The sequence below is a fragment of the Thermostichus lividus PCC 6715 genome, from assembly GCF_002754935.1.
Taxonomy (GTDB): Bacteria; Cyanobacteriota; Cyanobacteriia; order Thermosynechococcales; family Thermosynechococcaceae; genus Thermosynechococcus; species Thermosynechococcus lividus.
Genome location: NZ_CP018092.1, coordinates 2,293,868 through 2,351,538 on the forward strand (window position 1 = coordinate 2,293,868; position 57,671 = coordinate 2,351,538).

The window sequence follows — 57,671 nt, forward strand, 5'->3', positions numbered from 1 at the left end:
GCGGGGGAGCGCGAAAACAGGAGTGATTGCTGCTGCTGTTCGGCATCAGTGACTTCCAAGGCCAGTTGTACGGCTAAAGCCATTTCCGCTGCGGTTTTATAGCGTCGCTGGGGCAGCTTATCCAACGCCTTGGTAATAATGTTGCGGACTAGAAATGGGATATTCTCCGGTAGTGTGTAAGGACGGCTCAAGTGTGCTGCGATGAGTTCGGCGGGGGTGCCATGGAAGGGGCGATCGCCCACCACCATTTCGTAAAGCAAAATACCGACAGCGTAGAGATCCGACACAGGAGAAGTTTGGCCGTAAAAGCGCTCCGGTGCCATGTAGGCCGGGGAACCCGTCTGGCCGGTGCCTGTGACATCTTCAATGAGCCGCGCCACCCCAAAATCCGAAACCTTGGCGTGCCAGCCCGTGGGTTGCAGGTCTAGCAGGATATTTTCGGGCTTGAGATCGCAGTGGATAATGCCCCGATGGTGGGCATAGCTGAGGGCAGACAAAATATCAAGGATAATGCGTAATGCGGTTGTCAAGGGTAAGCTTTGCTCCTGTTCAAGGAGCGATCGCAGTGTGCCGCCCACGCAATAGTCCATCACTAAACTGCGGTACTGCATCTGCCCCTGCTGGCGGGCAGGAATATAGTCAATGGCCTGACAACTCACCACATGAGGATGCTGCAGCGTCAGCAAGAAGTTGAGTTCCCGTAAGAACCCGCGGGTGAGCAAGTGTCGCTCATTGAGCACCTTAATGGCAACCAGTTCCCCAGATTCGCGGTTCACACCGACATACACTTGCCCATACTGCCCCTGCCCGGCTACATCCAAGAGCCGATAACGAGAGGTTTGGGCAGCGTGAGCCGTGAGTAGCAAGGGGCCTCAACAACAAGGGTTAACAACAAGGACTCCAACCTTTATTCGCTGTTGCGCTAGGTGAAATACAGATCAAATTTAGCAACGTTGAGGTTTTTCAGGAAAAGAGCAATTCTAGGGGAACTTCCTTCTCCGCCTGCTCAGCGCTGCCTACTTCGTGGATGCGTTTGGCTAAATCCCGTGCCCGCTGATAACTGGCAATATCACCACTTTCAAAGAACAGTTTAGCAGCGGTTCGCAAATCTTCGACGGCACCCTTGCGATCGCCTAGGGTAGAGCGTGCCACCCCACGATTGTGGTATGCCTTAGCATAGGCATTGTTGATGCGAATAGCTTCTGAGTAATCCAGCACCGCTGCTTCTGCATCTCCAAGGCGTTGGTGGGTTAGGCCGCGGTTATAGTAGGCTTTCGCATGACTTGGATCCGTTTGAATCACTTGAGTATTCTTCTCAATTTCCCGCAGACAGTCGAGCACCTCTTCAATTTGTTTTTGCTCCGTATCCAGAATGCGGGTGTAATCGTGAAGATCCCGCGTCCCTTGGTTGAGCTGAAGTACTTGCTGCTGTACATCTTCGAGGCGATCGCGCACTTGACTCAGAGCAAAGGTCAGGTTTGTCAGGTTCGACTGCTGCGTTGCCTGAGACTCGATCACTTGAGCCATCTGTTCGCGCTGTGCCTCAGCAAATTCCTTAAGGCTCGCGTTCAGTGTCTTGCGGCTGACAAGGTTTAGGCCCACCGCCAAGGATAATGGCAGCGGGGCGATCGCCGTCAAAATGGTTTGCTGAGTTACTGCGGCTGCAATGGAAAGAACCACCGTCAACCCAGTTGCCCCCGACTCCACCAGCTCAAAACCCCCTACTTTTGGTACAGATGGGATAGGATTTGCACTTAAATCACGATTTTCCATGGTTTAGCTCCCTATAAACTTGTAAACAGACGGCTGCCCTAGGCATCCGACGTATTGGCAAGGAATTGTCCCACTTGCACTTGGGTATCTTTTAGCTGGGTAATCATCGTCCGGGTAATCAGCTTACCCGCTTCCACCAAAATGCGCCCATCCAGAGGATGCAGAATATCCTGCTCTGCCCGCCGCCCAATCAGGGATTCAATATCCTCCACTGCATTGACGTACATCCCTGAGGGTAACTCCACCACCACCCCTGAGCCAAGAACCCGCGCCTGGCAGGCAAGGCGCGACGATGTGTTAGCGGTTGTAATCACCTCTAAGGTGCGCTGCTCTCGCTTAGTCATCGGCGAGAGGCTTTCCATCCCTTCCTTGATATACACGTGGCAGGTGGCACACATCCCCCGCCCGCCACACTCTTTGAGGACGTGTAGTTCAGAGTCCAACAGCGCAGACAGCAAGTTATCGTTGGTGTTAATGGTCGTTTCCCGAGAAATGGGTTCGAGTTTTACAACTTTTGCCACCGCTGTGTGCTCCTCAATATCCGTCCGTATCATTCATTTTGAATGATAGCCCTAAGCAGTCTGGGTGCGGCAGAGCCGCTCCATAACCGTGTTGTGATCCTGCCCCTCCTGTAACCATGCCTTAGCAGGTTCCACCCGCTCCCGCAACCCCAACACAAAATAGTTATTGCTTGCGCCAAGGGTTTCACAGGCCGTTTGCACACAATGGAGATCCCGACCCGTGAGTTGGCTAAAGAAGGCCTCCAGAATGCCAGCCTCAGCAAAACACTGCGGCTGACCAGTAGCCTTGGGCGCAGCCTCTGCAAACGCGGAGTCCCAAGTTTTCACCACCAAAAAGCCCTGCTGATAAAAGCTAACATCCAAGTCCAGGGTGCCCCAGCCATGGGTTTTCCAGCATTCCTTAAGGCACTGCAAAAACTCAATCATTTCCATATCCGCCAGCGGGCGACCATAGTACTCGCTCACATCTTCCACAAAGCGACGGTAAAAATTCTTGCCCCACCAGCGACCACAGTTAAACAACACGACCCCAGTGGCTTGGCCAACTTCGTGATCGAGTCCTGTGTAGATCGCTTGCAACAGCACATCCGGCAGGGCAATTAAGCGGGCACCTTTGCGATTTTCAATCAGCCCTGTTTCAAAATCCCCCTGAACGTAGGCATCAGCGGCAAAATAGTTACCGGGTAAAACAGGGTCTTTGACCAGATCAGCAACAGAAATCATAGAACATCCTCTTAAAAACTCTCAAGATAGCAGGCTTAGGATTGAACGCTAACAACCGCAGGGATCCCCACAAGGGTAGCTTGGGCATGATCCAACAGGGGCAAAATTAAATCCTGCTCAGCATCGGTGAGCATTTCCTTGAGGCGAGCACTCAAGAGGTCGTGGCAACTGGTCCACACCGTTTGGGTTTGATGAGCATTGACAACTCCCGTCAGCCATTCCAAGAGGCGGTGTTGTAAAAATTCAGGATTATTCAGGAGCATGGCCATGGCCGCGTAGCGCAATAGGGCAATCGACTGCCGCAGCACTTCCTCAAGGGTGCGGGGGTTTTCCGTAGGATAGTTCTTTTGGAGTTTGTCAGCAACGGGTTGGAAAATCTCAACCTCATGATCCCGCAAAAAACTCGTAGGTGTGTAGCCGCTGTTGCAGGGATTCAACATGATGCCGCAGGACTTTGATGTCAACATTACTGAGGTAGTTTTCTTCGGCTTTGTAGTAGAGGTTCATTAATTCGGTATGCATAGGGGTCTCCTTAAAACTCCTTAAACAAGCGTTTAGAACAGAGTAGACAGGTCAGACAGGGTGAACTCTGGTTCAACTGGGGGCGCAGGATCTACCACGGGTTTACTAACTTGGGCGATGACGGGCTGACCGCTCCAAGGGATTCCTGCACAAAACTCGGCCACCGACCGTCGCCACAGAGACACCCCCGGTTCAAGGGCAATTGCTTGGTCAGGCCGACCGTCCCAGTTGAGTTGGCCAAAAAAGGTGGCCACAGACCAAGCTGGCCATGCCGCTGACACAGGTCTATCGCTTGCGGTACCTGCTGCTAAGGTTTCATTGACAGGAAGTATGACACCAATCCCCTGCCAGTTCATGCGGCCAAAGAAATCTTTGACGTGGTACCGTGACCATTCAGTGGGGCTGGTGGTGGCAGGGGGTGCACTTGAGACCAATCCAAGCCAATTGACCCGCTGCCAAAACTCACTCACGCGCACGGTGTGCCAGTTCATGAACGCTGGCTCAAGGGTGGGTGTATCTGCCACAGGTAAGCCAAGCCAGTTAAGGTGCGCCAAGAATTCAGCCACGGGGCGCTGCTGCCAGTTACCGCTTAGCTGTTGCATAGACAAGTTCCCCACTGCGGAGCCGTTTTTCAATATCCCGTGCAGATGCCCCTTCGTTTTGCCAAAAGGCTGCTGCATCGATGCGATCTTGTTTGCCAAGAAGGAACTTGCAGTAGGTTTCGCCCATGGCGTAGCACTGGATTTCAATGCAACTGAGGTCTTTTTGAATGAGGCCACTAAAGAAACCAGCAAACAACCCTGCGTAGAGATGGCAGACGGGGCGACCGACATCCCCAAGGGTACGCGCCACTACTGAGTCAAAAATGTTGATAAACATGAAGCCGTGCTTCTGTTCACTGAGATCGACTTCCCAGTTGCCCCATCCTTGGGTCGTGCAAGGCCACCACCAAGCCTCTAGGACGTAGGGTAGCCGCATTTGCTTGAGACCTTGCTCGTAGCCGTATTCCTTGGGAAACCACTCTTGAAAGAAGCGGGCATCTCGGCGGCCCCATTCTTCGCCAATTTTGTACATCACAACACTGGAGGCGGAGCCAACTTCTTCTTCAAGACCTTCTATTAAGCCAATAATAAAATCCTCAGTGACCAAGAGGTTGCGGGCATTATTCCAATCGGTGTAGGTGCCGCGATCGCTATCAAATTGAAAGAAGTCCCACAGCGCATAATGGTGGTGGCGCTTCGGATACTTTTTCTGCAGTAGGTGGTTGGCACCGAAGTAACTACCGGAAGCAGCAGGGGGGCGAGAACTTGTCATTGTCATAGAGCAACTCCACAAAGATGGCTCAGAAAAACAGGTGGATACCTAACGTCCTTGGCAGAGATTGTCAAACCCAAAGAACCGAAACCCAACGGTCATAAAAAACTCCATAGTGGTACAGGTGAATAAACCCTAGCCGCTGTACCCAAGGTGGCTAAGAAACGCACCAGCAGTTGAAACTCTTTGGTGAGGTTGCAACTGAGACTCTCAAGAATCTGAGGGTATATTCCCATTCTTATATGATTTTCTTAAGTCATTGCAAATCAATGATTTCCTGTGCATTATTTCTTAACTGAATGTATTAATCTTGTTACAGGCTGTTTCACTCACGAACACGGCACAAAAATATAGCGTGCAAAGAAATCCCTCATTAGGGCACGTACACTCGTGTACTAGGCTTAATTTAGTGGGTTCTTCCTCTTGGTTGCCTCCGTGCTAATACGGATTCAACCCCTGTTATTGACCCAATAAGGTAAATTCTTGTAAAGCCGTGCGTGGGTACCATGCAGCAACCATCCTCCCATACGTTCCAGCAGTGTATCTACCAACTGGTGCAGCAGATTCCCTGTGGCTACGTGGCCACCTACGGCCAAGTGGCGGCTCTGTGTGGCTGGCCACGCCATGCCCGCTTTGTGGGCTATGCGCTATACCAAGTGGCTCCAGATTCAGAGATTCCGTGGCATCGGGTAGTCAATGCCCAAGGGAAGGTGTCTCTCTCGTGGCGCCGCGGCGGTTCTGACGAACTACAACGCTGGCGATTAGAGGCAGAGGGGGTGGTCTTTAATGCCAATGGCCGCATTAACTTGCGTCGCTACGGTTGGCAGCCTTAATCCATCACCCGCATCACAATTAAGGTCATGTCATCGCTGATGCGCCCTTCCACACCAATAAAGTCGATGACTGCTGCAAAAATGTAGTCGAGCAAGGCTTGGGCATCTAAGCCTTTCGCGCACGCACGTTCGAGGACAGCGGCCAGCCGTGCTTCTTCGAAGCGATCGCCCTTGGGATTGTCGGCCTCGGTAATCCCGTCGGTGTAAAAAACAACGGTGTCCCCGGGCTGTAGCCGCACTTCTACTTGCTGATATTGGGTGCGCTCATCGAGGCCAATGAGCATGCCGTAGGTGTCTAGTCGTTGGACAGTACCGGTTTCGGCCCGCCACAGTAGCGGGGGTAAGTGAGCAGCGTTGCTGAAGGCTAGGACACGGGTTTGCGGATTGTATTCGGAGTAAAAGAGGGTGACAAAGCGATGGGAACTCTCTAGGTCAGCCTTCATGGCGCGGTTAAGATGCTGTAAGATGCGGCTGGGACGATGCCCGTTCAGTGCCTCAGCCCGCAGCATTCCCCGAGTCATGGTCATAATCAAACCCGCAGGAACACCTTTGCCCATGACATCCCCAATGGCGATCCCCCATCGCCCTTGACTAATGTCTTGACTATCGGCAAGTCCATAGGTAATGGGAATAAAGTCGTAGTAGTCCCCCCCCACCCAACTGGCGGTGCGACAGGCGGCAGCCAGATCAAGCCCTTGAATCTTGGGGCAATGGCGCGGTAACAAGCGGCGCTGAATTTCGGCACCAATTTCCAGTTCGCGGTCAAGACGTTGGCGATCGCGCAGCTTCAGAGCCATCTCATCGTTGGCAATGGCCACTGCGGTTTGATCGGCAATCACCTGCAGGAGTTGCTGGCGCGTTTCTGTCCACTCGTAGGTGGGTTGCTGGCTAAAGACGTAGAGCCGTCCGCGCTCTGAAAGGTTGGTATCTTTGACCAAAATCGTGGTGCCGTAAAACTGAATGCCCGCAGGAAGACGATCTTGCAATTGTTGATCGAGCACATGCTCTAAGCGGGGGCGATCGCCATGGGGGTCAGTGGTCATGATCCCCACGCTGTTGGCCAAGGTACGGGTGGCGGTTTCGAGGGCGGCGCGGATATTGGGGCACTGATCACTGGCATGACAGTGAAGCTGCTCCAGCCGTGCTTGACCATCGGCACGGAAGAGCACCAAGGCAGCGGCCTCTGCTTCGGTGACACGGCAGCTAATGAGTGGGATTAACTCAAAAAACTGGTTGAGGTTATTAAAGCTGCGCAGGGCAAAGCTGAGAGAGGCCAATAATTCTTGAATTTTACTGGTCTCGCGCTGTAACCGAGACACCATCTCTTTGAGGGCGATTACAGGACTCGAGGAACTCATAGCAGCAAGGGAAGAGGCGGGTAACATGGGCAGCCAATGACCGCAAAAGAGTCAATTGCCTGTACAGCGTAGCGCAAAAAACGTCAAGATGAAAGACGTTTGGATTTTTTATACTACTTTATAGTAGTGATGTGGGCGGGCTAAAACCCCTCCGCTTTAGCGAGGGGATACAGCCAACTCAGGGGGCTTTAGCCCTCTCTATGTGTTAAACTAGAGACGTGGAAAGTAGGCGTATCAACTACGCGAAGAAACATCCTAGTACGGAGAAATCCCGGCAAGTAAGTCACTACCGCTTTGGCGGCAAGCCTAAACCACTGCAAGCAATGGCAGGATGTTGAGCGTATCGAATTGGCTAGTGTTGAAAAGCGCGAAACCACGAACCAAAACATAAACGTAGTCCCAATAGCAGAAATGCTTGAGGTGAGTAGGGGGTCTTTGACTGCCCCCACCCGCATTAAGTTGTGGGTGACAGCTCAAGGGAAAAGCGAAGCAACGCGGCTTCAGCCCGTTGCGCAGCATCCGTTGGGAATCCCCTCTCTTTCAAGGAGGGGAGAAGTCAAAGGTTCGCCTAGGAGGCTTCCCTCGTCGGGTGAATGGTGGCAATCAACGAACCACCGATGGCGATCGCCACCGCTAGCGCCACAAGCACAGGAACTAGCCCCCACCAAGTTTCGGCAATCCCCGCGAGGGCAAGGGGCAGGCTGAGGGCAATATTGACAAGGTTATTTTGTAACCCAAAGATGGTGCCCCGCTGCTCCGGCGGTGTCATGACCTGAACAGTGGTTTGCATGGGAATAGCCACCAACGCCGCAAAAAAACCAAACCCCACAATAAAGGTTCCGCTTAGCCATAATGACTGTAGGGAAAAGGCAAGCCCCAACAGCATTCCCCCCATTCCCCAGCACCCGAGCAAACTCCACAGACGATAGGAGAGCCACCTTGTCCCGATATTCAGCAGTAATGCGCCCAGCCCTAACCCCACTGCGGCCGCAGCGAGCAAAAAGCCAAATTGATCGGTGTCAAGGGCAGGCATGACCTCTGCCAAACGAACAACAAGTACCGACATTGCTGCAACAACTGAAAACAGTAGGATCAACTGCATCAGCGCGAAGCGCAGCGCCGTATATTGCCCCAACAGGTGTAGCCCTTGGCGCAGCTCTTGCCAAACTTGGCGGTAGCGACTGGGGGGCAGGTGGCAGTGATCCGGAGGGCGCAACAGAAACAAAAAGGCAGCAGCACTGCCATAGCAAAGACTGACAAAGATTGCACCGCCCCATTGCGGCTGCCAGTGACTAGCCAAGGTCAGGAGCGGTTCGCCCGCTGCAAATCCCAGCACCAAAGCCGCCATCATCGTGAGGGTATAAAGAGAGTTCGCAGAAATTAAGTGAGACTTATCGACCAATAGGGGAATGGCTGCCTGTTCCGCAGGCGCAAAGAATTGGGTCAAGCTGGAGATGGCAAAGGTGAGCAGCAGCAGTACCATAAAACCGCTAAGGCGACCCGTTGCCATGAGCGTTGTGGAGGGGACAGCCAAGACTAGAAGAGCGCGGTAGAGATTTGTAACAATGAGCACTTGTTTTTTGGACCAGCGATCCACAAATACCCCTGCCACCGAACCGAGCAAAATGGCCGGAATGGTAAAGGCCACCATAATGGCAGATACCCAACCACTAATACTCTGGTCGGGAGGTTGAAAGAACTGAGTGGTGAGGGCAATCACAAGCACAAGGTAAATTTTGTCCGCCAGCTGAGAGCATACTTGAGCAAGCCACAGGGCAATGAAATTGCGATTTTGCCAGAGGGGGGGTACTGGCGCTGGAGGTGAAATCACGCGAATGTCGGGCTCAACGGTCATGGCTGTGGCACCATCAGGGGTGAAAAACAGGTATCAAGGAGGGGGGGCACCCGCAGAACTTTATCAAAATAAAACTGCATATACTGCCGCAACACCCGCTCTAAGGACAGCCAAACACTTAGAGGATAGACCTGAGACGCCTCTAGAAAATTCTTGAGGTCGCACTCTTGGGTGGCTGGGGTTGCAAGCCACTGCCCCAGACGCACTTCGCTGGCGGTAAGCTGGCGATCGCCCCGACCGGTTGTTAGCAGCCCCCCCGCCGCAAAGCTAAAGCCCAGTCGCCAATCAGTGTCTGCCGCAGGCACATGAATAGCTCCGCCGCCGTCACCACACTGGTGCCATTGGGGGGCAATACCGCTAAGGTCAAGAAGACGGCAGAGACTTCGCAACAACACAGCAAGAGCTGCCCGACTGGATAGCTGCTGCAATTGCTCTAGGGTGGTGCACAGTAAATCAAAGAGTTCCGGCTGCGGCTGAGGATGATCCGCTTGGTACAGCACCACTTCCCCAAGGTACTGAGCCGCTGTAATCCTCGCCAGTTGAGTGGTCAGCCCATGATAGGTCATCACGGTTTCCGCTTGCAGGATGCGATCTAAGCTGCGACCATTGGCAATAAATAACTGATTGACCACAAACAGATCAACCCGTCCCCCTAACCTAGAGCGGGATCCACGGCAGTGGGGAGCTACCAATTTCAAAAGGCCGCGATCGCGCGTAAGGACACTCAAGAGGCGATCGTTTTCCCCCAAGGGCATGGCTTTAAGATTGATTCCAACAGTGGTGTAGGTGCGGCTCATGGCCAGAAAAACAACAGGATCATTGTCTTCCTTTAGCCTATCGCGGCACGTTGCCTATACAGCGATCAACTTATCCCGATCAAGCCCCTCAAGAATGCTTAAGGGTTCAATACGCGAAAACTCTTGGCTGCTTTTGTGGGCAAAGTGCAGCACCCACGGTAAGCGGGCATGGCCATAGCCACTGGCTGGATGCAACTGTGCCAAGTGATAGGTTTGCAACGCCAGTAACTCAAGCGGCGTACTGCCATAGGCATGCACAATCCGTAAAGGACGGGTACTGCCTAGCTCGTGTGTACCTTTCTTAATGGGTTGACTGGTTATCAGCAAAAACGATCGCTCTGTGTCATCGTAAACGACAGTGCCCTTCGGGGCAGACTGATAGGTTCCATTGCTGGGGCATGCCATGCGACCGGCACCACTTTTGCGAACACTCAGCAGATCAACGTCAATGGACTCCCGTTTTAACTCTTGGATAGTGCGCTCAAACTCGTCAGGGCGCGTCAGTCCATCCCGCATCAACAAGACCTTACGTGGATAGCGGCGATAGATAGTGTCGAACTTGCCCATGAGCTTCCGGATCGTTTGCCAGACCGCTTCACCGCTGAGTTTTTCGCCCCGCTGCACCATCGGCAGTTCCCAGCCTAACGACTGCCCATTGGCAAGCACAGCAAAGGCAGGGGTGCCAAAATAAAGAAAGCGATTGGTGCCGGTATCAAACCCCACAATAAGTTCTGCTTTTCCCACATCATCAAGGGGCTGCAAGCGTACTGGCTGCCATTTAGCTTTACACAGCAAGCCAAGAACCACGTTCAAGCCCTTGTAGTCATTCTGCTGATTGGGGACAACAAACTGGGTGGCAATATTGGCTCGGAGAGCTTCATTGCGAATGCGCTGCTTTTGATCAGAATAGGGCATCACTACCAAGACAGTACGCACACCTTCGTCAGCCCATGCCTGCCAAAAGCGTTGACGTGCCAGATCAGTCTTACCTAAGTCTGCTGATGTGCGGTAGGAGGACAGGTCTAGCTCGATACCATGGTGGCGAGCAATCTGCTGTAGGCACTTGCGAATCTCCTCAGGATAGGCTCCCTCATTAGTGATGAGGTTCAGCAGACCAAACTTGGTCTCTCCGATCTGGGCGCAACCGTGCTTGCGGACATCGGCTACCTTTTTCACCTGCCGGTTATCCTTAGCAAGTAGAATCGCTGGGGGCAGTTGGTGCCCTTCCTTAGTCACGGGGGCAATGGAGTCGGCGCTGCCACTGTAGAGATTGATGCACAGCCACTCAGCAAATTTGGTGGATTTTTGGAAGCGCTCACTACTACTCAGCCGAATGTTCGTAAAGATTTTCTCCACCTCTTTGGCGTAGTTTCGCTGACGACCCAGTTCAGCCAGCATTTCCAAGGTGACGCTGGGTCTCAGCCGCTGCGAGAGATGGGCAATTGGCTGCCCCCCCTGAGCACGTTTGACGTACACTACTTGCGACGTACTAAGCTCTTGCTCTGTTGCCCCTTCGTTGCGATGGTACTCCGCAAGGCTGATGTTGAGTCCGGGTAGGTTCACTGCTTCGGGTTGCTCGTGAGTGATACTGTGTAGTTGCCAGCGCAGAAACTGGTTGTTCTTGAGGTACGTATTGCGCACCCATTTGATTAAAGGCTCATGCTCAGGATAGGTGTTGAGCCACTCCTGCAATGTCAAAGGTGTCCAGAAATGGTGGAAACGGTCAATTTCCAGATAAAGTTTTGCTGTGGCATCGAGCCTGACATCGAGGCAAAAGCCTTGGTGAACTGTCCACCCTTGCGCTGGACTCTCCGAGGGTTTCCGCTCCCAGATGCGGATACTGTTGTTGCTTGCTCGGTCAACGTCCTCTCTATCTCGCTGCTTAAAGTAACGGTATAATTCTTGGCGGCATAGGCTCTCCAAGGCTTCGCGATCCTCAAGACAAGTGCAGTCAAAGACCCGAGGCGGCTGGGGAATCAGTTGCCACGCCTTCGTCTTAAGTTGTTCGAGGGGCTGGCGAGTCACAATGGCACTCCCCCAGCGAGCGGCAGGAACCGGTAACTGGTAGCACACCTTATTGAGGGCATAGGCTTCTGTTCCTAGTTCAGGATTCTGCTGCCACCGGCACGTGAATGGATAAAGGAGTCGTGCCTCTTCCTCAAGGGTCTTAACACAAAACTGGTTGAGGATCACTGGGTAGGAGTTGCCAGAAGATGTCATGCTGTAGCTCGAGAATGTAATGCGCTAGGGGCGATCGCCCTATTTTACTCTGTCAAGGCTGGTTCAAAATTCCTAGAGGGCTAAGGGTGCAGTGCCACCTTAATCACTTGTCGTGCTTTCATCGCTTGCAGCACCTGCTCAATCTCGGTAAGGGGTGCGTGGCCACTTACAAGCATTTCAAAGGGTAAGGTTTGGCTGGCAATGAGGGCAAGGGCTTGACGAACAAAGGCGGGCGTATTGTGAAACACTCCCTTGAGGGTGAGTTCTTCGTAGTGCAGGCGCTCAGTATCGACACTGATGCGGGTTTCCCGCGGACAGCCGCCAAAGAGATTAATCGTTGCCCCCGGACGACCGCAGGCGATCGCCACTTCCCACACCTGCGGTACGCCTGTGGCTTCAATCACAATGTCAGCACCCCGTCCTGTCGTCCAATCTTTGACCACTGCTGGCATATCTTCGCACTGATGATGGTTCACCACCTGCTCTGCACCGAAGGTCTCGGCGATCGCCAACCGTTGATCCGAGCCGCCAAAGGTGAGTACCCGTGCCCCCTGCTGAGCCAACACCCCCACAAACATTAAACCAATGGCACCATCACCAATCACCACAATCTGGGGTGGACTCGGCCACTGCTGCATCTGGGGCTGCCACCCGCAACGTGCCACGCCGTGCAGGACACAGGCCAGCGGCTCCGTCAGGGCAGCCATCTCCTCGCTCAGGTGCTCAGGAATTGGCAGGAGGTTATGGCGGACAATACTAGCAGGAATCTTCAGATACTCAGCAAACGTGCCATTGTTAAACTCAAGGTGCGCACACAGCGAAAACTCCTGCCGCTGGCAATAGAAGCACTGGCCACAGGGCGCAGAGTTATTTGCTACCACGCGATCGCCCAGCCGCCAACCCGTCACCCCAGCACCGAGGGCAACAATTTCCCCTGCGGCCTCATGGCCAAAGAGAATGGGCGGGGTTAACATCCGGGCATGGCCGCCCCGCCGCCACACTTTCAAGTCGGTGCCACAGGTGGTTGCCGCTTTCACACGGATCACCACTTCGCCAGCCGCTGGCGTTGGATCCGCCACGCTTTCAATGCGCACATCTTCTTTGCCGTAGAGCACTGCCGCTTTCATGATGACCCGCTAGGACGACCTCTTAGTTTTTATCAAACTTTGCGGGAAGACCCCATACGCAGCGTAGCGGAGTATGGGGATGAGAGCAAAGCCAAAAATCTGCGGCATTTAACTATTTGACCTGAGTTGGGTAAGTATTGTATAACATGCACTATGGGAAATAAAGCTTACAAATTTCGACTGTATCCAAACAAAGAGCAATCCGCATTTTTAGCAAAATGCTTTGGTTGCTCCAGATTTGTATATAACCATTTTTTAAGGTTGACCATAGATGCATACGCCAAGTCTAAAAAATCTCTACGCTACAAAGACTGGGCAAAACGTTTAACAGGCTTAAAATCAGAGTTTGAATGGCTTAAAGAAGTTAATTCCCAAGCATTGCAGCAGACTCTTAAGGATTTAGAGTCGGCATTTGTGATGTATCGTGGGGCAGCTTCCTCGCCATGTTGGAATACAAAGGGTATATCTACGGTTGCGAAATTTGCTACGTAGATAGATTCTTCCCCAGTTCTAAGAGATGTTCCAATTGCGGGTACATCAAGCAAGATTTAACGCTTGCTAGTCGTGAATGGGAGTGCCCAGAATGCAAAACTGTTTGGGACAGAGACATTAATGCTGCCTTGAATTTGCTGCTGTTCTCTGAATCAAAAATACCCTTGGAAGAAGGGAAATCTACGCCTGATCAGCTAGTTGCAAGACTAGGGATGAACCGGGATACTGGTTCAGGACAGGAAGCCGCAGGTGTAGCGTAGCGAAACCTGCGGTACTTCACACCATGTGCCCTCTTTGCACGTAGTTTTAGGGCTAAGATAGAAAAGGAATGTAAAGAAATGTAACGATGCGTCACTTAGCGGATCAAGTGGTATTGGTGGTAGGTGCCACCGGTGGGATTGGCCGTGCCGTTGTCGAGCGGTTAAAAGGCACGGGAGCAACCTTAGTGTTAGCCGCTCGTTCTGGCGATCGCCTCCAGCAGTTAGCCGCCACGCTCTCAGGGGAGCGTAACGTGCAGAGTCACCCCTGCGACATTACCCAGCCGGATCAGGTTGTGCAGTTAATGCAGGCCATTCGCGAGCAACACGGGCGGCTCGATGTCCTGATTAATGCTGCTGGGGCAGGCTTACTCAAGCCCTACGCCAAAATTACCCCCACAGAACTAGAGCAGATGCTGGCGTTAAACCTGAAGGGCTGCTTCTACACCACTCAGCAGGCAGCGGAACTCATGAAAGAGCACCAGCAAGGACACATCTGTACAGTCGTGGGAATTTTGGGGAAGCATTCCATGGCCATGGGAGCCGCGTACTGTGCCGCCAAGTTCGGGGTGGTGGGCTTTAGTAAGTGCATGGCCGAGGAACTCAAACGCTACGGCATTAAGTTTAGCCTGTTCTATTTTGGCGGCGTGGATACGCCCTTTTGGGATGGCGTGAGCCTCAAAGTCGATCGCCAGAAACTCTTGCAGCCAGATGCAGCAGCAGCCTTGATCCAAGCTGCCTTGGAAACCGATCGCCACGCAGTTCCCCTTGAGCTAAGCTTGATGCCCGATAGTCATGTGTTTTTCTAGAGGCAATGTTTTCTAGAGCCAATAGCCCCAATGGACTAGGCTAGAACATGCAGCATTTGAGACGAGGTTCCATGCAAGACGGACGGGTGATTGCCGATTCCCTCTCGCCAGCAGGAATACGGCTAGTCACACTTCAATTAACCTATCCGCGGTTTATCCACAGCGAACTGCTCACCCACCGCGTATTTTCCCGTAATTCTGCCAGTTCTCGTGCTGTTCCCATCAGCAAAATGATGGAACAGGTGAGGCAAGACCCAGTGATACCCTATCACTGGGGGCAAAACCAGAAAGGGATGCAAGCCCGCGTAGAAAGCGAACACAAGGAAGCGGCAAAGGAGATATGGCTAGAAACCCGCCTTGCCGTTTTAGAGGGTGCCCGTAAGCTGAACGAGTTAGGGATTCACAAGCAGGTTGTAAATCGGATACTAGAGCCGTGGATGTGGATGCAAACGGTGGTCAGCAGCACCGAGTGGGACAACTTCCTTGCGCTACGCAATCATCCCGATGCCCAACCAGAGATGCAGTCCCTAGCCAAGATGATCCAGCATTTGCTAGAAGCCCATACCCCTACACCGCTAGCCGTTGGCGAATGGCATTTACCCTACATCGAGGAGCGCGATCGCCAACAATACACCCTAGAAGAGTGCAAGTATATGTCTGTTGCTCGTTGTGCTAGGGTGTCTTACTACCTGCGAGATGGTCAACGCAGCGACCCCGCGTCGGATTTGGCACTGTATCAGCGGCTGGCTGGAGCAAACCCCAAGCACTTGTCACCCCTTGAGCATGTGGCAGAGTGCATGGGCGATCGCCGACGCTACGCCAACTTTGTCGGCTGGCGGCAACTCCGCTATTTTGAAGAGGCACATCTCCCTAAAGGACAAGCTGCTGCTCAAGGCTATCTACAGGTAAGCGAGTGACCAACGGTGGAAATAGCGGTAGGATACTCAAGGATTCTCTCAAGTTATTCAAGTCTCTATGGGTCAGCCATCTAGGGTTATGCCTGCCCTTCCTGCCAAAGTCTCTGTCTTTAGCTATCCCTTACACTTGGTGGACAATGCCCCAGAGTGGTTATTGATGCAGCAGCGCAGTGGCCGGGGTCAGCACGTTGTCACCCTCAACTCAGAAATGGTGATGCTGGCGGAGCGCACGCCACGCTTTGCCGAGCTTCTGCGGCAAGCAGACTTAGTGATTCCTGACGGCTCCGGGGTCATTCTTTACCTCAAGCTCCACGGCCTATCTGTAAAACGGCAACCAGGAATTGAGTTTGCCGAAGCCCTACTGAAGCTGGCCAGTGAGTCTGACCATCACAATCGTGTCTTTTTCTATGGCGCGGCACCGGGCGTTGCTGAAACGGTGGCTGAGCGCTGGCAGGCTAAGCTCCCCAACCTGAAGGTTGTTGGTGTAGAGTCAGGTTACCATGATGCCAACACCGAAGCTGAACTGATCCGGCGGTTAGAGCGTTTACAACCCAACATTATCTTTGTGGCCTTAGGGGTGCCCCGCCAAGAGTACTGGATTCAAGACCATCGCCATGTGTGTCCGACCGCCATTTGGGTAGGTGTGGGCGGCAGTTTTGATATTTGGGCGGGGCAAAAGCAGCGCGCCCCCAAGCTCTTTCGCAATTTACACCTCGAGTGGCTCTATCGCCTCTACCAAGAGCCTTGGCGCTGGCGACGGATGTTGGCACTGCCACAGTTTGCATGGAAAGCCCTTGTGAGTCGTTTATACGGGCGGCGACGTTAACGCTTCCTATGGTCACCGCTACAGCAGTGCAAAGACCTTCAACCGCTCAATCGAGTCCTGATGTGATTGCCGAGCTAAGGCAAGTCACAAAGTGTTTTGCGGCTCATCCGCCCTGTCTTAATGGCGTCAGCCTGCAACTGCGGCAGGGGGAATTCTATTTTTTAACGGGGGTCTCTGGCTCTGGGAAGTCCACCCTGCTCAAGTTATTGTCCGGTCAGACAACACCGGATCACGGCAGTGTACACCTTTTTGGACAAGTGGTCACCCCCGACAATGATAGGGCGATGGCACAACTGCGGCGACGGTTGGGGGTGATTTTTCAGGACTTTAAGTTACTGGGCGATCGCACCGTGGCAGACAATGTGGCCTTTACCCTCCTTGTGCGCGGCACCCCTAAACCAGAACTGCAGCAGCGGGTGCACACGGCTCTCAAACTGGTGGGGCTGACCGCCAAAGCCAGCGCCTACCCCGACGCTCTTTCCGGAGGCGAGCAACAGCGCGTCAGTATTGCCCGCGCAATTGTGGGCGGCCCCGACCTGCTGCTAGCGGATGAGCCAACAGGCAACTTAGACCCCCAGACCAGTCAACAGATCCTCTACTTACTCCATCGCCTGCACCAGCATGGCCTCACGGTGTTGTTCACCACCCACGATCGTGCGTTAACCCAATTGCTTCCCCATCCTATTTTGCGATTACACCATGGCCAACTTCAGCAGGTTGCCACACCCATGGCCAACCCTTGACTTCTTAATTCCAGAAATGCGGCGCAGCCTCTGGCGCGGCGGCTGGCTCAATGGGGCTGCGGTGATTGCAGTGGCGGTAACCCTCTTTATCTTTGGTTGGGGCTGGCAGATCTCCCATACCCTCGGTGCAGCGGTGGCTGCCCTTGGCAACCGCCTTGAAATTACGGCCTACGTTGCCCCTGACTTACCGGAGGCGGCCATCGCTCGTCTGAAGCAGGAGTTGGCTGCATTACCCGCCGTTGAACGCTTAACATGGATTGGGCGCGATCGCGCTTGGGCAGAGCTACAGGCAGATTTAGGCTTGACCACTCAGCAAGGAGATCTGCACCTGTTTGAGCAAAACCCCCTGAGTGACGAAGTCAAAATTCGCGCCAAGACCCTCGATCAGGTCGCTTCCTTGGCCACTCAAATTGCTCAGCAGCAGGGAATTGAATCGGTACAGTACCTTGAGCGGGCACTGAGCGGTCTGCAACGGCTGCAGCGAGTTATCCGTACGGCCACGATCGCCCTTGTGCTGTTATTGGGGGTCACTGTTGTGGCGCTGGTGAGCACCATTTTGCGGCTGATTATTTTAGTGCGGCAGCCAGACATTGAGATCATGATCCTGGTAGGGGCAACCCAGCGCTGGATTTATACCCCCTTCTTTGTGCAGGCAACAGGCTTGGGGGGAATCGGCGGAGCAGTGGCTTGGTTGGCTGGAGCCAGCAGTAGCCAGCACCTACAGCACTGGTTGAGCCGCCAGTTTAGCGGCGGCGCCATAGCGAACAGTGTAACGCTGGAATGGAGTTGGCTGCTGGGCGTGAGCCTTGTTCTTGCAGGGATTTGCTTGGGTGGGCTGAGCACGCTGCTAGCAATCAAAACCGCTCCCCGAGGCTAATCGGCTGTGTAACAATAAATGGGGCAATCACAATTTTGTCGGTTATGACGCAAGCTACCCCTCCGTTAGACGAAAAAACCATTGTCCAAAACTACTTCAACACCACCGGCTTTGATCGCTGGCGACGCATCTATGGCACCGATACGGTGAGCAAAGTGCAGGCGGATATTCGCCTTGGTCATCAGCAAACGATTGATACGGTTTTGGCGTGGCTCCAAGCCGAGGGACACCTCAAGGGCAAGCTGTTTTGTGATGCGGGTTGTGGGGTTGGCAGCCTGAGCATTCCCCTTGCCCAGTTGGGAGCACGGGTCTATGCCAGTGACATTTCTGAAAAAATGGTGGCTGAGGCTCGCGATCGCGCCGCCGCCCAGTTGAATGGTCACCATGAGCTAATTCTCAGCGTCAGCGACTTAGAGGCGTTACGGGGGCAGTATCACACCGTCATTTGCCTAGATGTGCTCATTCACTATCCCGATGCGCAAATGGCAGGGATGCTAGCGCACTTGAGTTCCTTAGCCACAGAGCGACTCATCCTCAGCTTCGCCCCTAAAACCCCCAAATACACACTGCTCAAAAAAATCGGTGAGTTTTTCCCGGGGTCTAGCAAGGCAACCCGTGCCTATCTCCACAGCGAAGAGGAGATTGTGCAGCGCCTCAGGGCACTCGGCTGGCGTATCGAGCGCAATACCATGACCAAAACCCGCTTTTACTTTTCGCGCCTCTTGGAGGCGGTACGGGCGTAACTCATGGTCAACGAGGTGGGGGTGTTCACCCTAGCTGAATTGCAAGCCTTGGCGCACCGGTGGGGTCAACACCTGCCCAGTGGCACCACGTTGCTGCTGGTGGGGGCACTGGGGGCAGGCAAAACCACGTTTGTTCAAGCCCTCGGGGCTGGGCTAGGCATCACAGACGTTATCCAAAGTCCCACCTTTACCCTGCTGCAGGAGTATCCCGAAGGACGCGTGCCCCTGTATCACTTTGATCTCTATCGCTTAAGTGCGGCGGATGTGTCAGAACTAGCACCGCAGCGGTACTGGTATGGCGAAGAGGTTGAGCTAGGGATTGTGGCAATTGAATGGCCCGATCGCCTACCACAGTGGCCTACCGATTATCTTAAACTTGAGCTTCAGCGGCAGGGCGATCGCACTCATCTGGCACTAACGGCTGTAGGGGCAGCGACAGTGCTGCTGCCCATGTGCTTAAATCGTTGAGGGCGCGATCGCGATAGGCAGCATAGCGCAGGGCTTTGGAGCGGACTTTCTCCGCCAAGGGCGGCAAAATACCAAAGTTCGGGGGCATCGGCTGAAACGTTTTGCTATCAGCGGTACTAATGTAGTGAAACAGTGCCCCGGCCATCGTGGTGGGGGGCAACACCAACGGCGGTAACCCTTGGGCAATTCGGGCCGCATTGGTGCCAGCCAACCATCCCCCCACTGCCGCCGCCGTATAGCCTTCTGTGCCCGTGAGTTGCCCTGCCCCCAAGAGAGTGGGGCGATCCCGAAACTGCAAACTGGCACTCAGAAGTTTCGGCGCATTCAGAAACGTGTTGCGGTGCATCACCCCCATGCGCACAAATTCCGCCTGCTCCAGCCCCGGAATCAGGCGAAACACCCGCTGCTGCTCACCCCAGCGCAAATTAGTCTGGAACCCCACCAAGTTCCACAGTTGGCCGTGGCGATCCTCCTGCCGCAGTTGCGCAACGGCATAGGGACGGCTACCTGTCCGAGGATCCTGTAAGCCGACGGGTTTAAGTGGCCCAAAGCGCAGCGTATCCACTCCCCGCCGCGCCAACTCCTCTACCGGTAAACAGGCTTCAAAAAACTGGGCACTATCGCGCTCAAAATCCTTGAGGGGAGCCTGCTCCGCCTGACACAGCGCCTGCCAAAATCGCTGGTACTCGTCTGCAGTAAAGGGGCAGTTCAGGTACGCTGCTTCGCCGCGATCGTAGCGAGAGGCGAGAAATGCAATCTCGCGATTAATCGACTCCCCCACCACAATGGGGCTAGCAGCGTCAAAGAAACTGAGATACTCTAACCCCGTCAACCGCTGCAAATCTGCACTCAGGGAAGGACTGGTCAACGGGCCTGTGGCCAGTACTGTAATGCCGCTTTCGGGGAGGCGCGAGACCTCACTGCGTCGGAGTTCCACCAACGGATGAGTCTCAAGGCAGCGGGTGAGTTCACGGCTAAACTCGGCTCGATCCACCGCTAGCGCTCCTCCTGCTGGCACCCGATGGCGATCCGCTGTAGCAATAATCAGGGAGCCAAGAGCGCGTAATTCGTGGTGTAATAACCCCGTGGCGCGATCGCTGGCCTTTGCACCAAAGGAGTTACTACACACCAACTCCCCTAGCTCTGCCGTATGGTGGGCAGGACTGGGAACGTGGGGGCGCATCTCGTAGAGGATCACCGGCAACCCTGCCCGGGCAATTTGCCATGCTGCCTCTGTCCCTGCCAAGCCACCGCCAATCACTACAATTGGTTCCATGCCTACCCTTCTGGCGGTGACTCAACCGCAACCCCTGCCCCCTCTGGCAGCAGGTTCTCCTCTGCTTGCGGCTTAAACACCAATCGCAGTAGCGGCGGCGCAAGGAAGGTCGTTAAAATCACCATCACAATAATGCCTGCTTCTAAGGATTTCGAGAGCACACCACTGGCAGAACCCACCGCTGCAAAAATTAACCCTACTTCCCCCGGGGAACCATACCAATCCCAATGGCCCAGCGATTGATCCCAGGCTGGCCAAACACGGTTGCCCCCGTTACCACCTTACCAAGGATAGCGACGACTACGAGAAATGAGGCAATAATCAAGCCAGCGCGATTTTCTGGCTCTAGGGGATTTAAGACACTAATATCCGTGCGCGCTCCCACACACACAAAGAACACCGGCACCAGCATATCGGCAATGGGTAAAATTTGCTCCTCCAGTTCCCGCCGTTTTTCCGTTTCTCCCAATACCAAGCCAGCGGTAAATGCCCCAAAATTGCCTCCAGTTGCAGAATTACCGCTACATACCCCAAGACAAAAGCAAAAATCAAGGAAGGAATCAGCAAGCTCCCGCGGGTGGTTAGCCGATCCACCATCCCCAAAAAGAATGGACTCAGCAGCCGCCCTAGCACCACCGACCCCACCAAAAACACCACAGAACTCAGGATCAGATAAATCACGTTGCTAACTTCCACGGTGCCGGTTTTGGCAAGACTGGCCACCACTGCCAGCACAATAATGCCAAGAATGTCATCCAGCACCGCTGCGCCAATAATGATTTGCCCTTCACGGGAGGTCAGCCGTTGAATCTCTGCTAAGACTTTTGCCGTGATACCAATACTGGTGGCGGTCAGTGCCGCACCCGCAAAAATGGCTGGCACTAGATCCACATGAAACAACGTGACAAGGCCAAGGGTACCCGCAGTAAAGGGGGCAACCACCCCCACAATGGCCACAACCGCTGCCTGAGGCCCCACCTTCAGCAAGCCCTGCAGATCCGATTCAAGGCCAATCTCAAACAGCAAAATCATTACGCCAATTTCTGACAGCACTGAGATCACTTCACTGGCGGTACTGGCTACTACCGAAGCCACCGTGCCATCCATCCCCGCTGTTTGCTGAATAAATGTGGTCAATACCGACGGTTCAGTGACGGCACCTTCGGAAAATACCAGTAGATGCAGCACCGAAATGCCAACGACAACCCCTCCCACCAGTTCCCCCAACACGGGTGGAAAGTTAATGCGGGCGCAAATTTCACCGCCCACTTTACTGGCAACGTAAATGACCACTAAGCTCAAGAGCACCGCCGCAAGGATCAAAGGACCAGCTTCTGCCAAATTCAGGGCTTCCGCAGCAACATCAGCAATTGAAGGCACAAAAGGTAGCGTAATGAAAGGCATAGGGGCAAATCGTTAAAAACTCTTTACCTAGTTAAGCACGGTGGTTGTTTGTGCTCAACTAGAAGGGACACTTATGGAACATATTGGTTAGGGCCGATGTTTTTTGCCTAGCCCCAAGCGGCTTCAACCGGTTTGTCTAGCAACTCACTCAAGGAGAATGGCAAACTAGCAGCGTACACCCTTTTGTAGGAATGCCCCCATGAATTTTAGTCCAGAGTCCTTAATGCCAACAGAGCCTCTTCGACAGAATCAACAGAGGATGGACAGCTATTTTGGTGATTTCTTTGGCTTGATGCGCAAAGCCTTGGTTGCGGGGGGGTCGGAACTGGGCTTAGGTATGACTCTCTTTTCCCTAGCAGTGAGCATTCGCGCCAGCCGCATTATTGAAATTGGCCGATTCAAGGGATTTTCCACCCTATGCCTTGCCAGTGCACTGCGATTTATTGATGTGGGGTGGCAGGAGCCGCAACAGCATAAGCAGCGACCGGATATTGACTATACGGACTGGGAAGCCCCCAAACAACGTCAGCTTTTTTCTATAGATCCCTTTCCAACCCAAGATGCAGAGGATTTGATTGCTGAGGCGAACCTAAAGCACTATGTTCAGTTCATTAATGCCCGTTCGGATGAAGTCACGATTGAGGGGTTAGTTGACCTGATTTTTATCGACGGTGATCATAGTTATGAGGGCTGCAAGGCCGATGTGTTCAACTATGTACCCTGGTATTTACGTCCGGGGGGATATTTTATCTTGCACGATTATTATGGCTGGTACGACGACCAAGGTCGCAATAATTCTCCTGTGAAACAAGTTATTGATGAGCTGATAGAGGAAGACTTGTTTGAACACCTACTTGTGGATACAGGTTACCAGTCATTTACGGTGTTCCGCAACCCAGCATGAACAGAGTGCTTTGACATCCTTCCCATGCCTAAAGGCAGGGGCTTTACGGCGTTCTTCGGTAAAATAAATACGTTCTTCGGTAAAATAAATATACTGAATGTTCGGGCTAATCAATGCAAGAGACTGCAATGAAGTATGGTGAGCGTGCTATTGAAGAAGGTCAACTGATTACCTTTCCCAACCCGCGCCCTGGTCGGCACTATACAATTGAGATTACGCTGCCCGAGTTTACCTGTAAATGTCCCTTTTCGGGCTATCCTGATTTTGCAACTCTTTACGTTAGCTATAGCCCCCATGAAAAGGTCGTGGAGCTAAAGGCGATTAAGCTCTATATCAACAGCTACCGCGATCGCTACATTTCCCACGAAGAAGCAGTGAACCAAGTTCTCGATGACTTAGTCGCAGCCTGTGACCCCCTGTACATGCAAATCAAGGGCGATTTTGCACCGCGGGGCAATGTGCATACCGTGATTACCGTGGAGCATCGCCGTAGTGCCTAGTTTGCTGCTAAAATAAGAGATTGTAAAATTGCGGACGTAATTCAGTGGTAGAATGTCAGCTTCCCAAGCTGAACGTCGTGGGTTCGAGTCCCATCGTCCGCTTCATACAACCAGTCTTGACGAACCTATGGTTCTTCCTGCTGCACAGTTAGTGTCTCAGCTCAACGCCAAAAAGAATGACTTTTTGCAATACGATAGCGAGTTGAGCCAAGTTTGGCGAGCCTATCAACAAGCCTTGAATCATGCCCAAGCCCTATCCCCTGCGCAGTTGTTGACCACGATTCCGCAAGAGATTGAGTGGTCTGGTGCCCGTCCTTTGGAGCCTTGGCCACAGGAGTGGCGAATTCCCCTCGGTATGTCATGGCCTCACCGCGACGCGGCTCGATCTTGGGCAAAGGAGCAACTGCAGGGGGTAACCACGATCGCCGTTGATGGATCGCAAATTTTACCCACCGAGGAGATTTCAACCCCTGTAGGGGTGGTTCAAGCGGGCTGGTTTATTAATCCCCATTGTCCTGATCAGCCCTATAGCAAAGACATCCATCTTGAGCTAATTACCCCTGCTGAGCTATGGCAGGCTCGGCAGCATTACAATCAAGATCAACCGCACCGCTTTAGCGAGCGTTTTATTCACTTAAAGCGATTTCAGTTAGAGTTGGCAACCCTGCGCCAGTTAATTGCCACGAGGAGTCTTCCTCGCCAGACCTTGGCTCTCTTTGATGGCTCTCTTGTGCTTACCTTTGCGGAATCCTACGATCATCAGTGGCAGCAGCAGTACGTCCAAGGGATTTGCGACACTCTCCAGCAGAGTGAGCAGCAGCAAGTACCTCTTGTTGCGTATATTGACTATTCTCAGGCGCGGGATTTAGTCACCCTGCTGTGCCATACCCACCACCTTAGGAGAACCAACCAAATCTTTGACTGCCACTTGCTGAATGACGTGCTGTCTCAATGGGGCGATCGCTCCCCATTTTTCGTGTGCGATCGCGGCGATGAGGATGGTTCTGCTGCCATCTTGGGTACTTACGGCACTTGGTCGCACCAAATCGGTTTTTGCTACCTGAAGGCTCACCAAGGATACCCCGTGCGCCTTGAGCTGCCGGTTTGGATCTATACAGCGGGACTGCTAAATAGTGTGATCCGCTGGTTGTGCGGCGAACTCATTAGTGGTCAGGGGTATCCCTACGCCCTAGAAGCCGCCGATCAGGTGGCCGTTCTCCAAAGGAGCGATCGCCAAGCCTTTCTCAAACAGCTTCAACAATGGGCAGAGCAAGTGGGGGTTGAACTGCGCTTTAGCCGCAAGTGGGTGAGCAAACAATCTCGCCGCTAGCTCCTAGCTTTGTGCCCGCCGCAAAAAGCTCATCGGATCAACCGCGCCGCCTCCTTGGGGATGAATTTCAAAATGAACGTGCGGACCGGTGCTGCGGCCAGTACTGCCCATTTCAGCAACCTGCTCGCCCTGCTGAACATACTGACCAACGCGCACCAAGTTGCGATGATTGTGGGCATAAAGAGTCAAGGTGCCATCACTATGGCGAATTTCGACTAGGTTCCCATACCCCCCAGAATTCCACTGGGAATAGGTCACAACCCCTGCGGCTGCGGCATAAATGGGAGTACCCACCGGCGCAGCAATGTCAATACCACGGTGCATCCGTCCCCAGCGAGGGCCAAAGCCAGATGTCAATACCCCACGGGCAGGCCAAATGAAGTTTGTTGTTAAGCTGGGCAAAAAGCGATCGGAGGCCGGTAAGGGGGGTAAATTAAGATTGCTAGGTAGCGGTGGTGTAACAATTGAGCGCGCCACTTGTACCGGCACAGGGGGAGCGATGGGTTGCACCGGTGCCACAGGAGCGACCGTTGTTGTTTGGGAACGATTAGCAATGGTTGGTTGTGGCCGCACTTCAGGGGTTGCGGGAACCGTTGTTGCCTGAACAGTCGCCAGAGAAGGGCCAATCCGCCGTTGGCGATCAACCGCCCGGCCAAAGGGAACCGGATTGGCTGTCACCCTCATTTGTGACGAGTTGGCGGCTTGTGAGGGCGCAAAGGCCACTCGTCCAGAGGAGGGTTCTACATCTGGTTGTGGGGGTATGGCTTCAGGCTCTACACCTGCTGTCGTCTGCTCCAGAGCCCCCCCCACAGACAAGGGCACATCAAGGGTCAGTGAGGCCACAACTGTAGTGGTTGCTCGGGTCACAAGGGTCGCAAGGCTATCGGTGTTTGCACGGCGATCCACAAGCCTAAAGGTCGGCTCTGAGGTGCCGCTGAGGCGTTCTAGAGGTGCGGCACTAGACAGGGTTAAGGGGTTCGAGGCAGGCGTGAGAGAGGAAAACCTAGCCTGTGGCAGAACTGCTTGCTGCCACGCCCCTTCGGTAATTCCCGCAAGCGGCTCGCTCTCCTGAGCGAAACCAATGCGCTCGGGTGACTGCCCAAAGGTAGAAAATTCATCGGCGTTTGTGCTAAAGGCAACAGATTTTGCGAAAAAGGAGGGCAACCCAAGCACTTCAGCGCGATCGCCGAGCAATGTGGAGGTATCAAGGGCCTGAGCAGGGCTGATAACGGCTGCTGTCCCAAGGGAGAGCAGTGGCAGATAGGAACAAACTGAGCACAGCGACCGACCAATCCTAACCGAGGGGGTAACGAGTGCATCCTGAAGTACAGCAGGGGTACGACTATCGTTGTTCAAGGTAAGCCTCCTCGCACACAAAATACTTGGTGATTCGACAAATCGGTTTGCTGAGAACACAACAATCCAACAGATTGCTACCTAGGTAGCTGACTGAGTCTATGCCTAAAACTGTCCCAAAGCAGTGAATATGCAAAGGATGTTTTTGCAAGACAATGAAACTTCTAGGTGACTTTACCGAATCCCTCAGCAAAAGACAAGCCTTGACGCAAGCCACTCCCACCCATGCACCACAGCGAATTATCTACAAAAGGGGATAAATGGGATATTTCTCTGGCAAATATTTAATTGAAAACCCTGAATTCACAACGGCTTCACGATAATTTATTTTTTGCAGATAAAATCAATGCCCCTCTTCAAAGTAATAAGGAAAATAAAGTTTGTGCAGGATCAGCTATAGTTATTTTTAATAATGTAAATCCTATAGCAATCATCCCATCGGGGGTAGTTGGCGCCAAAGTGTCCTAGTATAATTGTGCCAATCCATGGCAAAGTGGCACAATCTAATGATGGGTGATGTGGCTTCCATGAAGGGCTTGCACGCAGAAGGTGATCAACCGCAGCAGACGTGGGAGAATCAAAGACGCAAGTTGATTCGCAATTTTTGCCAATGGCTGCAATTACAATTACCTCCGATGATGCATGGCAGATTCAGCCCAACGGCCAACCCTTGCGGGGAACCATTCACGTACCGGGGGATAAATCTATCTCTCACCGGGCACTAATGCTAGGGGCGCTAGCAACAGGAACCACCTACATTCAAGGCCTATTAGTAGGGGACGATACCTGTAGCACGGCGGCATGTTTCCGGGAATTGGGGGCAACCATTTCTGATCTCAACTCAGACTTGGTAACAGTTGAGGGCATAGGAAGCGGTCGCCTGAAAGAACCTCTAGATGTTCTGAATGCTGGCAACTCTGGCACAACCATGCGGCTTTTGCTAGGCATACTGGCTGCGCAAACGGGTCGTTTCTTTACGCTGACAGGAGATGCATCCCTGCGATCGCGCCCGATGGGACGAGTCGTACAGCCCTTGACCCAAATGGGTGCCCAAATTTGGGGACGAGATGGGCATCGCCGCGCCCCGTTGGCCGTCCTAGGGCAGGCGCTGAAACCCATCACCTACACTAGCCCCATTGCGTCAGCACAGGTGAAATCAGCCATTTTGCTAGCGGCACTGCCGACTGAGGGAACAACGATTCTCCGAGAACCTTACCGTTCTCGCGATCATAGTGAGCGAATGCTGCAAGCCTTTGGTGCCCAGCTTACTGTAGAACCCGAAGAGGCCACCGTAGAACTCACAGGCCCTTGCCAGTTAAGCGGCCAAACCGTGATTGTCCCAGGGGATATCAGCTCGGCAGCGTTTTGGTTGGTGGCGGCTTCGATTACCCCTGGCTCAGAATTGCTGTTGACCAATGTGGGGGTGAACCCGACTCGCACCGGCATTTTAGACGCACTCTGGAACATGGGCGCTGATATTACCCTAGAAAACGAACGCATGGCGACAGGGGAACCCGTTGCCGACCTGCGGGTGCGCTCCACTCAGCTCCAAGGGACAACGATTTCTGGTGCTTTAATTCCGCGCTTAATTGACGAAATTCCAATTCTTGCTGTTGCTGCAGCCTTTGCTACAGGCACAACCCAGATTCGGGATGCTGCGGAACTGCGGGTCAAAGAGAGCGATCGCCTCGCGGCAATTGCAACTCAGTTGCAACATCTTGGTGCAACAGTTACAGAGATCAGCGATGGTCTTGACATTACTGGCGGCACGCCCCTCTACGGTAATGCCCTTGAGAGCTATGGGGATCACCGGATGGCCATGAGCCTTGCGATCGCCGCACTAAATGCAAAGGGGTCGAGTCGGATTCACCAAGCGAGTGCTGCTGCCGTGTCCTACCCAAATTTTGTAACAACGCTGCAACACATTGCTTGATACCCTAAAAATTAGGATAACTGGCTAAGAATTTTGCCGACAGCTAGACCCATGTGCTAGTATCAAATAAATTATCTTGGTCTTACAGCCCTACGGTATTCCTAGCGTTAAAAACTGTAATATTGCTGTGCTGTAAACTGCTTCCTTGCGTTAGTCATCAAGCTCAACATAAGACCAAGTTAGACCCAAAATGATATAGAATCAAAAAAACACGGTACTATAGCATCATCTGCGCTGATAAACCATCGTACTGTTGCAATCATTGCAGAAACAATCAGTATCCCTGTTGTTCTCGGTTTTTAACTTCAAAAAAGGCTGCGCTAATTCAACCATGGCAACAATTCAAGAATATATTCACGTTCAGGATCAATGGTCATTAGACGAGTTGGTGGAAATTGCCAACGAGCTACTGCCCCAGCACTTGCCTCAAGAAGACTCTAAGAACCGTGTTTTAGAGGAAGTCAATCCTCGTCTTGTGCGTCACTATACCTCCTGCAAGCTGATTGATCGCCCAGCCCGCATTGGTCGTGAAGGCCGCTACGGCTATCGCCACCTAGTGCAATTATTAGTAGTGCGCCGTCTTTTGATGGAAGGCTACACTGCGGGTGCCATTTACAAGCTGGTGTATCGCATGAGTACCCCTGAGCTACGGGCACTACTAGAGCAAGGGGTTCACCTGCAACTGAATCCACCCCGATCAATCCTGCCCTTGCCTTTTTGCAACAGGTTCAGGATCGCACTGAACATCGCTATCCTGAGCCAATACGCGCCAGTGCTGTCCGCCGCACTACCGAAGTCCCGCCGCCTAGTTCGCCCCGGCCGGAAACGTGGAACCGGGTGGAGGTGGTGCCGGGCTTTGAGGTGCATATCCGCGAGGACTTTGACTTTCCGCAGATCAACCGTGACCAAGAGGCACTGGTGAAACAGTTAGTGCAGCTACTGTCGTCCTACACGCAACGCTAGCCGCTACCGGCGATCGCCATCACCACAACCATGGAAGGGTGCCTCAACGATACTGACATCTATACCCTGTGCCAAACCCTTGCCTTGGCGCAACGCACAGGGGAACTGTACCTTGAGGATGAGCGCGGTCAAACGTGGCTGTTGTTTCTTAACCATGGGCACCTTGCCTATATCGCCGATCGCCATAGTCAGAGCTTAGAGCGGCTGCAAGACTTACTCTACGGTCAGGGGATTCCCTTACCTGCAACCGAAGATCTCATTGAAAGCGCCTCAGGTGCCAGTTGGGTGGAGTACGAATGCCTTTGGTGGTTAGTTCCCCACTGTCCCCTCGCGCAAATTCAGATGCTTTGGCGATCGCTCCTGCGTGAAAGTCTCTTCGATATTGTCAGTTTGAATCGCGGCTGGTTTAAGTTCTGTAGTGCGAGTCCCCTCACCCCCCAATGGCATAGCTTACCCTTAACAAGCTTGATCAACGATAGTCTCGGGCAACTGCGGGAATGGAAAAAACTCCACCCGTACCTGCGCTCCCTAGACCAGCCCTTGGAGATGACGAATGTCAAACCCAGCCTGCCAGAACCACGTCTGCGTCAGCTAGAGCCATTTATCCAAGAGCATTTAAGCGTGCGCCGCCTCAGTCGCCGCCTAGGGCGAGATGTCATTACCGTGGGTAAGCTCCTTTTGCCCTACCTACATCAAGGCTATCTGCAACTCAGTCCCCTTCCTACCAACAGCCAAAGTCGTCCGTTTCCGCCCTTGGCATGGCGGCGATCGCCACGGGTTGTGTGTGTTGACGATGCTGCCACGGTGCGTCAAGTGGTAGAGTCAACCCTACAGGAGGCGGGGTATGAAGCCACGGCGATCGCCCATCCCCTCACCGCCCTAAGCCTCATTTTTCAACTCAACCCCGATCTCATCTTTTGTGACATTGCCATGCCCGAGCTAGATGGCTACGAACTGTGTACCCTACTACGCCACACCCCACGCTTTCGCTACACCCCCATCATCATGCTCACCAGCTTTGTCGGCTTACCAGATCGGTTGCGGGCAAAAATTGCCGGAGCCACCGACTACCTCAGCAAACCCTTTACCACCAATGAACTACTGACCATCACCCAGCGCTATATTGGCGGAGCCTCACCCCTCAGGGATGTTGCAGACGAAACCCTCACAGACGTGCTAGAACAAAAAGCAGTTCTAGAATCCTCCCCGTAAGGGGCAGGTTACCGCTAGCGCCATTCAACAACCCTAGAGGCTCCGAGATACTGTCTTGCTCATTGCAGGATGTTGTCTTGAGGGTTTCCGTCCTCTATCGGGCGGGGTAGTTTACAACCGGCCACACCGTCAATGGAGATCGTTTCTTAGAATATAGACAATCCCTTTGCAGCAAACCTCATTAAACATCCATTAAACATCTATGAGTAAAGTCTTAGTTGTTGAAGATAGCCCCCCACAGCGGGAGATGATTAGCGAGCTACTAGCAAAGACAGGCTTCGAAGTCACAATTGCCAGCGATGGTGTCGAAGCAATTGAACAGCTCCAGAACTTCACCCCTGATCTTGTGGTTCTAGATATTGTCATGCCACGCATGAATGGCTATGAAGTCTGTCGCCAAATTAAGGCAGATCCGCGCACTCAAACGGTTCCCGTTGTCATTTGTAGTTCTAAAGGCGAAGAGTTTGATCGCTACTGGGGCATGAAACAAGGCGCTGATGCGTATATCACAAAACCCTTCGACCCCAAAGAACTGATTGGTACCATCAAACAACTATTACGAGGCTAGGCGCCATGTTTAGTAGTTCAGACCTGATGGCAGAGAGTATCTCCCTTGAAAGCGGCAACATGGATGCCCTGAAAACTCCAGAAGGGGACTTGCATATTCTCTTCACCATTGCTTCAGGAGATGCCTTAGCGTTGTCAGCCGTTGGCGTGCGGGAGGTGGTGGCCGTCAGCCCTGATCGCATCACACCAGTTCCCAACACATCGCCATTGCTGCTGGGCATTCTCAACCTCCGTGGACAGGTCATCTGGGTTGCCGACACTGGCCAATTCCTAGGAGACGAGACCCCCCTCAATACCGATCGTCCAGAGTTGTCCATCATTGCTATTGAAGAGGACGAACTCATGGTCGGCTTGGCCGTGCATCAGATCAAAGGCATGGAATGGCTCAACAGCGATCAGATCAAGCCCGCCACCAACCTGAGTGATAAAATGGCACCTTTTATTCGTGGGGAGTGGCTCCTAGACGGCGAGCAGCCACAGGTCTTAAAACTGCTTGACCCCCTCGCCATCCTGCGCAGTGCCCGCTGGGGCATTTAGACCCCCTAGTAAGGAGTCAGTTCAGGAAAATTAACACCTCAATATCACCTTTGCCGAGGTTTGGCGCATACTTTGTAAATATCTAGCATAACTTATTCCGCCAGTTTCCCCCTTACCGTCCATTTTGGGAGTACGCCCATGGCATCCAGCAGCACCCATCACACCCAAGAGTATCAAAAAGCCGTTGCCGCTTACGTCCAAGGTCACTACGACGAAGCCGCAAGGATTACCGACGATTTGGTGGGCACCCGACCGGACGACCCCAATTTGCGGCTGCTGCGGGGACATATTTACTGCTGCCAACAACAGTACAAAGAAGCCCATGCCCAGTACCAAGCAGTTCTTAGCCACACCAGTGATCCCGATCTAATTACCCTTGCCAACGAGAGTATTGCCAAAATTCAAGAGTTTATTACCGTTGAGCCTACCAATGGTGGCCATGACTGGAGCGAGGATTCCTCCGCGACAACCTTCCAAGGGGATCACACCATACTCCAAGGCGAGCACACAACTCTTCAGGGCGCAACCGCTGATGTCCCTGCTGATGAGAACATCCGCCTTGAAGAGATGAGCCTAGAGAGCTTTAATGATTTCGGCGCGGGGGATAGTAGTCCCTTCGATGATCTAGGTATTTCTGGCATTGAGAGCGAGTACCCAATGACGGCTGAAATGCCGTCCTTTAATCCCTTTGATGAAGATGCCACCCTCAACAGTACAGACGATCCCTTTGGGTTACCACCGCTAACAGAGCCCCAACCTAGTGCCACCCTCGATGACTTTGGCCTTGGGGAAAATATTCCGGAAATTCCCATAGGGGAGTCAGTTCAACCGATGGGAGCCGCAGCCGTTGACGACGATGACGTGACAATGCTGATGGGTAACTCCCCCTTTGGCAGCGATGCGCCTGCGGCAAACGAACCGGCTGCTGAAGCGAGTGATCCGTTATTTGATTTCGCTGCAACTGCGGATACTCCCCTGTTGAGCGACCCGTTCGCCCAGCCATCACCATCTCCTGACATCTCTGCACCCGCCGCAGCAGACGATGCCCTCTTCCCCAGTTTTGCCGAGGAATTGGCTGCTCCCGCACCCCTAGAAGAGGAAACCTCTGCCGCCGCCATTAGCGAGTTGTTGAGCAGTGAGCCTGAGGTTGATCTACTTCCAGAGCCTGCGGCTACCCCTCCCAGCAGTCCTAGTGACGAGGAGGATGACCTCTTTGGTGGCTTTATTGATTCTGGTTTGGCGGATATGGTGGCTGAGCCGCTTCCCACCACAGACTTTGATCCTGCCCTGTTTGACACTAGCGACGATCAAACCATTGCCATGGCGCAGTTGCCAACGGCTGAGTCTGCCGATCCCCTCTTTCGGGCAGAAGAAGGAGCCGCACTGGCTGAGTTAGAGGAGGATGAAACCATTGCTATGGCGAGTATGCCGCCCATCCCCTCCGAAGAAGGGGCGATGGGAGACGAAACCATTGCCATTTCCCAGCAGAGCAGCTTTGATCCCAACACCTTCACTGGCGTAGCGCCCACTGCGGACGACTCCTTAGAGGTCATTCCCGATTTTGACCTTGGGGATTTTGACCTTGACGACTTTGGTGCTGATAACGCTGCCACCCCCGAGTTAGGCTTTGACGATGAAATGACGATCGCCAACCCTAAACTCCAGATGCATTCTGCCGGCAGTAGCCCTGAGCCACAAACCGACTTGGGCACCGAAACCTTTGCTGTTTTACCCGAGGAATTTGACCTCAGCCAAGACAACTTAGCGGATTTGGCTGAGTTTAGCCTTGAGCCGAACCAGCCAGCCGCCCCCACCAGCCAAGGCAGCAGCCACGACAGTGCCCATGACCTTTCAACCTTTGCGCAGCAAACTGCACCTCCGCCCAGCCGTTCTGTGGCTACACCGCGATCCGTGCCAGCCGCAGCGGTCACCTCCCCTTCGCCTGCGACAACCGCTGGGGGATCCTTCACGCAGCAGAACCTCACCTCTGCGGTAGCTACAGGGGTATTATCAGCCTTGGCCGCAGGTGCCGTGGGATTAGGCTTTAGTGCCCCAGTTCCGGTTCCCGTCGTGGGAGGCACCGCCGCTGGCTTAACCGCAGGCTTAGCGGCCTACGCCTTAGGGCAGCGGAGTGTCAGTCGGGTCAAACGCTTCTGTACTGACCTGCAAGCCCAGTGTAATGCCGTGATTGCTGGGGACATGACTGCACAGGTTCCCGTCACTGGCCATGACGAGCTAGGGGTTTTGGCTCAGAGCTTCAACCAAATGACCGAGAGCATTCGGCAAATCACGTCAGATGCCCAGAAAAAGGCTGAAGAGAACGAACGTCAGCGGGATGATCTGCAACGGCAAGTGATTCGGCTCCTCGACGATGTGGAGGGTGCTGCCCGTGGCGACTTGACGGTACAAGCGGAGGTGACCGCCGATGTGTTGGGGGCGGTCGCAGACTCCTTTAACCTGACCATCCACAACCTGCGCACCATTGTGCAACAGGTGAAAGTGGCGGCGCAGCAGGTGAGTCGCGGTGCGGCAGAAAGCGAAACGTTTGCCCGTAGCCTCTCAGCAGATGCCCTGCGGCAAGCAGAGGAGTTGGCAGTGACCCTCAACTCTGTGCAGATGATGACCAACGCAATTCAGCGGGTTGCCGAAAGCGCCCAAGAAGCCAATGCCGTGGCTCGTAATGCCTCTGAAACGGCTCTGCGCGGCGGTGAAGCGGTGGAGCGTACCGTGGCGGGGATTTTGCAAATTCGGGAAACGGTGGCGGAAACAACTCGCAAGGTCAAACGCTTAGCCGAGTCTTCCCAAGAAATTGCCAAGATTGTTGGTGTGATTTCCTCCATTGCCAACCGGACAAACCTCTTGGCACTGAACGCTAGTATTGAGGCAGCGCGAGCGGGTGAATCGGGTCGTGGCTTTGCGGTGGTGGCCGATGAGGTGCGACAACTGGCAGATCGTGCCGCTAAGGCCTCGAAGGAGATCGAACAGATCGTGCTGCAAATTCAAAGTGAAACCGGCGCGGTGATGACCGCTATGGAAGAGGGAACGCAACAGGTGATTGAGGGGACGAAGCGGGCAGAGCAAGCCAAACACTCTCTTGAGGACATTATCCAAGTGTCGTCACAGATTGATGCGCTGGTGCGCTCGATTACTAATTCTACGGTTGAGCAAACGGAGTCTGCCCGCTCCATGGCTCAGGTGATGCAGTCAATTGAGTTGACCGCCCAAGCTACCTCCCAGGAAGCGCAGCGCGTGTCAGACTCATTACAGGGACTGGTGATCGTGGCTCGTAACCTGCAAACATCTGTGGAACGGTTCCGCGTTGAAAATACTGAAGACCAAGCCTAAGCAATCCGGGAGGGGCTATGCAAAGCGATCAACAAAAGCGCATTCTCGGCTATTTCATTGAAGAGGCTCAGGAACACCTGACCACCATTGAAGAAAGCTTGATGAATCTGCAACAGGTGGTAAACGATCCCGAAGCGATGAGTGAAATGTTTCGGGCTGCCCACTCTGTCAAGGGTGGTGCAGCAATGCTGGGGCTGCACAGTATTCAGCACACCGCCCACAAGCTAGAAGACTACTTCAAGGTACTGCGGGAGCATCCTATTACCGTAGATAGCACGCTGGAAAACCTGTTTTTGCAGGGAGTGGATGCGCTACGGGAACTTCTGGATGAACTCCAAGGCCCCTTTGGTTTGACTGAGGAAACGGCAACCGCAACCCTGTCAAGAGTTGAACCTGTTTTTAAGCAACTTCACGATCACCTGAATGCCTTAACTCAAGGTGGTGCTACCCCAGCAGAACCGGTGGCTACTGGCGTTGTAGAGACGCCGCCGCCCCCCCCTGTTGATCCTAGCTATACTTTTGTCTTTCAGACGGATGTGCCTGAACGCCTGCGGGCGATGCTGCAACTCTTTAAGCAGCCAGATTCACCGGCGGTTCGCCAGCAGTTGGTGGAGGCATGTTCCAATTTGGGTCAGTTAGGGGAAACCTTTGCGCTGCCGAAGTGGGTGGATCTGTTGGCGATCGCCCAACAGGTTGTTAGTAATGATAGCCAACCGCTCACTGTCCTTGCCCCAGTGGTGATCAAAGAGATTATGGCGGCGCGGGATCGGGTGCTGAGCGGCCAAGGTTGTGTCATTGCTGCTAGTCAGGCCTTGTTGGATCTTCAGCCCGCTCCTGTGCCTGCGGCAGAGCTAGAGCCGATTCAGGATCTCTCTGCGCCCTTAGAGCAGGCTGCTGTTGAGGAGGTTGCACCAGTGGCCGAGGCGATCGCCGTCGAGGAGGCTGATCTCATCACCGATGTGCCTGATGGGGTCACCGTATTTGGTGACGATAGCCAGACCGATCTCGAAGAACTGAGTGACATCTTTAGCCTAGCTGGGGATTTGGGGGAACAATGGGGCGATGATACCCTAGATGAGCAACTGGCGGGTCTAAAGAGTGATGAATTTATTGATGAAGACATTTCCGACTTCTTGACGGTGACTAGTGACTCCGCTGAGGCCAGTACTGAAGACCTGAGCATTGATCAACTCCTGACGGATATTGATAACTTCTTGGACGACAAACCGGCTGATACTATCACCGATGACATTGATGCCCTGCTGCTGGATGAGACTGCATCGGCGATCGCCGACTCCCCTAGCGAGGAACACGAGGAAGTCGATATCGCTTCCTTCTTAGAGGGGTTCAGTGACACCGCAGTGAGTTATCCAGCGGATGCTGCCATTGCCGATGCTCTGGCAGCGGATGAAGGGGTGCGTACCGAGGCGCCTCTCGCCGATCTCGAATTGCCAGAGAGTGAGCCCCTGTCTGCCGATACATTCTCTGATGTCGCTGCCTTTTTAGGAGATGTTCCGGGCCTGACGGATGCCCTCGATAACCTTGTGGTTGAAAATACGGCGGCAGATGTGTTGGCGGAATTTGTCGCCTCTCCCCCCTTGAGGATCTATGGTTAGAGGCTGAGACACCTGCTGCCCCAGAGATTCCAACAGATACCACTGCACCCGTAAATCCCCCTGAAGCCTTAATTCCAGATACGCCAGATACGTCAGAGCAGCCAGAGGCGGATACCAGTCACTCCCTAGATGCCCTTGAAGACTTAGAAAACTTAATTAACGAGAGCCTTCAGACCACACCGCATGAGGCAAGTGCTGTTGCTGATCCGGAACAGTTACTTGTTGATGAATCTGCTGCTACTGCTGCTGCCCCTGTGTTTGAGGATCTCGAACAGATGCTCGGTGCTCCTAGCGCTCCAGAGGTGGCGCCGAGTTCTGCCAGTCCAGCCACCGATAGTGACTTTGCAGAGTTAGAAGGTATTATCGGTACGCCGACCAAACCTACCGCCCCACGACGACGGGAAGCAGCCAAGGGGGCAGCCTTGTGGAGCAAACCATGCGAGTTCCCGTGCGCCATCTCGATAGCTTAAGTAACTTGGTTGGGGAGTTGGTGGTCAATCGTAACAGCCTCGAAGATAGCCAAGAGCGACTCCGGCAATTTTTAGATAACTTGCTCTATCAGGTGCAGCAGTTAGGGGATGTCAGCCAACAGATGCAGGACCTCTACGAGCGATCGCTCCTTGAAAGTTCTCTGTTGGGCATTACAACAGCGCGAGTGACGAATGGTCATGGCCAAAAGGATCGCGCCCACGCGACCGGGGTTGAGTTTGATGCCCTAGAAATGGATCGCTTTACTGGCTTCCACACCCTATCTCAAGAAGTCATTGAGCGGATTGTGCGGGTACGGGAGGCCGCAGACGATATCCAGTACGTTGTGGACGAAGTGGAGCAAGTGGCACGGCAGTTTCGCCAAGTGACCACCCAAGTCCAAGAAGGGCTAAGTCGCTCGCGAATGGTGCCCTTCCGTGAAATGTCTTCCCGCTTGCCCGCGGCCGTGCGGCGCGTCGCTAGCACCATTGGCAAACAGGTGGAACTGAAGGTGGAAGGCGAAGACACCCTCATTGATAAGGGGATTCTTGAAAAACTTTTTGACCCGATGACCCACCTTATTAACAATGCCATCTATCACGGCATTGAGCTGCCAGAGGTTCGCAAACAATTGGGTAAACCAGAAAAAGGACTGATTCGTGTCCGTGCCTTTTACCAAGGCAGTCAGGCCATTATTTCCGTTAGCGATGATGGCAGCGGCATTGATCCGGCTCGGGTTAAACAGAAAGCTATTGAGAAAGGGTTGCTCAACCCTGCGGATGCCCCCAATTTATCTCGGCAAGAGGTCTATGCCTTTTTATTCCGGTCAGGATTTAGTACCCAAGACCAAGCCGACTCCCTTGCGGGTCGAGGGGTCGGCATGGACGTGGTGCGCAAAAACCTAGAGGATATTCGCGGCACCATTAATACCGATTCAACGGTGGGCAAGGGCACGACCTTTACCATTCGCTTGCCCCTGACCCTAAGTATTACCAAGGCGCTCTGCTGCATTGACAACCACTGCCGCATTGCCTTTCCGATCGATGGGTCGAGGATATGCTGGATATTCCCCAGGAGCGCATCCACACCCTTGAGGAGGGCAAGCAGGTGTTGCCGTGGCACGATCGCCAACTTCCCCTGCGCAACCTGAGTGATTTACTCACCTACAGCCGAAACATTAGCCGCAGTAACGTCTATGGCGGCAGCAACCAAGATGATGGCATGGTCTCTGTGGTGGTGCTCCGCAGCGGTGATGATCTGGTGGCGATCAAAGTCGATCAGGTGATTGGGGAACAGGAAATTGTGATCAAGCAGTTGTCGGGGCCTGTGCCCAAACCCGTTGGCATTGCTGGGGTGACTGTACAGGGGGATGGCCGCGCGATGGCGATCGCCGACATTCTGGAAATTATTGACCTATCCTTAGAGCGCATGGATCGTGAATGGCGCAGTTCCTTTGGTCACGATCGCACCATTGGCGTGCTAGAGCCAACCGAAGTGGCCGCTGAACCCTTGGTGTTGATTATTGACGACTCCATTACGGTACGGGAACTGCTATCCATGACCTTTACCCGTGCGGGCTATCGGGTGGAGCAAGCTCGTGATGGCCAAGATGCGTGGGAAAAACTGCGCTCCGGTCTGCCCTGCGATCTGGTCTTCTGTGACATTGAGATGCCGCGGATGGACGGCCTAGAGCTGTTGTCGCGGATTCAAAAAGATCCCAAGCTTAGTCAACTGCCCATTGCCATGCTCACCTCCCGGGGGGCGGATCGTCACCGCAAGATGGCAGCGCAACTGGGAGCCAAGGGCTATTTCACCAAGCCCTACCTTGAAGAGCAGTTGCTGGATGCCGCAGCACGGTTACTGCAAGGTGAAGTTCTTGTGCAGGAGCCAACCCCAACCCCATGAGCGAGCGATCGCCAGCCCTAGCCGACTTCCTTGCCCAACTGCCGTTTTCCTTGGATGCCTTTCAGGAAGCGGCCATCGCTGCCCTAGAGGCGGGGCGATCGGTGGTGGTGTGTGCCCCCACAGGATCGGGTAAAACCCTCATTGGGGAGTACGCGATTCACCGTGCCCTGAGCCGACAGCAGCGGGTGTTTTACACCACCCCCTCAAAGCCCTCTCTAACCAAAAGTTACGGGACTTTCAGCAGCAGTTTGGCAGCGAGCAGGTGGGGTTGCTCACGGGCGATGTCTCCATTAATCGCGATGCGCCTATTTTGGTGATGACCACGGAAATTTTCCGCAACATGCTCTACGGCACCTCCATTGGTGAAGTAGGTACTTCCCTTGCGGGGGTAGAAGTGGTCGTGCTGGATGAGTGCCACTACATGAACGATCGCCAGCGGGGCACCGTTTGGGAGGAATCCATCATTTACTGCCCGCCAGAAATTCAACTCGTCGCCCTCTCCGCCACCATTGCCAACGGTGCCCAACTCACTGACTGGATTAAAACAGTGCATGGCGAGGCGGAGCTGATCTACTCTGACTGGCGACCGATTCCGCTGCACTTTTACTTTTGCAATGGCAAGGGGTTGGTACCGCTTCTCGATGGTCAGCGCAAGCGCCTGAACCCCAAGCTGCACGGTCACAGCGAGACGCGGCGGCGCGGGGGCAAGCGAGAGTTCCTGAGTATCCGCTATGTCGTCAGCCAACTGCAACAGCGCGACATGCTGCCAGCCATTTACTTTATTTTCAGTCGCCGGGGCTGCGATCAAGCCGTGCAAGACGTCCAAGGGATGAATTTGCTCACCGAGTCAGAAAAGGCAACCTTGGCAGCACGAGTCGATCAGTTTTTGGCGCAGCACCAAGAAATTGTAACCCCTGAAATCATTGCACCGCTGTACCAAGGTATTGCCGCACACCATGCAGGCGTACTGCCCGTAGTGAAAACCTTTGTGGAAACCCTCTTTCAGGAGGGACTGATTAAATTGGTCTTTGCCACAGAAACCCTAGCGGCGGGGATCAACATGCCAGCACGCACCACCATCATTTCCACCCTATCGAAGCGGACCGACAGTGGCCATCGCCTCCTGACGGCCTCGGAATTTTTGCAGATGGCTGGACGAGCCGGACGGCGTGGGATGGATACCATTGGCCACGTGGTGACCTTGCAAACCCCCTTTGAAGGGGCCAACGAAGCCGCATTTTTGGCCACTGCCGCCCCGGATCCACTGATTAGCCAGTTTACCCTAGCTATGGGATGGTCTTGAACCTACTCCAGCGCCATACCCTTGCAGAAGCCAAAGAACTGGTGGAGCGCAGTTTTGGCCAGTACCTAGCGACGTTGCACCTCACGCCGCAGCGGCAGGCGATCGCCACCCTAGAGGCCGAACTAAAGACCATTCAGCAGCGACTTGTAACCATCGATCGCAGCCAACTGGCCACCTATCAAAAACTACGGGAGCGGCTCCACCAAGACCAGCGCCTCCTAAAAATTTTTCAGCAGCAGGCAGAGCAGGAACGCAGCTACGAACTGCTGCCCCTGCTGATGGCCGTTCCCTTAGGAACTTGGGTGCACCTCAAACCCACCGTAGCGGAGCAGCCCCCCCTACCCGCCGTGCTATGCCATCAAGTGGCGGGGTCTGGTCAGTTGCCGCACTGGGTATGCCTTGCCGCCGATGGTCGCTTTTATGTGGTTGCCGTTGAGCATATTTTAGGGATCTACCCGATCGCCCCCCCTTGTCCACCCTGCCGCCATTGCCAGAAACCTTAACGCTGCGCCTCGGCCATAGCTGCCCAGCCCCTAACACCGAACAGTGGCTAACGACTGTTCCCGAGTTGCCCCCCGTGCTGCCTGCACCCCAGGTGGCTGCCCAAGCGGCCAAAATCGCAGATTTACAGGCCAAACTGCATCAACTGCAAGCCAGTTTTCCCCAGAATGTAAACAGCCTGTTACGTCTGGTGCGTCGCGAAGAACGCCTCCTGACAGAACTGAGCGATCGCCAGCAAAAACTCAATTTGCAAGCCCAACGCCATTGGGATCAGTTCCTCGCCCTAGTGGGCGCCTTGCAAGACTTTGGCGGTCTCAACGAATTAACCCCCACCCCCCTCGGCGAAATGGCTGCTGCCCTACGGGGGGAAAACGAACTCTGGCTAGCTCTTGCCTTAGCCTCCGGTGAACTGGAGGATTTGCCCCCCCATCTTCTTGCGGCAGCCGTAGCCGCCCTAGTCACAGAAACACCGCGTTCTGATAGTTGGTGTAATTATCCCATCGCTAGCGAGGTGGAGGAGCGCTTAGCCGCCCTTAGCCCCATACGACGGCGGCTGTTTCAAATTCAGCGGCGGCGACACATTATCTTCCCCCTCTGGTACGAGTGGGACTTAATTGGCTTGGTGGAACACTGGGCACTGGGAACACCCTGGAACGAACTCTGTGCCCAAACCAACCTTGACGCAGGCGATATTGTCCGCCTACTGCGGCGAACCTTAGATTTTCTCTCCCAGATTCCCCACGCCCCCCACACTAGCCCACAGCTTCGCCAAAGCGCCCAACAGGCTCGTTACCTGCTGGATCGCTTCCCCGTGAATGATCTGCTAGAAGGCGTTGAATTAGAGGCTGCCACCCTGACCTGAATCCCGCCTCATTCCTAAAGGGCAGGCCTAGAAATCCTGAAGAGACGCTGGCTTGCTTGGCTGACGAGGGGCGAGATCGGTGTAAGTGCTTATAGGAGTGATGTGGGCGGGCTAAAACCCCTCCGCTTTAGCGAGGGGATACAGCCAACTCAGGGGGCTTTAGCCCTCTCTATGTGTTAAACTAGAGACGTGGAAAGTAGGCGTATCAACTACGCGAAGAAACATCCTAGTACGGAGAAATCCCGGCAAGTAAGTCACTACCGCTTTGGCGGCAAGCCTAAACCACTGCAAGCAATGGCAGGATGTTGAGCGTATCGAATTGGCTAGTGTTGAAAAGCGCGAAACCACAAACCGAAACATAAACGTAGTCCCAATAGCAGGAATGCTTGAGGTGAGTAGGGGGTCTTTGACTGCTCCCACCCGCATTAAGTTGTGGGTGACAGCTCAAGGGAAAAGCGAAGCAATGTGGCTTCAGCCCGTTGCGTAGCATCCTTTGGGAATCCCCTCTCTTTCAAGGAGGGGAGAAGTCAACGTCTCATCACCTGTGACAGACGATGTTCTCTTCTGAACAGCAACATCAAAGTTGTTCTACGACAGCTTGCAGTCGTTGACAGTGCTGGCGAACGGTACCACTACACAGCAGGTCTTGGCTGAGCGCCATCCCCTCTGTTAAGGTTGCTGCCTTTCCCCCTTGCCACAGATAAAACCCGCTATTCCAAAGGACTGAAGCAGTTAAGGGGTGTGGCTCACCTGTTAATACCTGCTGCATGGCCTCACCTGCCTCGCTGAGAGTCGTCCAAGGTATATTGCTGCTATTCATTCCGTAGTCTTGGGGATGGAGGCGTAATCGCTGCCACGGCTCGGGCTGGTGCCGTCCTAAGCCAATAATCGCGGTGCGCTCCCGGGGTAAGTCACAACTTCCCTCCAGCCCTTTAACGGTCGTAAATTCTTGAACCCCGTGGAGATATAGGGCATCGCGGATGATAGTTTCGGTGGGGGGATGGACAAAGCCAGCCACCAGATGGCTTGCCCCTTGGTAAGGATTCCAGATTAACTCAAGGGTGGCAATGGGTGGGCGTTTGCCAATTTGCTCGCGGTAGGGCACAAGTCCCTGAGCCGCAGGGAAGTGACGCGGTAAGTAAACAAACCCCAGATGGGCTTTTGCCAAACAGATTGACACCTGCTCAAGGGGCACCCGTGACCAGTCCACTCCTAGGGCGCGCCAAAGATCAATCAGGGGAACGCCTTCCTTGGTAGGCATACGATCGCCTCCATGCTGTAGCACCGGAATGCCAGCACTCGCTAAGACAAGAGCGGTTAAGGGACTCAAGGGAAAGGTGCGATCGCGCCCATCGTAGGGCTGGCTCAGGATCATCACTGGTGAGGCACTCTCAATAGCAGCCACCTTGGGGCCTAACTCTTGGTAGGTATCTAGCATCCCGGCCATTTCGGCAGCGGTGGGGCGCTTAATGCGATGGGCAATTAGAAAAGCACCAATCTGCGCTGGGGTTGCTGTTTGCTCGAGCATCAGTTTCAGCGCCATGGCCGCCTCAGCGCGGGTCAAATCTTGGTGGGTATGGGCACCACTGCCTACTTTCTTCAGTAGATTACGAAAAACAAGACTCATGGGAAGCCTGTTGGCGAATAAGGGTTAACAACTGAGCCATGGGAGGCAAATTCAGGCGATCGCGCGTGGTAATGGCCAAAACTTGACGGTCGGGCGGTGCCACTTTAGCATCAAGGTGACGAATCACCAAGGTATCATCATCCAAGGCATCTTTTAGCGCCGATCGGGGCAATAGTGCCAACATGTCACTTTCGCGAATGACAGCAATAAAGGCATCGGGGGTATTTAGCTCTAGGGCTGGTTGCCAAGGGAGATTGCGGCGGGCAAACTCCTCTGCCACTAAGCGGCGCATCCCATACCCATCCTTAAAGACCACATGGGGATACTGGGCTAAGGCCTCCCAAGTCAGTGTAGGGTGACAGGCGAGGGGATGCTGCGCCGCCATGAGGATCTGGACAGGTTCACTATAGAGAGGTTCAATCACCCATTCCGACTGCTTAAAGAGATAGCGATCGCCCATCACAATGATCAAATCTACCAAGCCATCCTGAAATACCTTGACGGCGCGATCGCTCCCTAGGGCAGTCACCCGCAATTGCATCTGCGGAAAGCTCTGATGAAACCTTGGCAACAAGGTAGGTAAAAAGTGGCGACAGATAGAGTGAATAGCCGCAATACACAGTTCATGTTGCTGACCGTGCTGCATCGCCTTCAGTTCAGCACTGGCTGCCTGCCACTCCTGCCAAATCCTGTAGGCACGCCGAAGAAACAGATCCCCCGCCACCGTCAACTTGGCTCGGCTAGACCGATGGAGAAGCTGAATGCCTAAGTTATCTTCTAGGGCTTGAATTTGCCGACTAATGGTGGGTTGGCTGACCCCACACCGCTGAGCCGCAGCCTGAAAGCTACCGGTTTCAGCAACCGCCAAAAAAGACTGCAACTGATCGAGTCGCATAGTTGCTATCGTGTTCTCCTTAAAGGATGAGCCTTATTTAGGCTAATCGTGAGCTTTTACTGTATGCAATTTTCGTATGACAAAGGGTGTTCCTTGATACGATTAGGCAGAATGTTTCCCTACCATTGGGAGAAGTCCAGCAACTGCTGATTTAATCCGTTAGGTACCCAAGACAATGAAAATGAAATTGTCTCTCATTCCAATTGAGCGTAACGGTTCCCCACGTGGCTATACAGGCTTCCTGCCTGAAGTGACGCAGGAAGTATTCCGGGCAACTGCTGATCTCTATACGATGGTCGGATTCGAAGAGCCGTGGATCGGCTATCTTGCGTTAGCAAACGGGATACCGGTTGGCACATGTGGCTTCAAATCACCCCCTCACGATGGATGCATTGAAATTGCCTATTTCACATTTCCGGACTTTGAGAACCGGGGCGTTGCTTCCGAGATGGCTGCCGCGCTCGTAGCAATTGCGCGCCATCATAGGCCATCTATTGTGGTCTCGGCACAGACACTTCCGGAGCGTAATGCCTCCCATAGAGTGCTTGAGAAGCTTGGATTCCAACACGTTGAAACTCTTAAACACCCTGAAGATGGTACGGTTTGGGAATGGCAACTGAGGGAGGAGATTGGCACCTAAGATAGGCTTTAAGGCAAACAGAATCAACGTCAGCTATGAAATAGGCCACCACGCTCCTTTACCTTAAACCTAGAGAATACGTCAGCATAGCCTGCTGTTCCTATTCCTCGGTGCTCGATGTCCTATATTGGCTCAATAAGCTGTACCTGCCCTTCGTCCACATCGGCTCACTCAATCGCGTAACCATCCCCTAAGAGTTGCCAGTTTTGCCGTTCCTCCTCAGAGGCGTGCAGCAAACGGGGATACCAACATCAGGGGACACTTAAACTTCGGCCATCGATCAAGTCCACAATTAATGTTCTATACCCTCGGTTTTTCGCCAAGGAAACAGGGCTGAGCCAAAACCTACATGCTTTCTGAGGCCAGTGATAGCTGCTACTGAAGTGCCGCAGCCCCAAAGGTCGCATTAAATCGCCGACACCAAATGGCGACTGAGCGGTACTCATCTAAGTTGACAGTGGCTGGAATGTCATACCGTTGATCCCCACTAAACGATTGCAGCTCTGCCAAAATGACATAATCTCCTTCTCGCAGCGGGAACGCTGGGGGAGTTGTTGAACCCAGAACGTTCTCAGAACGGTGCAGGACAACTACTAGATCAGGCCCCATAGGAGAGGTTTCAAAGCTTTGGTCGAGTTCTAGGACTAACTGACCAGAGTTGTTAAAAATTTTGGCTATCCCAGAGGTCGGATGCTCGCCAGACATAAAATTACCCGACTTAATGGTGACGGATGCTGCGTCAGACCCAGCCTCTAGAGGTGTAGTAGGTGCTGAGTCTGCCCTCACCTCCGCAGCAGGATGGGACGTGCAAGCTGCTGTTAGAGCTAGGGGAACCCCCAGTAGTAGAAACCGTTTGAGTAACACAATAACCTCAGTAATAAGCAAGGGTTACCGCCATTCTATTGACAAACTCCCAGAACTGAGGGGGGAGGAGTCTAAGGCTGCCCTGACCGTACCGTCTGTCGCTTAGCTGTTAGGTACTTCTTGAGGAGTGCCAAAAGGAACTGATGCTGGTTGATTCTCCCTAGCCGTTCAAGGTTGCCTGCTGCTGCACCAATGCTTTGATCTGCTCGGCGTTAGCATGGGTTACTCGTTTTTTCAGTGGCAGAACCACAACCGCAGGGCCTCGTTTACACTCGCCAAGGCAACCGGTAGCTTTTAAACATATCGGTAACTCTTGAGCGATCGCCTCCTGCTGCAATTCTTGCCACAGTTGTTTTGCCCCCCGCCGGCAACAGGACGACTTCTGACAAATGAGCACTTTGCACCGAGGTACGGCAACAGACCCTGACGGCTGCTTAACTGCTAAAAATTCTAAATGATGTGCCTTGCAGTAATACGCTCTATCAGAGCCCTTACAACAACGATCGCCATAGATACGGAGGCGATCGCCCACCCTAGGATGGGGATGAAGTTCCTGACGCAATGACTTTTTCAGCTTAATCCACAGGAGTCGCCCGGCTGTTTCCAAGACAATAACTTTAGGAAGCGCCTTTTTATAGATCACCTCTTGCACCGTGCCTTCAACACTGACTTGAGGCGAAACTGCTACAGCAAGTGTCATATTTGTCAGTCTCTATTAATAGTTATTCTCAATTAAGTTAACTCTAACATAGCCAGAGACATCTGGTAAGGGGTTCAAGGAAACAGGGATGATCAAGGATCAGGCAAATTACTGTCCCACCCACTGGATGGCTTTTGCATAGGTTGTCAGCTTCCACAGAACTGATGAATGGTTCCAAACCAGCAACAATACTTCATCTATCGTTCGATTGCCGAGGAGTGGGGCAAATGCAAGTTCTGCCGCCCATTGAGACCCTAGATACGCCTTTATTAGCTGCCGCCCAATCCATTTATAATCTCTATCAGCAAGTGCATGGGGTGAGTCCCTCCCCTGCGGGCGTAGCGGTAAATCGGCAAACCCTCCGTGGTCACGTTGTCTTTACTTCCCAACCCGTGCTTCTCCCCCAAGAGTGCTTTATTCCTTACCATCACTTACCAGAAGTGGCCAGCCTATAACTGCTCTTACGCTCTTTACCCTCAGTAGTTACAGCCTCATCTTTTTGTTGGGGACTGCCGTGGGCAGTTTTCTGAATGTAGTGATTTACCGGATTCCCAACGGGCGATCGCTACTGTATCCGCCCTCCCGCTGTCCTGCCTGTCTGACATCCCTGCGAGCCTACGACAATATACCGATCCTAGGTTGGTTGCTGTTGCGGGGGCAGTGTCGCTATTGCCATGCTCCAATTTCATGGCGCTATCCAGCGATTGAGCTGCTTGTTGGCCTCCTATTTGTGGTCATCTTTGCCGTCAGCGGTTGGCAGTGGCAAACCCTAAAGATGTGGCTACTAACCGCTTGGCTGTTGGCCTTAGCATTCATTGATCTCGATACAATGATGCTGCCCCATCCCCTCACCCAGTGGGGACTGGTTGCCGGTCTGATCATACAAGGCTTACTTGCAGGGGGGTGGCTGCCTGCCTTGGTTAGCATTAGTCATGGCATAATCGCCGCAGCGCTAGGCATTTGGCTTTTTGATCTGATTCGCTGGGGAGGGGCGATCGCCTTCGGCCAAGAAGTCATGGGGGGAGGTGACGGCAAGCTCGCTGCAATGATCGGTGCATGGTTGGGCTGGCAAGGGCTACTGGTCACTTTCTTTATCGCCGCACTACTGGGCGGCAGCGTCGGGGGGCTGGGAATTGCCCTTGGTTGGATTCAACGCCGTCAACCCATTCCCTTTGGTCCTTTTTTAGCCATAGCTGCTATCATTGCCGCCCTCTTTGGGGCTGATCTCATACAGTTTTATGTGGACACCTTTTTGCCCGGAGTCAGCATTCCCTAAAGAAGCAGGCAAAAGCCCCACTGCCATAAGGAAGCCGCCCGAACGAATAACTGTCCAGGCGGGGTGTGGTGTGAGGAGTGAACGGAAACGTGCGTCTCCGCTATTTCTATTGTAGGGGACAGTTTCAGAATTGCCATAGGCAAATTGACGCAAAATCCGCAAATCTTTAGGCTAATTTAACTTGGTGTCGCGGAACTCCTACCGATGCGGTGGGCTAGTTCATGGCGATGGCAATGAACTTGCCATCGCCCTTAGGGCAGCAGAGAGTCAATATACAGGTACAAGGCCGAGCCTTCTGGGGATTAAGCTAAATAGAGAGGTTCAAACGAACAAGCGATGGAAACCACAACACTGGATTGGTTAGCGGGTGCTCTGGCGATCGCCATCGTCATTGGCGGCCTACTGATGATGTTTACTAATTTGTGGACGCAGCGATGAAACAGTGGCTGCGACTGGGATTGACCTATGGGCTGTTAATACTTTTAGCCCTTGGGATGCTGTTGCCCCTATTCTGGCTTGTGAGCACGGCCTTTAAGTCTGCCAATGAAGATATTTTTGCGTTCCCTCCCCAATGGCTGCCTAGGGAACCAACGTGGCAGAACTTTGTCACGGTGTGGCAGACGAATCCCTTTGGGCAGTACCTGTTCAACAGCACCCTCGTTGCTGGTTTGACGGTTGCCTGCAACCTGCTGACCTCTGCCTTGGCGGCCTATCCTCTAGCGCGGTTGCAGTTTCGCGGTCGGGGGGTCATTTTTGCAGCGGTGCTGGCCACTATTATGATCCCGTTTCAGATTGTCATGATTCCGCTGTATATTTTGGCGGTGCAGTTGGGGCTGCGCAATACCTACCTTGGGATTATTCTCCCGGGGTTGGCCTCCGCCTTTGGTATTTTTCTGCTGCGGCAGGCCTTTATGGGAGTTCCCAAAGAACTGGAAGAAGCAGCACGGCTCGATGGCTGCTCGGAGTTAGGGTTGTGGTGGTTTGTGATGCTGCCTGCTGTCCGCCCAGCCTTGGTCACCCTCGCTATTTTTGTCTTTATTGGCGCTTGGAGCGATTTTCTGTGGCCGCTGATTGTTCTCGATCAGCCGGAGCTTTATACATTACCCATTGGCGTGGCCACCTTGGCAGGCACCTTCTCCCTCGATTGGCGGTTAATTGCTGCTGGCTCAGTGATTTCAGTAGTGCCCGTTTTCATCGTGTTTCTTCTTTTACAACGGTATATCATTCCCTCCGCAGCAGCGAGTGGTATCAAAGGTTAAGAGGGTAGCCCCCGCCCCCGATAGCGCATTTGGTAGCGGTAGGCATTCTGCTGGAAAAAGAGTCGAATTTCCGCAAGGTGACCAAGGGCAATAATCGTATCGGCAGGCTCTAGCAAAAGGGTCAGGGGCGGATGGGTAACCAGCACCCCGTTGGCACGGCGCAGGGCAATAATAATAAAATGACCCCGCCCACGACCTTCGAGGTCGGCGATCGCCAGCCCCACCAGTGGCGAATCCAAGGGCAGGGTAAATTGCTCAATTTGCACATCCAGTTGGGTCAGCAGTTCAATCAGATGACTGCGCTCCTCCTTGGCCTCTAAAAAATTCAGTACCGTGGGTCGGGTAATGAGTTGCACCATCCGTTGAGCACTAATACTTGCGGGTAAAATCACGTGATCTGCCCCAGCAAAGCGCAGTTTTGATTCTGTGGCCGGTAAGTCACCCCGCGCTAAAATTTGCAGCTTATGGTTGAGGCGGCGAGCCGTGAGGGTAATAAACACATTACTGGCATCATCGGGAAGCACCGCCACTAAGGTTTGCGCCTGTTCAATGCCCACCGCTAGCAACTCGTTCTCATCCATCAAGTCATCGCCACGGTAGAGAGGATGCCCCATCTGTTGCGCCAGACGGACGTGCTCCCGCTGGTTATCAATGACAATAAACGGCAGCCCAGCACTGGTTAAGTCGGCGGCTAAACTGCGACCAAGAAAGCCGTAACCACAAATAATGACGTGATTCCGCAGTTCCGGGGGTGCCATCGTTAACCCCGTGCCCCCCGATACTGCACTTGCCCACGAGAGCTAACTTCGCGCACTAGTTTAGGTGTGTCATGGGAGTGACCGAGCAAAATTAGGGTATCTCCCACTTCCATGATGGGATTGACACGTACCGGAAACAACTGGCCGCTCCGTTTACGCAAACCGATAATAATAAACTCCCCTTGACCGCGCACCTCTAAACTGGCTAGCCGCCACCCCACATAGGGATACTCGGGGGTAATGTCTAGTTCGGCCAATTGGACATCAATTTGGTTTAAGAGTTGGTTTAGTCCTTGGCGATCGCTGGTTTGTTCGAGGAAATCAATCCCCCGCGGGCGACGAATGAGGTTAGCCATTTGGGTCGCACCAATGCGAGTGGGTAGCACCACATGATCAGCACCGGCCATGCGTAGCTTTGCCTCCGTTGCCGGTAGATTGGCCCGCGAGAGAATCAGCAATTCGGCGTTAATATGCCGTGCCGTTAAGGTAATAAACACATTCATCGTATCGTTGGGCAGCACCGTAGCAAGGGCGATCGCCCGGTCAATTCCCACCACCCGCAAGGCCGCTTCTTCCGTAGCACTGCCAAGGTAGGCCAAATAGCCCAGCTTCTCTGCCAAACTAATGCGTTGCTCATCCACATCTAAAATCACAAAGGGAGTTTTGGCCTGGGTGAGTTCTTGAGCCATCACCTGACCAATACGACCAAACCCGCAAACAATCACATGGCGATTCAGCTTGCTAATGTCCCGCGCCGCCCGCTGCACATCCAAGAGACGCTTGATTTCACCCTCAGTAAACATTTGCAGAATTGCACCGACAGTATAGATAGCTGAGGCACTGCCCGCCACAATCACAACCATGTTAAAGATGCGCTGCTCTGGCGTGATTAGGGGGCACACCTCCCCGTAGCCCACCCCAAAAACGGTGATTACGTACATATAAAACGCATCCAGCCAGTTCCAGCCAAAACTGATATACCCAATCACCGCCACAGCCATCGTCAATAAAAAAAAGCTAATGCCAACAACAACACGCTTCAGAGCGGGAGTCAGGGGGCGGCGTTCCGAACTCATACCTATAGCTAACGTCCTTAGTAGGTTCGTTCTTGGGGGGCAAACAGCGTCATCGTAACGGGGAAGTAATCAATGGCAACACCATCCGGGCGATAGAAAGCCAACGTGTGGCGCAAAAAGTTAGTGTCATCTCGCTGGGGATAGTCCTCGCGGAAGTGGGCACCGCGGCTTTCTTGGCGGGCTAAGGCACCCGCTAAAATAATCTCGGCAACCACCAGCAGGTTCGCCAGTTCTAGGGCTTCAAGGAGTTCGGTGTTCCAATACCGGCTGTGATCTCCTAAACGGATCTGCTGATAGCGAGATTTTAATGTCTGTAATTCTTGCAAGCCTTGTTGCATCAATTCTGCTGTTCGGAACACACCGCAATAGTTGGTCATGCAGTCTTGCACCTGCTGCCGGAGGTGGGCAATGCGCAAGTCTCCTTGCTGAGCAAACAGTTGCTCAAGGTGTTGTTCGGCTGCCTGACGATAGGGCTGGGGATTGAGGTCTGGCCAAGCGAGATGGGCTAAATCCGTGGCGATGGCGGCACCGGTACGCCGCCCATAAACCACGCATTCCAGTAAGGAGTTACTGCCCAAGCGGTTAGCACCATGCACCGAGACGCAGGCACATTCCCCCGCAGCATAAAATCCGGTGACAGTGGTGGCAGCATTGGCTCGCACTTGCCCCCTGAGGGTAACGGGAATTCCCCCCATGGAATAGTGCACGGTGGGACGCACGGGAATTGGCTCCACCACTGCATCAACCCCTGCTAAGCGGTGGGCTTCCTCCCAGCAGAAGGGAATGCGGCTCATGATCGTGTCTCGTCCCATATGGCGCAGGTCTAGATAGACAAACGGGCCACCTGCAGTGCCATCGGGGTGAATGCCGCGGCCTAGGCGGATTTCAGTAGCAATGGCACGGGAGGTAATGTCCCGGGGGGCAAGCTCCATGCGGCTAGGGGCATAATGCGCCATAAAACGCTCTCCCGCCGCATTGATCAGGTAGGCGCCTTCGCCGCGCACAGCTTCGGAAATGAGCACCCCTGCGGGATACAAGCCGGTGGGATGAAACTGCACAAATTCCATATCTTCGAGGGGCAGCCCCGCCCGTGCGGTCATGGCTAGGCCATCCCCCGTTGAGGCAAAGTCATTGGAGGTGGTGTTAAAGACTCGCCCATAGCCGCCGGTGGCAAAGAGGATAGCCTTGGCGCGCAGCACCTCAAGCCGACCTGTTTCAATGTGGTAGGCCACCACCCCCTTGGCTTGCTGATCTTCAACAATGAGCTGCAGCACATACCACTCGCTAAAAAAGGTGACGTTATACTTCAGCAGGTTGCAGTACAGCTCGTGGAGAATGGCGTGGCCAGTTTTGTCAGCGGCATAGCAGGTGCGTTGATGGCTGTGGCCGCCAAAGGGGCGCTGGGCGATGCGACCATCCGGCAGCCGTGAAAAGAGCACCCCCAAGTGTTCTAGGTCAATCACCACATCGGGGGCATCTTGGGCTAGGATGGCGACAGCATCTTGATCCGCTAAAAAATCGGATCCTTTGACGGTATCAAAGGCATGGCTCTCCCAAGAGTCTTGATCATCGACGTTTTTGAGGGTGGCGGCAATTCCGCCTTGGGCAGCAACGGAGTGGGAGCGGATGGGATGGGTTTTAGCCACAAGGGCAATGGGTGTATGTGGGGCAAGGCGGCAGATTTCCAGTGCAGCTCGACAGCCGGCTAGGCCACCACCGACAATAACTACCGCAAAGTCTTGCATCCCCAGTTCCTTCAAGGCAGCTTATCTCTATCTATACTAGGTTGGTTTTTGGCGGGATGGGGGTAAAACTGTAGCAAAACCAACTTGCGAGCTTGGTGGTGAATCGTTAAACTTTCAACATTGAGCGGGAGGCAGCGTTCCTTGAGTCTGTTTTTTCTCGAGTATGGCAATGGCTGCAGGGTGCGGCACTGGCAGTCGGACGATCGCCCCGCGGTGATTCAATTAATCCAAAGCGTCCTCACAGAATTTGGCCTCACTTGGCAGCCGGAGGGTGCGGATCGTGACGTCGTACATGTTGAAGACTACTACCAGCGTCGTGGGGGGCAGTTTTGGGTCGTCGAGCAGGCTCAGGAGATTGTGGGCACCATTGCCTTTTACCCTATTGAGCGCGGGGAGGCGGCGGTGGAAATTCGCAAAATGTATCTGCATCCACGGGTACGGGGTCAGGGGTTAGGCACATTTTTGCTGCACCATATCGAGCAGGCCATTCTAGGGGCGGGGTATCGCACCATTTGGATTGAAACCGCCTCTGTGATGACCACAGCAGTGCACCTTTACGAGAAAGCAGGCTACCAACCCACCAGTGGTGTTGAAACCCAACGCTGCGATCGCGTCTATGTCAAGGATGTGCGCTCCCATACCGTGGTGTCCATTGCACCGGTATCTTGCTAGGGGGCTAATTGCCGCGATCGCCCTGGGGCTAGGGTCTCCCGCTCTGGCGAGGGCGATCTGTCCTGCCGAGTTAGGGACTGCCATTGAGCGCCATCTGCAGCAGCCCCAGTGGCAACCCGGGCAGTGGGGGATTGCGGTGCAAGTGTTGGGGACAGGGGCAGTGCTCTACAGCCACCAAGCGGACAAGCTGTTTTTAGTGGCCTCGAACGTCAAACTGACAACGACTGCGGCGGCTCTTGCCTATTGGGGCGCAAATTATCGCCTAGAAACAGTGATCAGTGCCACGGGGCGATCGCCCCAGCTTGAGCGGTTGCGGGTTCAAGGAGGCTTTGACCCCAGCCTCAGTGACCAAGACCTACAGCAAATTGCCCGTACCTTAGCGCAGCAGGGGGTGCAACGCATTCAAACTCTAGAAATTGCCGGAGCACAGAAGACATGGATTGAGCCAACGTGGGCGCTGGAAGACCTGAAGATGGGCGACGCAGCAGCGGTCACCCGCTTGAGTGTGAATCAAAACGCCCTAGAGGTGGATGCGTTGCCCCAGCAGTTGGGGCAACCCCTGACCTTAGTATGGCGGCAACCTACTGCCGCCCGCTCGTGGCAGCTTGTGAATCAAACCCGCACCGTCGCCACCAGTGAGCCAGAGTTTCTTGAGGCGGAGGTGGGCGATCGCCAGATCACGATTCGCGGTCAACTGCATGTGGGCAGCGCCGCGGGCGATATTCGCGTGCCCCTCCCTCAGCCAGCTCCCTACATCCAAGCGCAAATTGAACAGGCACTTCAGGCGGCAGGCATCACCGTTGAGGGCACCACCCTCATCGAGGCCACGGATCATCTGCCAGAGGTATTGCTGCGCCATGGCTCACCTCCTATCGGCGAGCTTATTGTCCCCATCAACCAAGATAGCGATAATTTCTATGCCGAGATGCTTTACGTTGCCCTTGAGCAGGCGCGTTCTGGGTATCGCCAACAGTATCTGGACCAACAGGGGCTTGGCACTGTGGTTTTAGTGGATGGCTCCGGGCTCTCGCGCCAAAACTGGCTCACCCCGCACGCCTTAACGACCCTTTTGCAAGGGGTCTATCGCAGGCCAGATTATCCCCTCTGGTGGCGATCGCTCCCCCTAGCCGCAACGTCAGGCACCCTACGCAATCGCTTTCAGGGTACCGCTGCCCAAGGACGAGTCTGGGCAAAAACCGGCACCCTGCGGGGGGTGGTGGCCTTGGCAGGTTATGCCGACCCTCCCAATCATCCGCCCTTGGCCTTTAGCATTGTTCTCAATCAAGCCGGAACCCCAATCCCTCAACTGCGTAATGGCCTTGATGCTATTGTGCTGGAACTGATCAAACTGGTTAATTGCGACCCTCCGTAGCAAGAGGGACTCAAACTTGGGGGATGTCACCTAGGGGCATGGGGGGATAGAAGGCGTAGCCTTGACCACAGCAGCATCCCAGAGCCAGCAATTGCTCGGCTTGGGCGGCGGTTTCCACCCCTTCGGCAACGACTCTTAGGTTGAGGCTTTTCCCTAAGGCGATGACTGCGCCAATAATTTCGGCAGCAGCGGCGGTGTGCCCAAGGTTCACGACAAAGGAGCGGTCAATTTTCAGGGCGTAAATAGGCAACTGGTGCAGCCGACTCAGGGACGAGTAACCGGTGCCAAAGTCATCAATGTTGAGCGCTACCCCTAACTGTTGGAGTTGCTCTGCCACCGCTAGGGTTGCTTCTAAATTGCGAATCATCGTCGTTTCGGTAATTTCTAGGTGCAACTGTTGCGGCGCTAAGTTCGCCTTGCTCAAGGCATGGGTAACATCCTTAACAAAGTCAGGATCAACCAGTTGCTGCGGCGAAATATTAATCGCTAGGGTGAGTGCATGGCGCTGTGGGGCTGCCTGCTGCCACTGGCTAAATTCACTGATGGCGCGATCGAGAATCTGACGGCCAAGGCCAACAATTAACCCCGCTTGCTCCGCTAAGGTAATGAACTCTGCCGCTGGAATTTCGCCTTTTTCGGGATCAAACCAACGACTGAGAGCCTCTAGCCCAACGATTTTGCCGGTCTCTAGGTGCACAATGGGCTGGAAATAGACCTGCAGTTCACTGTTGGCGATCGCCTGTTGGAGTTGACTTTCAAGGGTAAAGCAGCTTTGGGCTTGCAGATGCATTTCCGGCGCAAAGACCCGGTATTGACCTAGCCCCTGTTTTTTGGCGTGGTACATAGCGATATCGGCATCCCGCAGCAGCATGGCCGCGGAGGCATCGGCGCGATCGCTAAACGCTACACCAATACTGGCGCTGAGGCTCAGGACATGGCCATCAATCACCAACGGTTCCTGGATCACCCGCTTCAGAGCCAGCACCTGCTCATTCACTTGAGTGTGCATTTGTTTAGGGTCAAGGTCTTCGCAGAGCACCACAAACTCGTCGCCACTTAGGTGTGCTAGGGTATTCTCCTGCGGCACAACGGCTTGCATGCGCTGGGCAAGGGTGATAAGTACCTGATCACCCGCCGCATGCCCTAGGCTATCGTTCACGCGCTTGAAGCGATCCACGTCGATGAAAATGACTGCAAAGGGGCGATCGCGATGGCGTTGGTACTGGCGACAGCAGTGCAATAGGCGATCGTTGAGTAGGGCGCGGTTCGGGAGTCCCGTAAGGCGATCGTGGAGGGCATCATGAATCAACCGCTCCTCCATTAACTTACGGCGACTAATATCTCGACCGACGCACTGATACTCTAAGCACCGCCCATGGCTATCAAAAAACGCCCGAGTTGTCCACTCAAACCATTCCACCCCGCCATCCGTGTGATTGACAGCACATTCAAGGGTACTGATGGGCTGATCGGGCGTGAGTGCCTCAAGGTGGTGTTCAAAGCGCTGCTGAGTCTCTGGAGCAAATGGGTGGCGGAGCACGTCCCCCAAATCACAGCTCAGATCAAATCGAGCCAAGTAGCGGAAAAACGCAGGATTGGCAAAGGTGAGCCGCCCCGCCGGCGTACAGCGGTAGAGGAGTTCGGTTTGTGCCTCGAGCACCCGGCGGTAGCGATCTTTTTCCTGGTGCAGGGCGCTCACCAGTTCAGCACGATGGATCCCCAGCCCCAACTGTTCCCCCAACTGCCGAACCAGTTCTATTTCATCAAGTGCCCAAGGGCGGGTCTCCGAGCAATGGTGGCACAGCAGCAGCCCCCAAAGGGTCTCTTCCTGAATAATGGGCACTACTAAATTGGCGTGTACTGAGAGACCTTTTAGGAATTCACGGTGACAGGGGGTGAGGGTGGCGGTGTCGATATCGGCGATCGCCAGTACACGTCCCTCTAGATACGCCTGGGCGTGGCTCTTGTGAAAACAGGGATCGTGAAAGGCGCAGTTGTGCAAAGAAAACTCTGGCTTGGCTACCGATTCGGCCACCACGGTGCCACTGCCATCAGCGTGAAACTGAAAGATCAGCGTGCGGTCAATGCGCAGTAATTCGCGGATTTCGGCCAGAGCAGTCGTGAGTACAGTGTCTAAATCAAGGGATTGGCGGATTTTCAGGGTGAGGCGGTGCAATAGCTCGGCTTGGGTTTGTCGCCGTTGTAGCGAGAGGCTGGAGGTCACTTGGGTTGTAATATCTTGAAGAAAGACGGCCAGACCCCGACGGGTAGGAAAGGCGCGCACCATATGCCACTGGTTCAGACTGCTGTAGAAGGCCTCAAACTGCACGGGGGTTTGCTGGCGCACAGCAGTACGATAGTGCTCTTCAACAAGTGTATTCAGGCAATCGGGACACACCTGCCACAGAGACTGCCCCAGAATCTCTGACGCTGACTTGGCCAGCAGACGGCAAAAGCGACCATTGACGTAGATGATGCGGAAGTCGTGATCCACCTCAAAAAAGTAATCCGACATACTTTCGAGAATATCGGTGAGTTGGTTATAGGCCGCTTGCAGGCGATCGTTAAACTGGCGTTCCTCCGTCACATCCCGCGCCGCAGCATAGAGGCGATGTTGCCCCAATACCCCTTCCCATTCATACCAGCGATATTCCCCCTGCTCGGTACGCAGGCGAATAAGATGCTTAGAAACAGACTCTCCCTGCAACAGTTGTGCCACGACAGCACGGTGCCTTGGGCGATCCGCGGGGTGAATAAACTGCTCAAAACTAGCTCCCAGCAGTGTATTCAAGCCATAGCCCAGATGCGTGTACCAGTGTTGATTGACCCGCCGCAATCGTCCCTCGGTATCAGCAATCATAAATAGTTCCAGCGACGAACTAAAGAAATACTCTAGCTCTGCTGTTTTTTGGGCCAGTTCTGCCTGTATCCGGACGCGATCGCTAATGTCCCGCTGCACCGCAAAATGACCCGTAATTTCCTGCCGTTCGTTGTACAGACAGACATAATTCCCCTCAATCCAAAAGGATGAGCCATCCTGACGAAACAGCTCCAGCTCCGCGTGGAAGTTGCCCAAGTCAAACAAAGCACGCCACAGGCGTTTTCCCAGTTCCAGATCGTGGCCAAAGCAGTCACGGGGGGTCAAGCCAATCAGTTGGTCTTCAGAGCAGCGGTATTGCTGAGCCAGAGCAGCATTCACCTTCGTAATGCGTTGATGGTCAAAGACGTACTCAAGGATGGCCTCTTTGTCCGCCGTGTCATCCCAGCGCACGGGCTGATCCAACATCATAAAAAAGCAGGCTTCGAGGGATTGCTCAAAAAAGGTTTCAAGAAGTTCCTGATTCCTTTGCAGTTGCAGTTCCAGTTGCTTGCGGCGGCTCACATCTCGGGAGGTTGTCACCAAAAATAGGGGTGTTCCCTGTTCATTGCAGATGGGATGAGTCAGGGTTTCAAGCCAGATGTAGGAGCCATTTTTTTTGCGCATCCGGTAGGTCTCAACTAGCTCTGTTGTCCCCTGCAGCGCCAAGGCATGGGCACCACTGCGAATGCGCTCCACGTCATCGGGATGGAAAAACCGGTAAGGACTTTGACCAACGAGTTCATCGGGACGATACCCCAAGAGCCGTTCAC

At 53.8% G+C, this 57,671-nt stretch carries 49 protein-coding genes, 1 tRNA gene and 6 pseudogenes (2 of these 56 running past the window's edge); 32 read left to right on the forward strand and 24 right to left on the reverse strand.

Going from position 1 to position 57,671, the window contains the following annotated elements; genetic code table 11:
• From BRW62_RS11150 to BRW62_RS11180, 8 genes are all read right to left on the reverse strand, one after another.
• Window positions 1-866, reverse strand: partial view of a serine/threonine-protein kinase gene (locus tag BRW62_RS11150; RefSeq protein ID WP_198406026.1) — the 5' portion only. The gene continues 925 nt to the left of window position 1, outside the view; only the first 866 of its 1,791 coding nucleotides appear in the window; it begins with the start codon at window positions 864-866; its stop codon lies beyond the left edge, outside the window.
• A gap of 97 nt (window positions 867-963) precedes the next feature.
• Window positions 964-1,773 carry a tetratricopeptide repeat protein gene (locus BRW62_RS11155; protein WP_099799486.1) on the reverse strand — a complete coding sequence of 270 codons (810 nt, stop codon included), beginning with the start codon at window positions 1,771-1,773 and terminating at the stop codon, window positions 964-966.
• Window positions 1,774-1,811: 38 nt separating this feature from the next.
• Entirely contained in the window at window positions 1,812-2,294 is a 483-nt protein-coding gene (locus tag BRW62_RS11160; protein WP_099799938.1) for a 2Fe-2S iron-sulfur cluster-binding protein, read from the reverse strand.
• Between the two features lie 51 nt (window positions 2,295-2,345).
• Window positions 2,346-3,017, reverse strand: coding sequence for a V4R domain-containing protein (locus tag BRW62_RS11165; protein WP_099799487.1), 672 nt, complete (start codon window positions 3,015-3,017; stop codon window positions 2,346-2,348).
• 35 nt (window positions 3,018-3,052) lie between these two features.
• On the reverse strand, window positions 3,053-3,415 hold the full coding sequence (locus tag BRW62_RS11170; RefSeq protein ID WP_227517384.1) for a globin family protein: 363 nt from the start codon (window positions 3,413-3,415) through the stop codon (window positions 3,053-3,055).
• Window positions 3,402-3,539 (reverse strand): globin family protein, encoded by a 138-nt coding sequence (locus BRW62_RS14130; RefSeq protein WP_227517385.1) that lies wholly within the window; start codon window positions 3,537-3,539, stop codon window positions 3,402-3,404. Before BRW62_RS14130 ends, BRW62_RS11170 begins: the two co-directional genes overlap by 14 nt.
• Window positions 3,540-3,571: 32 nt before the next feature.
• A complete protein-coding gene (locus BRW62_RS11175; protein ID WP_198406027.1) occupies window positions 3,572-4,141 on the reverse strand; it encodes a hypothetical protein in 570 nt (189 codons plus the stop codon).
• Window positions 4,122-4,859, reverse strand: a complete 738-nt coding sequence (locus BRW62_RS11180) for a V4R domain-containing protein (RefSeq protein ID WP_099799489.1) — start codon at window positions 4,857-4,859, stop codon at window positions 4,122-4,124. The genes BRW62_RS11175 and BRW62_RS11180 overlap by 20 nt, the downstream gene beginning before the upstream one ends.
• 500 nt (window positions 4,860-5,359) lie before the next feature.
• On the opposite strand from BRW62_RS11180, the gene BRW62_RS11185 reads away from it, so the two are divergent.
• Complete coding sequence (locus BRW62_RS11185; protein WP_099799490.1) at window positions 5,360-5,686, forward strand: MGMT family protein; 327 nt, start codon at window positions 5,360-5,362, stop codon at window positions 5,684-5,686.
• Here the strand turns inward: BRW62_RS11185 and BRW62_RS11190 are convergent.
• From BRW62_RS11190 to BRW62_RS11210, 5 genes are all read right to left on the reverse strand, one after another.
• Window positions 5,683-7,044 carry a PP2C family protein-serine/threonine phosphatase gene (locus BRW62_RS11190; protein WP_227517386.1) on the reverse strand — a complete coding sequence of 454 codons (1,362 nt, stop codon included), beginning with the start codon at window positions 7,042-7,044 and terminating at the stop codon, window positions 5,683-5,685. The two genes, BRW62_RS11185 and BRW62_RS11190, sit on opposite strands and share 4 nt — an antisense overlap.
• 568 nt (window positions 7,045-7,612) lie before the next feature.
• A complete protein-coding gene (locus BRW62_RS11195) occupies window positions 7,613-8,899 on the reverse strand; it encodes an MFS transporter (RefSeq protein WP_099799492.1) in 1,287 nt (428 codons plus the stop codon).
• A complete protein-coding gene (recO, locus tag BRW62_RS11200; protein WP_099799493.1) occupies window positions 8,896-9,696 on the reverse strand; it encodes a DNA repair protein RecO in 801 nt (266 codons plus the stop codon). The genes BRW62_RS11195 and recO overlap by 4 nt, the downstream gene beginning before the upstream one ends.
• Window positions 9,697-9,750: 54 nt before the next feature.
• A complete protein-coding gene (locus BRW62_RS11205; RefSeq protein ID WP_099799494.1) occupies window positions 9,751-11,916 on the reverse strand; it encodes an argonaute PAZ domain-containing protein in 2,166 nt (721 codons plus the stop codon).
• Window positions 11,917-11,996: 80 nt separating this feature from the next.
• Window positions 11,997-13,043: a zinc-dependent alcohol dehydrogenase gene (locus tag BRW62_RS11210; RefSeq protein ID WP_099799495.1), complete on the reverse strand. Its 1,047-nt coding sequence runs from the start codon at window positions 13,041-13,043 to the stop codon at window positions 11,997-11,999.
• A gap of 153 nt (window positions 13,044-13,196) precedes the next feature.
• On the opposite strand from BRW62_RS11210, the pseudogene BRW62_RS15360 reads away from it, so the two are divergent.
• From BRW62_RS15360 to tsaE, 8 genes and pseudogenes are all read left to right on the forward strand, one after another.
• Window positions 13,197-13,795 (forward strand): annotated as a pseudogene (locus BRW62_RS15360) (zinc ribbon domain-containing protein).
• 86 nt (window positions 13,796-13,881) lie between these two features.
• Entirely contained in the window at window positions 13,882-14,601 is a 720-nt protein-coding gene (locus BRW62_RS11220; protein ID WP_099799496.1) for an SDR family oxidoreductase, read from the forward strand.
• A gap of 71 nt (window positions 14,602-14,672) precedes the next feature.
• Window positions 14,673-15,518: an FAD-dependent thymidylate synthase gene (locus BRW62_RS11225; RefSeq protein WP_099799497.1), complete on the forward strand. Its 846-nt coding sequence runs from the start codon at window positions 14,673-14,675 to the stop codon at window positions 15,516-15,518.
• Between the two features lie 79 nt (window positions 15,519-15,597).
• A complete protein-coding gene (locus BRW62_RS11230) occupies window positions 15,598-16,344 on the forward strand; it encodes a WecB/TagA/CpsF family glycosyltransferase (protein ID WP_227517387.1) in 747 nt (248 codons plus the stop codon).
• Window positions 16,345-16,352: 8 nt separating this feature from the next.
• Window positions 16,353-17,087 (forward strand): cell division ATP-binding protein FtsE, encoded by a 735-nt coding sequence (gene ftsE / locus BRW62_RS11235; RefSeq protein WP_227517388.1) that lies wholly within the window; start codon window positions 16,353-16,355, stop codon window positions 17,085-17,087.
• Entirely contained in the window at window positions 17,044-17,964 is a 921-nt protein-coding gene (locus BRW62_RS11240) for a cell division protein FtsX (protein WP_099799499.1), read from the forward strand. Before ftsE ends, BRW62_RS11240 begins: the two co-directional genes overlap by 44 nt.
• A gap of 44 nt (window positions 17,965-18,008) precedes the next feature.
• Window positions 18,009-18,707, forward strand: a complete 699-nt coding sequence (bchM, locus tag BRW62_RS11245; protein ID WP_099799500.1) for a magnesium protoporphyrin IX methyltransferase — start codon at window positions 18,009-18,011, stop codon at window positions 18,705-18,707.
• Between the two features lie 3 nt (window positions 18,708-18,710).
• The gene (tsaE, locus tag BRW62_RS11250; RefSeq protein WP_099799501.1) at window positions 18,711-19,175 is read left to right on the forward strand and encodes a tRNA (adenosine(37)-N6)-threonylcarbamoyltransferase complex ATPase subunit type 1 TsaE; all 465 of its coding nucleotides are present in this window, start codon (window positions 18,711-18,713) and stop codon (window positions 19,173-19,175) included.
• On the opposite strand, the gene trmFO is transcribed toward tsaE, so the two are convergent.
• Both trmFO and BRW62_RS11260 read right to left on the reverse strand, forming a co-directional pair.
• On the reverse strand, window positions 19,078-20,451 hold the full coding sequence (gene trmFO, locus BRW62_RS11255; protein ID WP_099799502.1) for an FADH(2)-oxidizing methylenetetrahydrofolate--tRNA-(uracil(54)-C(5))-methyltransferase TrmFO: 1,374 nt from the start codon (window positions 20,449-20,451) through the stop codon (window positions 19,078-19,080). The two genes, tsaE and trmFO, sit on opposite strands and share 98 nt — an antisense overlap.
• A gap of 2 nt (window positions 20,452-20,453) precedes the next feature.
• A pseudogene (locus BRW62_RS11260) lies at window positions 20,454-21,855 on the reverse strand (cation:proton antiporter).
• A 199-nt stretch (window positions 21,856-22,054) separates the two neighbouring features.
• On the opposite strand from BRW62_RS11260, the gene BRW62_RS11265 reads away from it, so the two are divergent.
• The 4 genes from BRW62_RS11265 (at window position 22,055) to BRW62_RS11280 (ending at window position 24,589) form a co-directional block, all read left to right on the forward strand.
• A complete protein-coding gene (locus tag BRW62_RS11265; protein WP_099799503.1) occupies window positions 22,055-22,759 on the forward strand; it encodes an O-methyltransferase in 705 nt (234 codons plus the stop codon).
• Window positions 22,760-22,872: 113 nt separating this feature from the next.
• Window positions 22,873-23,259, forward strand: coding sequence for a preQ(1) synthase (queF, locus tag BRW62_RS11270; protein ID WP_099799504.1), 387 nt, complete (start codon window positions 22,873-22,875; stop codon window positions 23,257-23,259).
• Window positions 23,260-23,289: 30 nt separating this feature from the next.
• Window positions 23,290-23,361: transfer RNA gene (locus tag BRW62_RS11275), tRNA-Gly, on the forward strand.
• A gap of 25 nt (window positions 23,362-23,386) precedes the next feature.
• The gene (locus BRW62_RS11280) at window positions 23,387-24,589 is read left to right on the forward strand and encodes a DNA double-strand break repair nuclease NurA (protein ID WP_099799505.1); all 1,203 of its coding nucleotides are present in this window, start codon (window positions 23,387-23,389) and stop codon (window positions 24,587-24,589) included.
• A 3-nt stretch (window positions 24,590-24,592) separates the two neighbouring features.
• On the opposite strand, the pseudogene BRW62_RS15365 reads toward BRW62_RS11280, so the two are convergent.
• A pseudogene (locus BRW62_RS15365) lies at window positions 24,593-25,021 on the reverse strand (M23 family metallopeptidase); the annotation flags it as partial.
• Between the two features lie 1,534 nt (window positions 25,022-26,555).
• Between BRW62_RS15365 and aroA the strand changes: the two are divergent.
• The 13 genes and pseudogenes from aroA to BRW62_RS14170 all read left to right on the forward strand — a co-directional run bounded on the left by aroA (window position 26,556) and on the right by BRW62_RS14170 (window position 41,157).
• Window positions 26,556-27,878 carry a 3-phosphoshikimate 1-carboxyvinyltransferase gene (gene aroA / locus BRW62_RS11290; protein ID WP_099799506.1) on the forward strand — a complete coding sequence of 441 codons (1,323 nt, stop codon included), beginning with the start codon at window positions 26,556-26,558 and terminating at the stop codon, window positions 27,876-27,878.
• Between the two features lie 331 nt (window positions 27,879-28,209).
• Window positions 28,210-28,443: pseudogene (locus BRW62_RS15370) on the forward strand (MerR family transcriptional regulator); the annotation flags it as partial.
• Between the two features lie 152 nt (window positions 28,444-28,595).
• Window positions 28,596-28,841, forward strand: coding sequence for a hypothetical protein (locus BRW62_RS14145; RefSeq protein ID WP_227517391.1), 246 nt, complete (start codon window positions 28,596-28,598; stop codon window positions 28,839-28,841).
• Window positions 28,842-28,871: 30 nt separating this feature from the next.
• The gene (locus BRW62_RS11300) at window positions 28,872-30,053 is read left to right on the forward strand and encodes a response regulator (protein WP_099799507.1); all 1,182 of its coding nucleotides are present in this window, start codon (window positions 28,872-28,874) and stop codon (window positions 30,051-30,053) included.
• Window positions 30,054-30,255: 202 nt separating this feature from the next.
• Entirely contained in the window at window positions 30,256-30,621 is a 366-nt protein-coding gene (locus BRW62_RS11305; protein WP_099799508.1) for a response regulator transcription factor, read from the forward strand.
• A gap of 5 nt (window positions 30,622-30,626) precedes the next feature.
• Window positions 30,627-31,157 (forward strand): chemotaxis protein CheW, encoded by a 531-nt coding sequence (locus BRW62_RS11310; protein ID WP_099799509.1) that lies wholly within the window; start codon window positions 30,627-30,629, stop codon window positions 31,155-31,157.
• 138 nt (window positions 31,158-31,295) lie between these two features.
• Window positions 31,296-34,502: a methyl-accepting chemotaxis protein gene (locus BRW62_RS11315; protein ID WP_099799510.1), complete on the forward strand. Its 3,207-nt coding sequence runs from the start codon at window positions 31,296-31,298 to the stop codon at window positions 34,500-34,502.
• A gap of 17 nt (window positions 34,503-34,519) precedes the next feature.
• On the forward strand, window positions 34,520-36,118 hold the full coding sequence (locus tag BRW62_RS11320; protein WP_099799511.1) for an Hpt domain-containing protein: 1,599 nt from the start codon (window positions 34,520-34,522) through the stop codon (window positions 36,116-36,118).
• A 442-nt stretch (window positions 36,119-36,560) separates the two neighbouring features.
• Window positions 36,561-38,470 (forward strand): annotated as a pseudogene (locus tag BRW62_RS15465) (hybrid sensor histidine kinase/response regulator); the annotation flags it as partial.
• 17 nt (window positions 38,471-38,487) lie between these two features.
• A pseudogene (locus tag BRW62_RS14905) lies at window positions 38,488-38,948 on the forward strand (DEAD/DEAH box helicase); the annotation flags it as partial.
• Window positions 38,949-39,320: 372 nt separating this feature from the next.
• Window positions 39,321-39,794, forward strand: coding sequence for a helicase-related protein (locus tag BRW62_RS14910; RefSeq protein ID WP_338064283.1), 474 nt, complete (start codon window positions 39,321-39,323; stop codon window positions 39,792-39,794).
• Window positions 39,791-40,297 carry a hypothetical protein gene (locus BRW62_RS14165; RefSeq protein WP_227517394.1) on the forward strand — a complete coding sequence of 169 codons (507 nt, stop codon included), beginning with the start codon at window positions 39,791-39,793 and terminating at the stop codon, window positions 40,295-40,297. The genes BRW62_RS14910 and BRW62_RS14165 overlap by 4 nt, the downstream gene beginning before the upstream one ends.
• The gene (locus BRW62_RS14170) at window positions 40,264-41,157 is read left to right on the forward strand and encodes a hypothetical protein (RefSeq protein WP_227517395.1); all 894 of its coding nucleotides are present in this window, start codon (window positions 40,264-40,266) and stop codon (window positions 41,155-41,157) included. Before BRW62_RS14165 ends, BRW62_RS14170 begins: the two co-directional genes overlap by 34 nt.
• A gap of 577 nt (window positions 41,158-41,734) precedes the next feature.
• On the opposite strand, the gene BRW62_RS11335 is transcribed toward BRW62_RS14170, so the two are convergent.
• Window positions 41,735-42,784, reverse strand: coding sequence for an anthranilate phosphoribosyltransferase family protein (locus BRW62_RS11335; protein WP_099799512.1), 1,050 nt, complete (start codon window positions 42,782-42,784; stop codon window positions 41,735-41,737).
• Window positions 42,765-43,679, reverse strand: coding sequence for a LysR family transcriptional regulator (locus BRW62_RS11340; RefSeq protein WP_099799513.1), 915 nt, complete (start codon window positions 43,677-43,679; stop codon window positions 42,765-42,767). The genes BRW62_RS11335 and BRW62_RS11340 overlap by 20 nt, the downstream gene beginning before the upstream one ends.
• A gap of 175 nt (window positions 43,680-43,854) precedes the next feature.
• On the opposite strand from BRW62_RS11340, the gene BRW62_RS11345 reads away from it, so the two are divergent.
• A complete protein-coding gene (locus tag BRW62_RS11345; RefSeq protein WP_099799514.1) occupies window positions 43,855-44,319 on the forward strand; it encodes a GNAT family N-acetyltransferase in 465 nt (154 codons plus the stop codon).
• 375 nt (window positions 44,320-44,694) lie between these two features.
• Here BRW62_RS11345 and BRW62_RS11355 read toward each other — a convergent pair whose 3' ends face one another.
• Together BRW62_RS11355 and BRW62_RS11360 are read right to left on the reverse strand one after the other, a co-directional pair.
• Window positions 44,695-45,183, reverse strand: a complete 489-nt coding sequence (locus BRW62_RS11355; RefSeq protein WP_227517396.1) for a DM13 domain-containing protein — start codon at window positions 45,181-45,183, stop codon at window positions 44,695-44,697.
• 160 nt (window positions 45,184-45,343) lie between these two features.
• Complete coding sequence (locus BRW62_RS11360) at window positions 45,344-45,883, reverse strand: (2Fe-2S) ferredoxin domain-containing protein (RefSeq protein ID WP_099799515.1); 540 nt, start codon at window positions 45,881-45,883, stop codon at window positions 45,344-45,346.
• 227 nt (window positions 45,884-46,110) lie between these two features.
• On the opposite strand from BRW62_RS11360, the gene BRW62_RS11365 reads away from it, so the two are divergent.
• The 3 genes from BRW62_RS11365 to BRW62_RS11375 all read left to right on the forward strand — a co-directional run bounded on the left by BRW62_RS11365 (window position 46,111) and on the right by BRW62_RS11375 (window position 48,418).
• A complete protein-coding gene (locus tag BRW62_RS11365; protein ID WP_227517397.1) occupies window positions 46,111-46,338 on the forward strand; it encodes a hypothetical protein in 228 nt (75 codons plus the stop codon).
• Window positions 46,339-46,376: 38 nt separating this feature from the next.
• Window positions 46,377-47,159: a prepilin peptidase gene (locus BRW62_RS11370; protein ID WP_376787947.1), complete on the forward strand. Its 783-nt coding sequence runs from the start codon at window positions 46,377-46,379 to the stop codon at window positions 47,157-47,159.
• A 434-nt stretch (window positions 47,160-47,593) separates the two neighbouring features.
• Window positions 47,594-48,418: a carbohydrate ABC transporter permease gene (locus BRW62_RS11375; protein WP_099799518.1), complete on the forward strand. Its 825-nt coding sequence runs from the start codon at window positions 47,594-47,596 to the stop codon at window positions 48,416-48,418.
• Here the strand turns inward: BRW62_RS11375 and BRW62_RS11380 are convergent.
• Genes BRW62_RS11380 through BRW62_RS11390 form a run of 3 tightly spaced genes read right to left on the reverse strand, consistent with a single transcriptional unit; the run spans window position 48,415 to window position 51,997 of the window.
• A complete protein-coding gene (locus BRW62_RS11380; RefSeq protein WP_099799519.1) occupies window positions 48,415-49,176 on the reverse strand; it encodes a potassium channel family protein in 762 nt (253 codons plus the stop codon). The genes BRW62_RS11375 and BRW62_RS11380 overlap by 4 nt on opposite strands.
• Before the next feature lie 2 nt (window positions 49,177-49,178).
• A complete protein-coding gene (locus tag BRW62_RS11385; protein WP_099799520.1) occupies window positions 49,179-50,252 on the reverse strand; it encodes a potassium channel family protein in 1,074 nt (357 codons plus the stop codon).
• A 17-nt stretch (window positions 50,253-50,269) separates the two neighbouring features.
• A complete protein-coding gene (locus tag BRW62_RS11390) occupies window positions 50,270-51,997 on the reverse strand; it encodes a succinate dehydrogenase/fumarate reductase flavoprotein subunit (RefSeq protein ID WP_099799521.1) in 1,728 nt (575 codons plus the stop codon).
• A gap of 141 nt (window positions 51,998-52,138) precedes the next feature.
• Here BRW62_RS11390 and BRW62_RS11395 point away from each other — a divergent pair, with 141 nt between their 5' ends.
• Window positions 52,139-52,669, forward strand: a complete 531-nt coding sequence (locus BRW62_RS11395; protein ID WP_227517398.1) for a GNAT family N-acetyltransferase — start codon at window positions 52,139-52,141, stop codon at window positions 52,667-52,669.
• Window positions 52,650-54,041 (forward strand): D-alanyl-D-alanine carboxypeptidase/D-alanyl-D-alanine endopeptidase, encoded by a 1,392-nt coding sequence (gene dacB, locus BRW62_RS11400; protein WP_198406031.1) that lies wholly within the window; start codon window positions 52,650-52,652, stop codon window positions 54,039-54,041. Before BRW62_RS11395 ends, dacB begins: the two co-directional genes overlap by 20 nt.
• A gap of 10 nt (window positions 54,042-54,051) precedes the next feature.
• On the opposite strand, the gene BRW62_RS11405 is transcribed toward dacB, so the two are convergent.
• Window positions 54,052-57,671: the 3' portion of a sensor domain-containing protein gene (locus tag BRW62_RS11405; RefSeq protein WP_099799523.1), read on the reverse strand. The gene runs 109 nt beyond the window's last position; only the last 3,620 of its 3,729 coding nucleotides appear in the window; its start codon lies off the right edge, out of view; it ends in the stop codon at window positions 54,052-54,054.

Bases quoted from the DNA above. Each gene is read 5' to 3' on its own strand.
- BRW62_RS11155 (WP_099799486.1), bottom strand. From the start codon at position 1,773: ATGGAAAATCGTGATTTAAGTGCAAATCCTATCCCATCTGTACCAAAA.
- BRW62_RS11165 (WP_099799487.1), bottom strand. From the start codon at position 3,017: ATGATTTCTGTTGCTGATCTGGTCAAAGACCCTGTTTTACCCGGTAAC.
- BRW62_RS14130 (WP_227517385.1), bottom strand. From the start codon at position 3,539: ATGCATACCGAATTAATGAACCTCTACTACAAAGCCGAAGAAAACTAC.
- BRW62_RS11175 (WP_198406027.1), bottom strand. From the start codon at position 4,141: ATGCAACAGCTAAGCGGTAACTGGCAGCAGCGCCCCGTGGCTGAATTC.
- BRW62_RS11180 (WP_099799489.1), bottom strand. From the start codon at position 4,859: ATGACAATGACAAGTTCTCGCCCCCCTGCTGCTTCCGGTAGTTACTTC.
- BRW62_RS11185 (WP_099799490.1), top strand. From the start codon at position 5,360: ATGCAGCAACCATCCTCCCATACGTTCCAGCAGTGTATCTACCAACTG.
- BRW62_RS11190 (WP_227517386.1), bottom strand. From the start codon at position 7,044: ATGAGTTCCTCGAGTCCTGTAATCGCCCTCAAAGAGATGGTGTCTCGG.
- BRW62_RS11195 (WP_099799492.1), bottom strand. From the start codon at position 8,899: ATGACCGTTGAGCCCGACATTCGCGTGATTTCACCTCCAGCGCCAGTA.
- recO (WP_099799493.1), bottom strand. From the start codon at position 9,696: ATGAGCCGCACCTACACCACTGTTGGAATCAATCTTAAAGCCATGCCC.
- BRW62_RS11205 (WP_099799494.1), bottom strand. From the start codon at position 11,916: ATGACATCTTCTGGCAACTCCTACCCAGTGATCCTCAACCAGTTTTGT.
- BRW62_RS11210 (WP_099799495.1), bottom strand. From the start codon at position 13,043: ATGAAAGCGGCAGTGCTCTACGGCAAAGAAGATGTGCGCATTGAAAGC.
- BRW62_RS11220 (WP_099799496.1), top strand. From the start codon at position 13,882: ATGCGTCACTTAGCGGATCAAGTGGTATTGGTGGTAGGTGCCACCGGT.
- BRW62_RS11225 (WP_099799497.1), top strand. From the start codon at position 14,673: ATGCAAGACGGACGGGTGATTGCCGATTCCCTCTCGCCAGCAGGAATA.
- BRW62_RS11230 (WP_227517387.1), top strand. From the start codon at position 15,598: ATGCCTGCCCTTCCTGCCAAAGTCTCTGTCTTTAGCTATCCCTTACAC.
- ftsE (WP_227517388.1), top strand. From the start codon at position 16,353: ATGGTCACCGCTACAGCAGTGCAAAGACCTTCAACCGCTCAATCGAGT.
- BRW62_RS11240 (WP_099799499.1), top strand. From the start codon at position 17,044: ATGGCCAACTTCAGCAGGTTGCCACACCCATGGCCAACCCTTGACTTC.
- bchM (WP_099799500.1), top strand. From the start codon at position 18,009: ATGACGCAAGCTACCCCTCCGTTAGACGAAAAAACCATTGTCCAAAAC.
- tsaE (WP_099799501.1), top strand. From the start codon at position 18,711: ATGGTCAACGAGGTGGGGGTGTTCACCCTAGCTGAATTGCAAGCCTTG.
- trmFO (WP_099799502.1), bottom strand. From the start codon at position 20,451: ATGGAACCAATTGTAGTGATTGGCGGTGGCTTGGCAGGGACAGAGGCA.
- BRW62_RS11265 (WP_099799503.1), top strand. From the start codon at position 22,055: ATGAATTTTAGTCCAGAGTCCTTAATGCCAACAGAGCCTCTTCGACAG.
- queF (WP_099799504.1), top strand. From the start codon at position 22,873: ATGCAAGAGACTGCAATGAAGTATGGTGAGCGTGCTATTGAAGAAGGT.
- BRW62_RS11280 (WP_099799505.1), top strand. From the start codon at position 23,387: ATGGTTCTTCCTGCTGCACAGTTAGTGTCTCAGCTCAACGCCAAAAAG.
- aroA (WP_099799506.1), top strand. From the start codon at position 26,556: ATGGCTGCAATTACAATTACCTCCGATGATGCATGGCAGATTCAGCCC.
- BRW62_RS11300 (WP_099799507.1), top strand. From the start codon at position 28,872: ATGGAAGGGTGCCTCAACGATACTGACATCTATACCCTGTGCCAAACC.
- BRW62_RS11305 (WP_099799508.1), top strand. From the start codon at position 30,256: ATGAGTAAAGTCTTAGTTGTTGAAGATAGCCCCCCACAGCGGGAGATG.
- BRW62_RS11310 (WP_099799509.1), top strand. From the start codon at position 30,627: ATGTTTAGTAGTTCAGACCTGATGGCAGAGAGTATCTCCCTTGAAAGC.
- BRW62_RS11315 (WP_099799510.1), top strand. From the start codon at position 31,296: ATGGCATCCAGCAGCACCCATCACACCCAAGAGTATCAAAAAGCCGTT.
- BRW62_RS11320 (WP_099799511.1), top strand. From the start codon at position 34,520: ATGCAAAGCGATCAACAAAAGCGCATTCTCGGCTATTTCATTGAAGAG.
- BRW62_RS14910 (WP_338064283.1), top strand. From the start codon at position 39,321: ATGAATTTGCTCACCGAGTCAGAAAAGGCAACCTTGGCAGCACGAGTC.
- BRW62_RS11335 (WP_099799512.1), bottom strand. From the start codon at position 42,784: ATGAGTCTTGTTTTTCGTAATCTACTGAAGAAAGTAGGCAGTGGTGCC.
- BRW62_RS11340 (WP_099799513.1), bottom strand. From the start codon at position 43,679: ATGCGACTCGATCAGTTGCAGTCTTTTTTGGCGGTTGCTGAAACCGGT.
- BRW62_RS11345 (WP_099799514.1), top strand. From the start codon at position 43,855: ATGAAAATGAAATTGTCTCTCATTCCAATTGAGCGTAACGGTTCCCCA.
- BRW62_RS11360 (WP_099799515.1), bottom strand. From the start codon at position 45,883: ATGACACTTGCTGTAGCAGTTTCGCCTCAAGTCAGTGTTGAAGGCACG.
- BRW62_RS11365 (WP_227517397.1), top strand. From the start codon at position 46,111: ATGCAAGTTCTGCCGCCCATTGAGACCCTAGATACGCCTTTATTAGCT.
- BRW62_RS11375 (WP_099799518.1), top strand. From the start codon at position 47,594: ATGAAACAGTGGCTGCGACTGGGATTGACCTATGGGCTGTTAATACTT.
- BRW62_RS11380 (WP_099799519.1), bottom strand. From the start codon at position 49,176: ATGGCACCCCCGGAACTGCGGAATCACGTCATTATTTGTGGTTACGGC.
- BRW62_RS11385 (WP_099799520.1), bottom strand. From the start codon at position 50,252: ATGAGTTCGGAACGCCGCCCCCTGACTCCCGCTCTGAAGCGTGTTGTT.
- BRW62_RS11390 (WP_099799521.1), bottom strand. From the start codon at position 51,997: ATGCAAGACTTTGCGGTAGTTATTGTCGGTGGTGGCCTAGCCGGCTGT.